Genomic DNA, 56,568 nt, shown 5'->3' with positions numbered 1-56,568 from the left:
GCGGGCTGCGAGACAAATAAACGCTCGGCAGCTTTTCTCATATTCATTTCCTGGGCAAGGACTGATAACAGATTAAATTCTGACAGGGAAGACATTTAACTCCTCCTCTAAAAATAAATCATTGGGCCTGTGTTTCTTGATCTTTCTTTGGAATAAAGACTATTAAAATAATGGTAATAATAGCAAATAATAAAACACCGATATAAACAGACTGCAGTGAAAAAGTTAAACCATCTTGCAGCACAGTCTTAACTTCTTGAGGGAGTCTGCTTCGCTCGTCAGCATTTAAAAGAACATTAGCAGAATCCACTGTTAAGCCTTCTCCAGCCTTGCCTCCATGCTCGTTAATATAAGCTAGAATTTGGCTGTTTAGGATTCCTCCCAGGAGTGCTGCCCCGATGGTATTCCCCAGATTTCTCATAAACATATTAGAAGCTGTGGCAATCCCTCGCTGTTGCCAACTGACAGAGCTCTGAATAGACACAATAAAAGATGTTGTTGTCATTCCCATACCCGCTCCAACTAGAAACGAGCCGGCAGCAGCCCAAAGAGGTCCTGCCTCTGGGGTAAGTGTTACAAACATAATGCTGCCTAAGATGAGCAGGATACCTCCAATAAGGGAAGTCATTCGGTAGCCGATCCGCAGCAGCAGCTTGCCAGCAACAGTAGCCGCAATTGGCCAGCCTATTGACATTGTTGTTAAGGTAAACCCTGCTACTATAGGAGAACGTTCCATAACCCCCTGGACAAAAGCAGGTAAAAAACTGGATATTCCAATGAGCATTACCCCTGTCGTGAGAGATGCTGCATTTGCCACAAAAATAGTTCGCTCTTTCCATATAGAGAAGGGCATCATCGGCTCTGGAGCTTTCTTTTCCTGGAAAATAAACAATCCGAACGCTATTACACTTACTGTTATAAGGCTCAGTACCTGAATTGAAGACCAAGGCCAATTCGCGCCGCCTTCTACTAGCACAATCATTAAGGAGCTGATCGATAGTGTAAGCAGAATGGCTCCTGCATAATCGATCTTGTGTTTTTTCTTTTCAATCTTCTCATTTAAAAATAACCAAAGTCCCGCAATTGCCAAAAATCCAAGCGGAATATTGATCCAGAAGACATATCTCCAGCTCACAAATTCAACTAGCAGTCCGCCAATAGCAGGTCCCATGACTGCGGAGATTCCCCATACACTTGATAAATAGCCCTGAATCTTCGCTCTTTCTTCCTTTGTATAGATATCTCCAACGATTGTGGTAGCAATCGGCATGACCGCTCCTGCTCCAAATCCTTGTATAAACCGAGAAACAATTAACCATTCCATCGAACTCGCAAATCCGCATAATAGTGACCCGATAAGGAAAACGACAATCCCGAACGTCAGGATTGGCTTGCGGCCAAAAAGGTCAGAAAGCTTTCCATAAATCAACACGGTAACAGCATTCATTAACAAATAAGCAGAAAACACCCAGCTGTACAGCGTAAAGCCTCCGAGATCCCCTACAATCGCAGGCATAGCTGTTGATACAATTGTAGCTTCAATAGCTCCCATAAACATAGCGAGCATTACAGTTGCTAATACTAGTGGCCGCTTTGTCTCTCGAACACCCTTTTTACTGCTCTTGTCAGCAGCCTCCCCCATAGTTCTCACCTCACTAGAAAGATTGCACTCCAACAAATTATTCAAAATAACTTTTATAATATTACTAAATTTTAAAACCTATGTACTCAAAAAATCAGCCCCCGGCCATGTTCGGGAGCTGAGTGTTATTTTTTAAATCTCCGCACGTTATTATTTAACAATTGCAATACTGTCCTTCTAGTTAAAATTCCTACGAATACTTCCTCATCATCCTCTATGCAAAGAAAAGGATGGTCGATTAACAATGCTAATGAAGACTGGACTGTAGAATTTGCTTTCAGCCTAGGAATGCTGCTGTTCATCGCTTCCTCAACCTTTTTTTGATCAAGTTGATCAAATTCGATGCGCTGCAGCCCTAGAATTGCGTCCATAACGATCGGGGTACTGATCAAGCCCTGCAGACGGTAGTGAACGTCTAAGACAGGAATAGCAGTGTACCCGCTTTTTGTCAGAACCAAAAGCGCATGTTCAAGATTATTGCCCAATTGGACATGGGCGACCCGTTCAGAGGGGATCATTAATTCTTGAACATTCATTTCTAAAAACTCTCCGCTATGAAGACTTATCATTGCCGAAAACTCCTCTAAAATTGATTTCACCTCTCATTATTTTATCACAGTTTTCCTCACTTTTGCGTTTTTGGCGCTCAGCCTTTGCTAGTTTTTATATTTTTCAACTCATAGCTGCAGTTAGGACATTTATAAATGACATTTTGATTTGATTGAGCTGTTAAGGTCCTGTCCAGCTCCGATTGATTATGGCACTTAGGACAAAGTATGAATGGCATCATATGCCTCACCCCCATTTTTATTCTTAGCATGCCTCAATCTCGTTGCTCTACTTACCTAAACAACAAAAGGCTATGGAATTTACTTGCCGATTCACTGTACCCGCCTTTTTCCATCTCATTCGCACCTCACTTTCACGGTCTCGATGTCTCTTTTCCCGCTGGAAGGCGCGTTGTTAGACTAATGTCATTAGGGTTGAATCAGCTTAAACCATTACAAAGTCAAATAAAAAAAGAACTCTTGACGAGTTCTTTTTGTCCTACTGAATTAAATCAAAAATTTCGATCGTAATCATATCGATATTGTCGAATTGATACTTTTTAGGCTTTTCCTTCTCCAAGTATACTTCCAATTCGTATGTTTCTGTTTTCGGGTGATATGTTACTTGGCACTTACGCTCACCGTTAACCTCGAAAAAGCGCTGAGCCGGTTCTCCTCCGTTGGATTGTTCCTGAAGGTTTTTTAATCGTGTAATTATTCCTTGAAGCTGTGACATATTCCCTCTCCTTTCAACCAAAGAAACAACTATCAATAGGATTAACTATTGATTTGTTTCTATACCGTAAAGAATGTAATCTGAAAATTCAAACCCATTTCTTTACATGTCAATATTAACAGAATAAAATAATGAGAGAGATTGTACAAGTAAAAGGATGTAAAGGAAGTGTTTTTTTGCAAAAACCAGAGAAGTTAGCCGAAAATCTGTATTTAATTGATGATTACGATTTAAAGATGGAAGAACGAACTGGTACTTACGTTCTTACAGAACAAGATCTAACTTTGATTGAAACCTGCGCCAGCCCATCCGTCCCCAAAATCCTTAAGGGATTAAATTTGCTGGGGCTCTCACCCGAGAATGTTAAATACATTATAGTTACTCACATCCACTTGGATCATGCAGGCGGAGCAGGGTTGCTGCTTACCCATTGCCCTCAGGCGAAGGTTGTCGTTCATCCAAAAGGCATCAGGCATTTAGAGGATCCTTCTAGGCTGATTGCTGGTGCAAAGTCCGTTTATGGAGAAAGGTTTGATGAATTATTTGACCCTATTTTACCAGTTGCCAGTGAGCAGCTGATCGTCAAAAACGACCGTGAATCCCTAACTATTGGACCTGATTGTACTCTCACGTTTTATGATAGTCCTGGCCATTCTAACCACCACTTCAGCATTTTCCATCCGAATACATCAGGTATGTTTACAGGAGATACAGCGGGAATCCGATATCCGCAGCTAGTAAGAGAAGGAATTGAGCTCTATCTTCCGTCTACGTCTCCAAATCAGTTTAGTCCCGAGAAAATGCTACACTCGCTGGAGCTATTTAAAAGTCTCTCCCTAAAATACATTTATTTTGGTCATTATGGGATGTCCTCTAATCCTGAGGAGGTCTATAAGCAGGTAGAGGACTGGCTGAAAGTCTTTTTAGAAGAAGCAGAGAGTGCTTTTTTAGAAGGGAATGAATTCCTTGAAAAAGTCTTTATGACGACAGAACGCTTGCAAAACAGAGTTGCAATTTATTTACTGGAGAAAGGCATTGATAGAAATCATCAGGCCTTTGAAATTTTGTCACTTGACTTGAGTGTAAGTGCAATGGGCTTAATTGATTATTTGCAAAAAAGAAAGTAGGCTAATTCAATGGATAAAGTAGTAGTATATTCTCAAAACGAGTGCCCTACCTGCCAAATCGTTAAATTATTTCTTCAGGAATCCGGGGTTGCGTTTGAAGAACGAAATATAAGTGAAAATCCGTCCGCCAAGAAGGAGTTCTTAGATGGTTACAGACTGTCCTCTACACCTGCAGTTATTGTTGGAGAACAGATTATTACCGGATTTGACCTTCCACGCCTTAAAGAGGTATTAAGAATAAACTAAGGTGTCCCTTTTGGGACACCTTAGTTTATTGCCAGGCTACATAAAAGTCACGATTTACAGATGCTAAATATTTTTGTTTAACCCCTTTACCCGTTAGAGATAAAAAGAAAATTAGCTTTTTTGATGGACTAAACGCGGGGCCAGAATTGGAAATCGACGAAAAAGGATCGGCAGACAGAACTGTTAAATCAAGATCATCCTTTACTTCATTTTCCACTGGAAAACCTTTTTCAAGCACAGATTCCGGAATGTTATCAAACATGTACTCCGCAACTTTCCACTTTTCGCTTTCCTTTTCTAACAGCAGGCCCTCATAATGGTCCTCATAATTGACAGGACCTTCGTGATCTCCAGAAAAAAACTCAACCACATAGATCTTCCCCTCATCCTCTATAACCTTTGTTTTATCCGAAAAGTTGTAGAAAGGAATATAATAGGGGGCAAAATCTGATCCATATGTACGATAAGAATTCCCCTCTTGCACTAAATTTTCCTGTTTGAACAGTTCTTTATACGATTGTGAAAAATATTCATCTAATACAGCATCAACTTCCTGCATTGTCCGGTTCTTTTCACTCAGCGATACTTGGGCCTGAAAAGCTGACTTTAAAAAGCCAAATACTTCATTTTTATCGTCGAAATTAGAATCAGCACTTGCGTGGTAAGGAAGTAATAAAAAAATGAGCAGTAACAATAATGCCGGGCGCTTGTCCATCTTGTTCTCCCCTTTAGTAAAACTTAAGTAATTCCTATTCTATCAACAATTTTGCGTCAAAAAACAATATATCGTTCGTAAAATTACCTTATCATCTGACATTAAATTTACCTTATCTTCCTGATACCCAAATTAACGCTCGAAAAAACACACATAAAGTGAAAGGGCTTGTCAAATAAGATAGAATAGGCCCCAATTATAAAATTATAAATAGAAACAGCCCCAGGTAATTTAGAATTACCAGGGGCCAGAAAATGCATAAATGATGATTAAAAGACCGACGAGGGCTGCAGCAATTATATAAGTGAGGAAGACAGGATTTCGTAAATAAGGATGTTCTTGCACATTTTCAGGGATTTTAGAGTCATGCTCAGCCACTACACCACGCGACCTGAACAACGACAATGTATAAAAAAACGAAACAAGCAAGATTCCTGCACCTATTCCCGCGAGTATCATCATATACAAACTCATTAGCACCATTCCTCCTTAAGAAGGCTCTTAAGCATAGAGTGGCTTTTTTATTGAGTTCCTATACAAACAGCCGGTTATTATAGCATTCCTTCGCGTGAATATAAGTATGTCGACGAGAGGTCTACAAATAAAAAGTCTTTATCTGCCAATGGGCAAGAGAAGGTCCTGATAATTTCCCCAGTTTCAATGTCGCTGTAGCGATCCGATAAAATCCCTTTCTTCCCGTAGCGCATCCGAATAATATTTTCCAAAAAGTAAGGACGCCAACTCCAGTTTTTCTCGATGTATGCTGACTGGAGCTCCCACTCCCGGATGTTTCTAAAAAGATTGGGTGACAGCTGAAAACCGTCTTCATCACAGATATACATACGAAAAGCAATTCCTTCCAAACCTCCACTTAAGGACCGAAGCAATTCTGCGTAACTTTGCTGCTTCTTCATTTTAGCGAGAAGGTCCTGTATCCTTTCCTGCAGATCATTCGTCAACGAAAATAGCTGCTCCAGCTTCTTTTTCTCAGACAAGATAAAGGAATGACACTCACCTCTAAGCTTCTCTTTTAGAATATTCCTAGGAGAGAATTCTTCCTCAGGGGGACATAAATAATAACCTTGATAGTAATGTCCGCCGTTTTTCCAGGCAAACTGCAGCTGAAAGCTTGTTTCGATATTCTCAAACAATAAAGTTGCTCCAATTTTCCTTGCCAATAACGAAAGGCTATATAAAATGTCGCGATAGGCTGCGCCGGCTGCAGTCGAACGGAGAACCTGCAAATTCACTTTTAGAATATCAGGCGAAAGCTGTCCAATCCGATCCAAATGGCTGCTGTCATCACCTATTTTGTCGAAAGCAATTTTTATTCCATATGTCCGGTAATAATTTAATAAATGGTCGAGATGTTCCAATTCCCCAATATAGTTACGTGCCGAGATCTCTAATACAATCCGATCAGGAGAGATTCCTTGTTTAGAAAATTGGAGGATCTGTTCCAAAAACTGCTCTCCGTCATCCAGCATTAAGATATCAGCATCCCGGTTGATAAATAACAGCATATCTTTTTCGAGCATCAATGATTTGTTTAATGCTTTAATTAAAACCGTATTATCAACCTCAAGTCTATATTCCTCAGGTATTTGGCTATCTAAGAAAAAAGGCCCCAGACTTACTACACCTGAGTCAGGTGAGTGATATCTCCCTAAAATTTCATATCCGATAATCCGATGTTCATCAGCACTAAAAATCGGCTGAAAAAAAGGGACAACGTTCTCTAGATCTGTTAGAACATCTAATATATCCATCCGTTTCCCCTCCCTCCATAAAATCTTTTCTGTATATTATAATCTATTTCAGAATATTTCCGTAGTATTTTACGCTTTAAGTTCTCTCCTTCATATTCATTTCTTAGTTGCCAGTTTCCTCATAACATAAGTTTGCTCCGAAGCACAATAATATGGATAGAGCCCTGATGAAGGGATGTTTTTAATGAACAAATGGTACCTCATCAGCGCCCTGATTCCTTTGCTAGGATGCGGACATAACCTGTCTGAAGAGCAGGAAGCAACAGTATTAACTGAGAGTAAAAAAGAATTGGTGGTTAGTGAAAAACAATTCCTTAATCCTCTAACCTTTGAGTCGGCCGAGAAAAACCAGAGTGTTTTGCTCAGCGTTCCGCTAATTAAACAAAATCCTGAGTTGAAATACGGTTGTGAGGTAACAAGTTTAAGCATGGTTCTTCACTATGCCGGTGTTAATGTCAGTAAGATGGAGCTATATCAAAAAATTGCAAAAGACCCCGATCCGATTGTCAAATCCCCAAGCGGGGACATTTTGAAATGGGGAGATCCTGCAGTAGGATTTGTAGGAGATATGAAAGGCAATAAGCCAGGATACGCAGTCTTCGATAAACCCATGGAAAAATTGGTTAATGAGTACTTGCCAAGAAGGGCTGTTAATTTGACTGGCCAGCCATTCAAAGACGTTCTTAAACACGTTGGCAGAGGCTTTCCTGTAGTTGTTTGGACTACTGGTGACTATAGACTGCCTGACCGCTGGGAAGCTTGGGAGCACGGCAAACAGCTTATAAAGACTCCTTTAGATTTGCATGCTGTCGTGCTTGTTGGATTCGATGCTGAATTTGTTTACCTAAATGATCCTTTATCTGGCAAGCAAAAAGTCAAGGTTGAAAGAGAGCAATTTATTTCTTCCTGGAAAGCATTAAGTTCCAGAGCAATCAGTTACAAATAACCCAAGTAGTTTACCAAAGCTGAGGAAAGCCTTCCTCAGCTTTTTAGTCTGCCATTAACCATACTGGATTTCTTTGTGTATTATTTACTGGAAATAGTTTTTCTTCATTTTTATTTTATTGTCTGATAGTATATAAAATGTGAAATTTAAAGTTAGGCTGGTCGATGATTATGTCCGAAGAAATGACGAGGAGATCGTTTTTAAAAAGAATATTTGGCGGACTAATCGGTGCAGGGGCTGCTGCGTCGGGTGGATACTTTTATGCTCGGAATATTGAACCTCACATGCTGGATATAACTCAACATGAAATCCGGCATATCCGAATCCCATCTAGTTTTGATGGTGTTAAAATCATTCAGTTTAGTGATACCCATCTTGGCTTCCAATACGATTTGAATGAACTGTCGGAATTAGTGGGCCGTATTAATAAATTGAATCCTGATATTATTTTTTTTACAGGTGACCTAATGGACAAACCTAATGAATACCAAAATATCGATGGTGCAGTTAAAGAACTGAGCCGTTTACAAGCTCCTTTAGGAAGGTTTTCGATTTACGGAAATCATGATCATGGCGGGTATGGTTCAGATATATATCGCGATATGATGGAGCGTTCTGGCTTCACCTTGCTGATGAATAATGGGGAACCAATCACGCTTTTGGACGGGAGTAAGATCTGGGTGATCGGAGTAGATGATGCCATGCTGGGGACACCTGACATTCAGGAAGCAAAAGCAATGGTACCTGACAATTCATACACGATTTTATTAGCCCATGCTCCTGATATAGCTGATGCTGCTTCAGGATTTGATGTGCAATTGCAACTCAGCGGACACAGCCATGGAGGCCAAATTCAGCTTCCTTTCATTGGACCGCTCGTTAAACCTCCATACGCAGAAAAATATTATGAAGGTTTTTATACGTTAGGCACTGAATCACCTTTAACGGCTTATGTTAACAGAGGTTTGGGTACAACTCGTTTACCCTTTCGGTTTCTTTCACGGCCTGAACTAACCGTCTTTACGTTAAGGTCTGAAGAACAATAGAGGAAAGATAAATTAACTACACAAAGTAAAAAGGCAGCCGGCTGGCTGCCTTTTATTGTCTTCGAATAAATACTTTCTCTGCTTCCTTTGCTGGTAATGGGCGAGCAAAATAAAATCCCTGTGCTTTCCCGCAGCTTGCCTTCAACAAAAATGCCGCCTGGTCCTTGTTCTCTACCCCCTCAGCTACAACCTCTAAACCGAGACTATTTCCCAGGTGAATAATCGTTGTAATAATAGCTGAATCCTTTTCGTTGATAAGTACATCCTGTACAAAGGCCCGATCAATTTTTAATACATCAATCGGAAACTGTTTTATATAGTGAAGAGACGAATAACCCGTTCCAAAATCATCTACTGAAATGGTTACTCCTAATTCCTTTAATTTCTTGAGGATCGGAATAGTTTCCTTGGTATCTTGCATTGCCCCCTCTCTTATCTCAATTTCCAGTGTTCCCCACGGCACACCGTATTTCTCAAGGGTTTCTCCTATAAATCCGACTAGACTCTGTGGAAATTGCTGAGGAGAAATATTGACAGCAACGCGGATTGACTGTTCAGACATCTCGTTCCAAGCTTTTATTTGCCGGCAGGCCTGATCAATCACCCATTTTCCGATTGGGGTAATCAAGCCTGTATCTTCGGCTAAAGGAATAAAGTCAGCCGGGTTAATCAGTCCCAGCTCTGGGCTGTCCCATCGAAGTAATGCTTCAAAACTATTTATTTTATTTGTAAATAATTGAACCTGAGGCTGATAAAACAGCTTTAATTCATTCCTCTCAATGGCTTTTCGCAACTGGGTTTCAAGAGATATAACATTGATAAAAGACGGGTTCATATCAGAGCGATAAAACTGAAAATGAGCTTTTCCTTTTTCTTTAACCCGAAACAAGGCTTCATCCGAATTTCTTAGCAGTGTATCTGGATCCTTTCCATCATTAGGGAAAATACTGATTCCGATACTAGGAGAAATATAGTATTCCTGGGCATATAAATAAAAGGATTCAGCAAACGATGATAATATTTTTTGAGCGAATGCACCTGCAAACTTTCGTCCTGAACGTTTAAGTAAAATTATAAACTCATCCCCGCCCTGGCGGTAGACCCGGCAATCTGAACATTGATTTTCAATTAACCTTTCGGCTACTTTCTTTAAGATTCGATCGCCAACCAAGTGCCCAAATGTATCATTTAGGTATTTAAATCTATCAAGGTCGATCGACAATAGTGCGAATTCCCTGCCCGTTTTAGCTCCCGCTATTAATTCATCTAGATCATCAAGCAATGCCCTTCTGTTCAACAAGCCTGTAAGCTGATCATGAAACGCCATATATTTAATTGTTTCAGCACTCTTGGCGTGTTCAGACATATCTCTAATGATGACATAAATTCCCTTTATTTCAGCGTGAATAACAATGGGAACTGTTTTTATATGTACGGTTAAATGATGTCCTAAGCGATGTAAAAACCGGCAATCTAAGGATTCTAGAGCAAAACCTGCTTGTGTATGAGCTATCAGCATTTTGAATGTATGCTGATCTTTTTTTGAGACAAAGCTAGAGATTTTTTTTCCCGATAACTGCTTGGCTGTATGTCCTGAAAACCCTACAGCCGCAGGGTTAACTTCAAGTATCATACCTTCCAAGTCAATCGAAAAGACGGCATCTAGGCTATTTTCAACAAGTGAGCGATAGCGCTGCTCACTTTCGATCAGCTGCTTCTTTTCCAATAACTTTTCCGTAACATCTCTCGTTACAGCAACTATATAGTTTATAGAACCTTTGTCATCCTTAACAGGAGTTAAAATTGTCTCAGTATATACTGTCTTTTCTTCACTCAATGTTATTTCATCAAAAAAAGTAACTGTGTCTTTAACTATTAGAACACGTTCATATTCAGCTTGAAGAGGAACAGCTCGATCCTTCGGTAAGACTTCATTGATGGTTTTTTTGAAACAAGCCTTTGTCATTCCCGCATGGGATAAGCCTGTTTCATTTGCAAATTCATATTGGAACCGTGGGCCTTCTTCAACCTTCATTATAAAAACCATATCTTTAACATGGTTAAAGATAATATTTAAAATGGTATTATCAAGAAAGTCGTTATCTATATCAGTAAAAACATGCGTAATATCGGCCATTAGATTCATCCTTAAAACTTGCCCTGCTAAGCGAGAAATACGGACAAGAACTTGTTATTTATAACTCTATATTACATGCAAAATACAACAAATATCGATGAAATTTTTATATCGCTTTTCTTTTCATGACTTTGTACCTAAAAAAAATTATTTGACATCGAGAGTTGTTCTGAGTATCGCTCGTTCACACTCGTTTTCTGGACTAGTGTGGGAGAGTTTTACTTCTATCCGACCAGATTTGACCTCTGCAGCTCTGCCTCCTTGTTAAATATTGAAATTTAACAATACAATTTCAATACACCAAAACCATTATCACAGAACTTTTTCGTGGCATATGCTGATCATAAAAGAAAAGAAAGGCTGATAAGTATGATCCATAGAGTAAAGCCTGGTGAAACTCTTGGAATCATCAGCGTTAACTACCGAAGATCGATAAGAGAAATTTTACAGGCGAACAGCGGAGTTACAAATCCTAATCTGCTATATCCTGGACAGCCGATAAATATCCCTGGGCTTCCTGACCCCAATTCAATCCCTTATACAGTTCGGGTTAGTCTTAACAGTAAACGGCTCACCCTCCTTAGAAATGGTCAAACGGCAAAAAGCTATCCAGTTGCCATTGGAAAAATGCTCAGTCAAACTCCTGTTGGAGAGTTCGTTATTGTTAACCGAGAACCTAATCCTGGCGGGCCCTTCGGAGTAATGTGGCTTTCCCTTTCAAAGGCGGGTTACGGAATTCATGGGACTAACGATCCCTCGTCTATTGGTAAGTCTGTTTCTAAGGGGTGCATCCGGATGTTTAACAAAGATGTCCTTGAACTGGCTGGATTGATTCCTAACGGTACTAAGGTCTTCATTCAACCTTAATGCAGATTGTCGACAAAAGGCAGCGAGAAGCTTTTCCTCGCTGCCTTTGATGTTGGAAAGGTGGAAAATGCTGATTTCCTCTCTTTTATGGTTGACCCATTGAGTGAATGCCTACTATGTATTGGATGATTACATTCCTAAATAAAACGTCTGGATCAATAACTGGACAAGCTACCTCAGAATAAAGATTTGTAAACACAATAGATGAATGAACAATCCATGGCTGACTCAAGCTTACGTACTAAGTGGTCGTGTACAACTAATTGATCTATAGCCATCATTTCTAAATGATCACGCTTATTAAATTGATTCTTGGTCATCATAGTTGGCCACTTTTAGGTCATTATTTATTGATTAAGCGTAATAAAGGTGTTTGGAACCGAGGGTGGAAACTCAGCGTGAGAAGCGTAACAATCACTGGTTATTCGATCTTAATTTTAAAATAAAAAACAGTAGACAAAATTAAAATTCTTCGAGTTTACGAACATCTGAAGCGTTTAAACCCTTTTTAAAATGAAAAAATAAAACTGTTTATTAAAAAATGTTGAAATATTCCATTTTTAAATGTATCATATTGATATATCAAGTTGATATATGGAGGGTTTTTATGTCAATAGAACATTCTATTCTAGCGGTTATAAGTTTTCGGCCAAGTTCTGGGTACGATATAAAGTCTGAGTTTGAACATAAGGCTGCGGGGCTGTTCTGGGGGATGAGCTATGGTAGTCTTTATCCTAAACTGAAAAAGCTTGAAGCTGATGGTTTTATTGTGACTATAGAAGCAGACACCGATGGAAGAAAGAAAAAGCTATATGAGTTAACAAAAAAGGGTTGGGGCGAATTGGACAAATGGCTTGGAATGACTCCTTCCCCCCCGATAATCAAAGATGAATTATTTATGAAGCTGGCATCCTGGCACAGTGAAATGGATCTAGATCTGCTCGCATTACACCTAGAATCCAGAAAAAACGAATCTGGAGATTTATTGAAATATATAAAAGAATGGCGTCATAATCAGAAATCTTATATTAACAGTGTAGGAATGCTCGGGATCCGCTACGCAGAATTAAAGCTGGAGGCAGAGTTAAAGTGGATTGATGAGTCCCTGGAAGCGATCAACAACCAAGATATGCCTGACGGCCAGGATCCTTTTGGGTTAGAGGAAGAACTGTTAAAACGCAGGGAAAGGGCTTTTAAAACTCTGGATAAGGAGTAACTAAACATGAAAACAGGTATGTTTAAACCACTTCAAAATAAATCCTACCGCTCATTATTTAGTGCACAAGTATTCTCTGATCTTGGTAACTGGCTAGACTTTGTCACGATACAAGTAATAGTTGCCTATCAATGGGGGCTTGGGGAAACAGCTGTAGCAGCAGTTATAATTGCTCTTGCCCTTCCTTGGGTTATAGTTGGCCCGCTTGCAAGTGTGTTCGTCGACAGACTCCCCAAAAAACAAACCATGATTGCTTGTTTAGTTTTGCGTATCGTCTTTGTTGCTGGAATATTTGCTGCACCAAACCTTTATATCTTGCTTTTATTTGTGTTTTTAAAAGCAACAGTTGCTGCATTGTACGATCCAGCTAGACAAAGTTCAATAAGATTGACAGTTCCAGAGGATCAGCTCCCTGAAGCGGTTACGCTAAGCCAGCTTTCAGTTAATCTAACGAAAATTATAGGTCCCGCCCTTGGAGGTGGCTTAATTGCCGGATTCGGAGTAAGAAGTCCGCTAATTTTTGAAGCGGCCGGTTTTTTGCTGGCTGTCCTTATCCTTTTGACTCTTCCTAAGCTCGAAGAAACAATAACTGCTGAGAAGACAATGAAACACACTTCTTATTGGGGTGACTTACGGGAGGGGTTTCAGCATATTCTTTCTGTAAAATTATTAAAGGTTGCCATTTTACTTTCCTCTGCCGCCTTTTTTATTATTTTCCTTTACGATGGTCTACTCGTATTTATTGCTCAGGAGCTGGGTTTTGGAAAAGAAGATTTCGGTTTGCTGATTAGCTCCGTAGGTTTTGGAAGTGTTGCTGGCGCTTTATTGCTAGGCAAATGGACAGAGTGGAAAAGTAAGCCTGTTCATCTTATGTCTGCCGCCTCGGTTTTTGGCGGCATGTTGATTCTATCTCTCGGCCTCGGCTGTTTAGGCATCTTTAATCTTCCTCGGTCCGGTTGGCTCGCTGGAGGCTTTATTATTGGTATTCTTGGCTCAGCACAAAGCATACCCTATGGATATGTATTACAAGCACAAACTCCAAAGCATATGATGGCGCGCGTCTCCTCTACGGCTATGGCTTTGCAGACGTTTTCCATGCTCATAGCACCTGCTGCAGGAGCATTGCTGGCAAAATGGATGGGAATCTCAATAGTAATGATGGGCGCCGGCATTGCGACAACTCTTCTGGGATTGTATATGATAATCTTTATCGTAAAAGCCCTGTCTTCGACCTCTAAACTCGAAAGGAATTCAGTCCAGATGTAATAATTCCTATGTTTTATTTTCATCCTTCTTTAAAAGGGGTATAATAACTTTGTATCCCTTATAAAGAAAGGAGCTTTAATTTTGAATAGTGACAACAATACGGCCGATCAGCCCCAGCTAACGATAGAAAACCTCGCTCAGGCTATCTTCATTGTTAACCGCCATGCAAAAACTGCACCAAATCCCAAATACTTGTATAGGCTTAAGCAAGAAGCTCTAACTAAATTGCTTAAAGAGGGCAAAGCAAAAAAAATAGGGATGCACTTTTCTCAAAATCCAAAACGCAGCCAGCAACAATCGGATGTCCTGGTGGTTTGCGGAAACTACTCCTTCCATATACCTCCTACAAAGAAAGATTTTGAGTCACTCCCCCATTTAGGAAAGCTCGACAGTTCAGTCCGTAACCCTAAATCCAGGTTATCACTAGGACAGGCAAAAAAAGTTTTGATTGCCTACACAGGAATTAAGGAGGACGATGGCACTCCAAGGAATAGTTCGCGTACCTATCAGAAGCCAGTATTCAAAAAACTGGGTGAAAGTTTTTTCTAAAAAACAGCTATACTGCTTAAAATAAAAGGCCCAATTGCGGGCTTTTTTATTTTGAAATTCACAAAGAAAAGCCTGTAGAAAGACGCTATTTGAATTCACTGCGGTCATGTTAAAATAGATTTAAGGTACAGGAAGGATGAATGATGTGGAACATTTAATTAACCAAAATGTCCGGAGTATTGAGATTTCCGGAATCAGAAAATTTTTTAATATGGTAGAAGGCACAAAGAATATGGTATCTCTAACGATTGGACAGCCAGATTTCACCACCCCTCAACATGTTAAGGATGCTGCCAAACTAGCTATCGATAACAATCTCACTACATACACAAGTAATGCTGGAACATTAGAGCTGCGCAAAGCAGCAGCAAGATTTTACCAAGAGAAATATAGCCTGTCTTACGATCCGGGTACTGAAATTATTATCACAACTGGAGCTAGCCAGGCAATTGACATTGCCTTTCGGACGATTCTTGAACCTGGGTGTGAGGTCATTCTGCCAGGGCCGGTCTACCCAGGGTACGAGCCATTAATTTCTTTATGTGGAGCTGTCCCTGTTCATGCTGATATAACAGAAAATCAATTCAAGTTTACAGCCGAACTGATTGAGCCTTTATTAACTGAGAAAACTCGCTGTATTGTCCTGCCTTATCCATCTAATCCCACTGGGGTTAGCCTTGATAAACACGAGCTAGAAAAGATTGCAAAGCTAGCTGAAACAAAAGAAATATTTATCCTGGCAGACGAAATTTACAGTGAACTAGTTTATGAAAAACCACATGTATCAATCGGAGCCTATTTAAGAGAGAAAACGATTATTATAAACGGCCTTTCAAAATCTCACTCAATGACTGGGTGGCGTATTGGTATGCTGTTTGCTCCAGAATATCTAGTTAAGCATATTCTCAAAGTGCATCAGTATAATGTCAGCTGCGCCTCATCTATTTCACAAATGGCTGCACTAGAAGCTTTAACTGCAGGAGTGAATGATGCCGAACCAATGAGAGCTGAATACCATAAAAGAAGAGATTATGTTTATGACCGGCTGAAAAAGATGGGCTTAGAAGTGGTTATGCCAGACGGAGCATTTTATTTCTTTATTAAAATTCCCGCTCATAATGTATCTTCCGTTGACTTTTCCTTGGCACTTGTCGATAAAGCTAAATTGGCTGTCGTTCCAGGCAGTGCCTTTTCTCAGCTGGGAGAAGGATATATTCGTCTTTCTTACGCATATAGTATGGAAACCCTTGAAGAAGGACTTAACAGACTCGAAAAATTCCTGATAGATGAAGTCGTTCTGTAACTAGGTCAAGATGCTAGAACGGTATACAATTAAAAGTTCTCTTATAAACAGTAAAGCAGCCTTATCCCTTGGGACGGCTGCTTTATTGTTTGTCTACTTTACTTTCCAATACTTATAGAGGGCTTGTGTACCGCTGTTTTGTTCCTGGTTATCTGCTAGCTTTGAATATAGCTCCCTCGCAAGTGATAATCCTGGCGTTTCCATATCCAATCTTTCGGCCTCTTTTAAGGCGATATCTATATCTTTAATAAAATGTTTTATGTAAAATCCAGGTTTAAAGTCTCCCGAAATCATTCTAGGAGCAAGATTTGACAAGGACCAGCTTCCGGCCGCTCCGGATGAGATGCTTTTTAAAACATCCTCGGGATTTAACCCCGCCTTTTCTGCATATATAATAGCTTCACATACACCAATCATATTAGAAGCTATGGCTATTTGATTGCACATTTTTGTATGCTGCCCTGAGCCTGCTTTCCCCTGGTAAACAATATTTGTACCGAGTTTATCTAACAGAGGTTTAACTTCCTGATAAGATTCATAATCTCCTCCTGCCATAATAGCCAGCCGAGCCTCTTTTGCCCCAATATCACCGCCGGAGACCGGGGCATCGATGGCATGTATTCCTTTATCCTTGGCTGCAGCATAGATTTTTTCAGCAAGAGCTGGTTCTGAGGTAGTCATGTCAATCAGGAAAGAACCAGACCTCACATTTGCAATAAGCCCATTATCTCCAAGGTAGACTTCCTCAACATCTGAAGGATAACCAACCATAGTTAAAATTACATTAGCCCTCTGTGCCAAAATTTTAGGTGAGTCAGCCCACTCAGCACCCATGCTAATAAGCTCCTCAGCCTTTTCTTTTGTTCTTGTGTAGATAATAACAGAATATCCAGCATTCACTAGATGGCTGGCCATGCTTTTGCCCATGACTCCTGTCCCGATAAAACCAATAACCGTATTATCCCTACTTAGCATTTCATCAACTCCTTAAAAGTATCTATAGAGAATAAAAGGAACCCTGGACTGTTATAGCCCAGGTTTACCCTTCTAACTGTCTGCAGCCTATCAACCTTGAAATTAAATAGACTTTACCATTCCGCCGTCTACTACAAACGAGCTGCCAGTCATATATGTATTGGCATCGGAAACCAGGAAAGCAACAACTTTTGCAAACTCTTCTGGATCACCATAGCGTTTTAATGGAATGGTTTCTTTCACCCTGTTCTCCATCTCTTCTCTTGAAATCCCTTGCTTTCCAGCGTTAACTTCATCAAGATGCTTTACCCTGTCGGTAGCTATTCTGCCTGGAGCAACTGTGTTAACTAAAATTTGATCGGAAGCAAACTCTTGAGCCAACGTTTTTGTCAGTCCGACAATTCCTGTTCTGAATGTATTGGATAAAATTAATCCTGGGATGGGTTCTTTTATAGAGGAAGAAGCAATATTAATAATTTTTCCTCCCTTTTCTTTTAAATAAGGAAGAGCTGCCCTGATAAGGCGTATATATGACAGTAGATTAAGTTCAAAAGCTGACTGCCATTCCTCATCGGTTATCGTTTCAAAAGAACCTGCAGGAGGACCACCAGCGTTATTGACTAAAATATCAATTCTGCCGAACCGATTGACTGCTGTTTCCACAAGGCTACTAATATCTTCAAGTTTGGTTATATCTGCTTTTTGATAAGCAAGATGGCCTTCACCCAATACCTCAATCTCTTTGTAAAGCTGTTTTAGCTTTTCTTCATCTCTCCCAGAAATTATTACATTTGCGCCTTCCTTTAAAAGCTCTTCTGCAATTGCTCGGCCTAAGCCCTGGCTTGAAGCTGCGATAATCGCCGTTTTTCCTTTTAAATTAAAATCCATCTATTCGCTCCCCCTTCTTAACTTTCATATGTATTATACAAAATTTTCGCATACTTCGCCGCACACCAAGCTTTTTAATTAAATTGACAAGTACTAGCATTATTGACCTATCTTTATTAACCTTTTACAATCAATGGAAAGGCGAGGAAAGGAGTATACTAATGTTTAATAAAGAGTTTTATGTTTTTGCTGAAAACAAACCATTAAAATGCTTAATAAGAAACTATACAAAAGAGGATTTTGATGATCTAATTTCCATTCAGAAAGAGGCTTTCCCTCCGCCATTTCCCTCAGACCTATGGTGGAAACCGGAACAGTTAACAAACCATGTCACGCTATTTCAAGAAGGAGCACTTTGTGTAGAGGTTGATGGTATACTTTGTGGTTCGATCACTGGGCTTATTATTAACTTTAACCCGGATGAGCCAGATCACTCTTGGTCAGAAGCAACAGATAATGGCTATATTCGCAATCACAATCCAAAGGGCAATACATTATATATTGTTGATATATGTATAAGCCCAAGATATCGTAAGCTCGGACTTGGAAAGTGGTTAATGCAGTCAATGTACGAAACAGTCACTCATCTCAATCTTGATAGGCTGCTGGGTGGAGGCAGACTGCCCGGGTATCACCTGCATAGCAAAAAGATCAACATTAGCGAGTATGTGGATAAACTATTAACAGGCGAACTTAAGGACCCAGTCATCACATTTTTACTACGCTGTGGCAGGACACCTGTTGTTCCTGTTTCAAACTATTTAGAAGATGAAGAATCTCATAACTATGGTCTTTTAATGGAATGGAAAAACCCGTTTAAAAACCGTTTTGAAAAAATGGGGACATAGGAAGAGACCCGCTTGCTATGAAGGGTGCATGACAAAAAGAAGCCGGCTGAATGAACAGCCGGCTAAAATGGGGGAAAATGAGAATGATTAGCTAACCTTAGCTATACTAAAGTGCTACTCGTCTTATACCCCATATCAAAAAATAATAAACAAATTTTCATTACGTTATTATTACAGTTTGATTGCAGAGTTTACAGCTTCAATTACTTCTTCAGTTGTACTCAAGCTGAGTACACTTTCAGCCAGTTGCCCCATCTCTGCTTTGTTTAGATGCCGAATTAGGGATCGAGCCTTTAGAATAGATGTAGCGCTCATTGAAAACTCATCAAGACCTAAGCCTAGCAAAATGGGGATCGCTGTTTCATCTCCAGCCATTTCACCACACATACCTGCCCATTTGCCTTCTTTGTGGGCGGCTTCAATGACCATCTTAACTAAACGTAAAATAGCCGGGCTATATGGCTGGTAAAGATAGGAGACTCTTTCGTTCATCCTGTCCGCAGCCATAGTGTATTGAATTAAATCGTTTGTACCGATGCTGAAGAAGTCGACCTCTTTTGCAAACTGCTCCGCCATTACTGCAGTCGAAGGAATCTCAACCATAATGCCAAGTTCGATATCTTTCGATACAGCGATACCTTCATTTATTAATAATTGTTTTTCTTCTTCAAGAATTGCTTTAGCCTCTCTGAATTCAACTAATGTTGCAATCATTGGAAACATTATCTTTAAGTTACCATGTATGCTTGCTCTTAGCAAAGCACGCAATTGAGTCCTAAAGATGTCCTGCTCTTCAAGACAAAGGCGGATAGCGCGAAACCCTAGGAAAGGGTTCATTTCTTTGGGAAGATTTAGATAAGGCAGTTCCTTATCCCCGCCAATATCCAGTGTTCTTACGACAACTGGCTTTCCTTCCATTCCTTCAAGGATAGCTTTATATGCAGTGAACTGCTCTTCTTCAGTCGGGAGCTGGTCCCTGTCCATATAAAGAAATTCTGTACGATATAAACCAATACCTTCGCCGCCATTCTCTTTAACACCTTTTAAATCTTTAGGTGTCCCGATGTTGGCTGCAAGTTCCACATGATGGCCATCAGCTGAAACAGTTGGTTCATTTACAAGCTTTGCCCACTCTGCTTTTTGAGCCTCAAAGTCAGATGAAATCTTCTGATACTTTTCAACAAGCTCGGCAGAAGGATTAATATGAACTTCTCCAGTCAATCCATCTACAATAACCAGATCACCATTTGAAATCTCGCTTGTCGCTGCCTTTGTCCCAACAACTGCTGGAATTTCCATCGACCGAGCCATAATCGCAGAATGAGATGTACGGCCTCCGATATCTGTGGTAAACCCTTTAACATATGTCCGGTTTAATTGAGCGGTATCAGAAGGTGTTAGATCTTCGGCCACAACAATTACTTCCTCAGTTACCATGCTAGGATTGGGAATTTGAACTCCCAATAAGTGGGAAATAACACGTTTAGTGACATCTCTAATATCCGCTGCACGCTCCTGCATATACTCATTATCCATTTGTTCAAACATGCTGACAAACATATCAGAAGTTTCTTTCAATGCGTATTCTGCATTCACTTTTTCAGTTTTAACTTTATCTTCAATGGGTGCAATCAACTCTGGGTCGCTTAAAACAAGAAGATGTGCTTCAAAGATAGCTGCCTTATCCTGTCCAAGTTCCTTGCCTGCACGATCCCGTATCTTCTCAAGTTCAGCCTTTGCTTTATTAAGAGCATCCTGAAATCTTAATACCTCTGCTGCAGAGTCTTCAATTTCCTTTTTTTCAACAGTAAGATCAGGCTCCACTAACCGATACGCTTTTGCAATAGCAATCCCACTTGATGCAGCTATGCCTATAAGTTTGCTCATTATTCTGCTAAGCCTTCTCTTTTTAATGTTTCTTCAAGAGTATTTAGTGCATCTTTTTCATCGCTGCCCTCAGCACTGATTTTGATCTCAGCACCCTGTCCAACACCAAGAGACATAACACCCATTATTGACTTTAAGTTTACTTTTTTCTCTTTATATTCTAAATGAACATCTGAATTGAACTTACTGGCTGCCTGGACTAACAAAGTAGCCGGACGAGCATGAATTCCTGTTTCAGCTGTTACTTTAAATTGCTTTTCTACCATGTAGATCAAACTCCTTTTTCTATATTAATTTAAGATGGCCCTGCGTGGTGCCTGTCCCACATTTAAACCAAATCAGTGAATGGAACTTTGCCCATAACGAATAAACTTCATTATCTTGTATTTTACCCATTTGGTCTATTAATTCACACCACAATGCTATTTCCAATCATTCCCTGTAGGTATTGTATGTATGGCACCCAGTCAGAAGTGTAACATCCCAAAAAAAAGAATAGCACTTTGGTTCAAAACAAACAACGAAAAATGCTTTGTTTAACCGTTTGTTCACACTTTTTTTATCTAAAGCGTTTTCATTTTCCAGACTTTGTATCTTTCTTATAAGACAGGCAGTTTCCAGCAATCTTAACCTTTGTTTTGGTTCCCTTTAACAAGGTTTCCCGATCTCCATCCCGTTCAGTCGTCAAATCCTGAACAGCTCTTGCCAGGAACTCAATGGACGACCGCATTTTATCTTGGTTAAAACTATTTTGGTCCTTTAGCAGCAAAAGCAGGATTTCCTCAGCCAGCTCGTAGATTTTCCGTTCATCCGTCTTATTCATAGCTATCCCTCCATTAACTTGTGTGCCGAAAGTATATTCAGGTTAATGGGGTTTTAGAATGAATCAAGCACTTAAAAATCCTCTCTTAATTGTGCTTTGGTTGTAAAAAGCGCTCGTACAGCCAGCAGCAAGAATAAAATAACTGCCAGTGAGACACTTCCCAGTATCCCAAGAAGGACTACAATTTGATATTCAATAGCTAAAAGCGGACTCACACCTGAAAGGATTTGACCAGTCATCATACCTGGCAAAAAGACAATTCCCATGCCAAGCATATTGTTTAAAGTAGGTAAAATTGCCGAATCAAAGGCGTTGTCAACATAGGGCTTAATAGCTGATTTAGGGGTTGCCCCAAGCATCAGTGCACCCTCTATCTGGTCACGGTTACTTCTAAGGGAGTCAAGCAAGGTTTTAACAGCAAGTGTTATTCCTGTCATCGAATTCCCAATAATCATCCCGGCAATCGGAATAAAATACCTTGGTTCATACCATGGAGTGAAATGAATTATGACAAAATTAAAATAAAACAAACAAACAAACGATCCAACTGACATAGAAACTATAATTGCTTTCTTAACATGTGAGGACAGTGGCTGGCCAGCTTGACGGAATATGGTATGAATGGAAAACGCAGCCATAATTATAAGAACTACAATTGTTAAAACTGGATGAGAATGAGCAAACAAGAGAGTTAGGACATACCCTGCTAAAATTAATTGAATGGTCATTCTAAAAGTAGCAATTATAATTTGGCGTTCCCTATTGATGCCCCTAGCTTTAACGATAAAAAATAAAATGAGAACAAAGATGTAGGCTGAAATAAGCCGCCATGTTTCAATATTTATTATTCCTTGTTCCTCCATTCATGACTCTCCCTTCTAAGTAGACCTTTTCGGCTTAGGTGTCTAGTGAAATCTCCCTGTCTGCAAAGGTTTCGGCAGCGGCAATTGAATGGGTTATCATCAGGACAGTACTCTTATTTTTTCTGGATTCGTCAATAAACGATCTTAATACTTTGATTTCAGTATTTTCATCCAATCCTGATGTGGGTTCATCCAGCAAATAAACCCTTGCCCTCATAAGCAGAACTCTTGCAAGGGCAATCCGCTGCTTTTCTCCGCCAGATAATTCCTCTGCATTTTCACCTAGATCCTTAGAAAGCTCCATTCTTTCAATAACTTGGTGAAGCTCCTGGGCAGATGCCAATTCCTTTTCTGCAAACTTAAGTCCGGCTTGAAGATTTTCCTCAATCGTTCCGGGGAAAATTAATGGTGCTTGAGCTAACATCACAGCTTCGCGCCTCAGCTTTATTGGATCAATCTCACTCAACGGGCTACCGTAATAAGTTATTTCACCAGAGTCCGGGACATAGATGGAGTTCAAAAGCTTCAATAATGAAGATTTACCTGTGCCGCTTTTACCAGTAATACAAGACACTTTTCCTTCTTCAAGCTGTAAATGATCAATCGTTAAAATATCTTTATACTTTATATTTCTAAGCTCGTACATTTGAATTCCTCCACACTTTACCCAGCTAATTAGGTTTACCCTCATCCTTTACCACACTAAGAATTCCCAACAAACCTTTTTCACAAATTTGATTGATTCACTAATAACCGGGTAATGAAAAGATATAGACTTAAATTGACCGAAAGGAGTAATCTTAATGAAAAAATATCTTTATCTTATATTTGTATCGATCCTACTAGCAGCCTGCGGATCAAATGAAGGTGTTAATACGAACGAAAATGTGGAACCTGATAACGGAGACGCATACCAAGAGTCAGAAGAAGTTGACGTTACGATGGATTGGCTGGCTGATCGAGTTGAGGGAATGAGTTACGACCAATACAACTCAGAAATCAGAGCATGGGAGGAACAGGGCGAGGCTGAAATCCTTGAAACCGTCCCCCTAGAAGATGGTAACAAAGGACAAATCATTCAGGTTAAAGACGGCTTTGTTGCAGTCGCACATGATCAGCAAAGTGTTGTAGATGTTATTCCATCTATCTCAGCAGAAGATGCCAAAGACCAGTTGGAAAGTTAGTAAATAATTATGAAAAAACCTTCCAAATAGTTGGAAGGTTTTCTGCTGTTACTTTTGCTTTTTCGCAAAAAAATTTATGTTAATATTGATGATTGTGTATAAATAGTTAAATTTCCCCACGAATCAATTGGTACAAAATGAGTAATCTTTGAACCTGAGAGAATCTAACTTAAGGTTTATATATCATTTTCTTGGTCATTCCGCCATCTATTACAAAATCTTGCCCCGTAATAAAATCGTTTTCTGGATTAGCTAAAAACAAACAACATCTTGAAATATCCTCCGGCCCTCCTACTCTTCCAGTAAGGTGCTGTTTATGGTCCCCTTCTCTTAGTTCATCATATCCTTCTGTCTGAATCCAGCCGGGACTAATCGAGTTCACCCTAATATGATAAGAGCTTAACGTTCTAGCCAGTGCATGAGTAATAGCAACGATACCGCCTTTGGAAGCTGAGTAAGCCTCAGTATCAGATTCTGACATTGTTGCTCTCGTTGAGGCGATATTGATTATACTGCCCCCCGTCTTTCTCATATACCTTGCTGCTTCCTGAGAACATAAGAACACACTTCGTAAATTAGTATTTATTACTTGGTCCCATTGTTTGATACTCATTTCGAAAAATGGGTGGAAGCTGGATATCCCAGCATTATTAATTAAAATATTAATTTGTTCAAAAGATTTTTCCGTTTTTAAAATCATTTCCTTAATGCTCTGTTCACTTGATACATCTGTTTTAATAAACAATACTTTAAAGCCCTGTTCTGACAGCTCCTGTTCAAGTGCCCTGCCGTTATTTTCATCCACATCAGCAATGACTACCTTAGCTTCTTCCAAGGCAAAGGCTTTAACAATACTCTTTCCTATTCCATTAGCTCCTCCAGTTACAATGACACAATAATTTTCAAATTTTCCCAAATGACTCCCTCCTTTTATGGACTATGTAGGACCCTTTGATTAAAAAAATCTAATCATGTGACCTGTTTAGTTTAATTAAAGTGCGCTGATCACTGATTAATTAGTTACGAAGGGTATTCTCAATAATAAATTCAATGGACGTATTAGACCATATATTAAAAAATTACGTGCTAACTTCTGGCAACTTCCACATACTGATAGATTACTGCTCCACCATGCTGGGCAATTCCCCTAAAGTTTTTAAAATCCTCTCGGTTGACCAGCACTTCTCTAACCGGCAGAAACTCTTCTTTGGATACATATACTTCTTTAAGTTCTCCATTCTTTAAACGTTCAAATAATTTTTCAATCTCTTCCTGTGTCATGTTAGCCTCCAATCTATAGTGTTCACGGTAATTATAATCAATAATATCTCTATCCAAAAGTATTTCACAAATTAAAGGTAAATAACTTATAGAATATTCAAATATTTGACTGACTAGTGTATAATAGAAGAAATATTTAGAATGTCTAATCAATTCAACAACTCTGCAAAAGTGAACAAACTTCGAATCTATTACAAATGCCTTTACGAACAAATCAAAGTAAGGCAAACTGTTAGTAAAATATTATTGAAAATAATGGCAGGTTGGGAGAGAGACTATTTGAAAAAAGCAGATGTAGGAAATGTGATTGAATTTAGAGAGGGTTTACGGGGTGTAGTTGAAAAGGTAAACGAAAACTCAGTTATTGTAGACCTTACTTATATGGATAATTATCGAGACCTAGAGCTTGATCAACGAACTGTCATTAACCACAAAAACTACAAAATAATCAAAGAAACAGTATATTAATAGAAAAGCGGAGCCGACTGTCCAGAAACGAGTAAACTGGCCGACTAAAACGCCGCGTCCTGCGGCAACGTCGGCACTAGGACGTCCTGTCCGTCGGAAGGTCCGACTAAGAAGCGTTCTTTGCTTCTGTCGGAGGACCTGAAGTTTACTGAGTTTCTAGGAGGCGGAGCTGGACAAGAAAAGCGGAGTATACTTCCCACAAACAAAGTTTTAGCGAATGCTTTAGTTGTTAATTTAATGATCTTAGAGGCAGCAGCCAGCAAAAGCTGCTTTTTTGTGTTCTAGAGACTTTCTTTGTGTTTACTGAAAAGAAAACTTTACCTTACTTTTTAGCTTGGAAATTTGGTACAATAAGGGTTGTTTCAAGGAAGGGGTCTAGAGAAAAATGAAAAAATGGATTCCCGATCACCGTTTTATAATCGGATTTTTGATCGCACACTTATTATTATTTTTTTCCTATGAAGATAAAGCTGTCTTTTGGTATATATTTACTGGCACAATGCTCGTTTTAATAAGTTATGCTATTCTTCATGAAGAAATGGATGATAAACTACCCACAGGTACCTATCTCTTTTACGGTACTCTTTCGGGGGCAGCATTATTTGGTGTTTTTTGGGCAGGAAGTTCTGTTATTGACTTGTTGAACCTCCCCATGCAGGATCAGATCGATACGCTGTATCGAGAATATGCCCCTAGTATGCTTTGGCAATATGTAATTTTAATTTTAATTATTGCCCCGGGTGAAGAAATCTTTTGGCGTGGATTTATTCAGAAACGCCTTTTAAAACATACAAATGCCTGGACAAGTATTATTGTTTCAACATTGATGTATACATCCGTACATTTTTATTCTGGACATTTAGCACTTCCTCTTGCTGCGTTAGCCGCTGGTTTGGTATGGAGCTCACTATATGCCTGGAAAAGGAGCATTCCGCTCGTAATTATTTCCCACATAGTGTTTGATTTACTGTTATTCTTGTTCATTCCGCTTAGATAAGTATATGGGGGATCGTGGACCTAACAACAGAACTAAAAGCAGAAAGCCCAGAGTTAAACAGGGCTTTCTGCTTTTTTAGGTTTTTGCACGTCCATGTAAGGGTTTCATCCATAGTAGAATGACAAATGCGAGGCTTATATATCCAAAAAGGGGATATAAATACGATAACAATGTTCCGTAGCCAATAAGACTTATAAAGTAAGTGAATATAAAAATGAACGAAACAATCATGAGGCTGGGGATTTTCAAATACTTATTAAGCTGCCTTTCCAATCCAAAGATATTGCCAATGATAGAAGTAAATATTTCACCATAAATAACTAACACAAAGATCCCATAAATCCCAGTGGAAAAACCCTTCATAATTGTGGCCATCGGTATTTGATAGCTTTCTAGTCCAGGGAGCATAATCAAAGTCATATGACTAGACAGTAAGATGATAGTGAGGGCTACTCCCCCTATAATCCCACCCCATTTTACGGCTGCATCATCCTTAATTTCTGAAGCGACAGGTACAAGCACGGCCTGTGAAAGTGCCAAATTAAATGCGGTGTATGTAAACGGGGCAACAACCGACTTCCATCCATCTTCCGCATATGGAATATATAAAAGTTGATCCATAAAATAAGGAAGCTGTACCGAATAATAGAATAAGATAAGGCTGAACAAAATCATCATCGGGACAACAATGATATTGACCATAAATAATCCTTTTATGCCAATGATCATTACAATTATAGAAAGGCCGATAGTAAAGAGCACACCTGTCGTTTTATCGAGACCAAGCTGTTCCTCAAAGACAGCACCCGCACCGGAAAGCATGACCCCAGATACGCCAAGAAGCATAAACAGCAGTAAAAAGTTAATTACATTTCCAAAGGTTTTACCAAATAAATGTTCATTTAACTCTTGATATGAACGGGCATTTATCGACGCCGCCATTCTCATTAATTTAGATCCCAAGTAAATAAATAGATAGCCAGCTAGCAGAATGCCAATTAGCCCGAAAAAGCCAAATCGCGAAAAAAACTCGACTATTTCCTTTCCTGTAGCAAATCCAGCACCCACGACGGTCCCGACGTACACTGCAGCAATCTGGAAGGCAGCTCTCCAATTTGTTTTCACCTAATCCCTCCTTCATATTTCAATATATGATTCAGTACAGAAAGTAAGACGAGCTTTTTTGAAATCTTATTAGAAGGAATTACCAGGTGTAAATACTTGAAAGTCAAATAAGGTCAAATTATAATAAGGTCAAATATAGTCAAAGTCAAACAGACTTATTATAAAAGGAGTGGTTACTAATGCTTTGTCAACAATGTCAAGATAATCAAGCCAATATCCAGCTTAAACTTTATATTAATGGCAGTGAAAAGCATTTAATGCTCTGCCAGGATTGTTATACGAAAGAACGGAAAAAATTCGGAACTGGGACTGGCCCATCCATGAATGGATTTTCAGGATTTGGCGGTCATTCACTAGATGATCTATTTAAAAACTTTGCAAATCAGCCTGGTAGTGAATCAGACAAGTCCGCACAGGACCCAACTCCAAGCTCTCAACACAGGGGTGGTGGTTTTATAGATCAATTTGGCCGTAACCTTACCCAAATTGCCAAAGCAGGACTTATTGATCCTGTTATCGGACGCGATGACGAGATTACTCGTGTCGTAGAGATTCTAAACCGCAGGAATAAAAATAACCCCGTCCTTATTGGGGAACCGGGAGTCGGGAAAACAGCAATTGCTGAGGGGCTGGCACTAAAAATTGTAAATCGCGAAGTCTCTAACAAGCTGTTAAATAAAGAAGTTATCTTGCTTGATGTTGCATCCCTGGTAGCAAATACCGGGATTCGCGGTCAATTTGAGGAACGTATGAAGCAGCTGATATCTGAACTTCAATCAAGAAAGAATATCATTCTATTTATTGACGAAATTCACCTCCTTGTAGGGGCTGGTTCTGCAGAAGGATCCATGGATGCTGGAAATATTTTAAAACCCGCTTTAGCACGTGGAGAATTACAGCTTATTGGAGCAACTACGCTTAAGGAATATCGTCAGATCGAAAAGGATCAAGCATTGGAAAGGCGCTTCCAGCCCGTTCAAGTTCTTGAACCAACTGTTGAGCAGGCTCTCCAAATCCTTAAAGGACTCAAAGCAAAATATGAGGACTATCATGAAGTAACTTTTACAGACGAGGCTCTTACAGCGTGTGTCCAATTATCGCACCGGTACATCCAGGATCGTTTCTTGCCTGACAAAGCAATTGATTTAATGGATGAAGCAGGATCGAAGTTAAACCTTAGCTCACCTTATACAAACACAGAGACTATAGAAAACCGCTTAAAGGAAGTCGCAAACCAAAAAGAAGACGCTTTGAAAAACGAGAGATATGAAGCGGCTGCAAAGCTTCGGGATGAGGAAGCTGCGCTTGAGAAAGAACTGCTTAATGATACCAGTGCGGAACGTCCAATTATTAAAATCCAAGATATCCAAGGGATTATCGAGAAACAGACGGGGATTCCTATCGGTAAACTTCAGCAAGCGGAGCATACAAAGATGAAGGCTTTATCCACAAACCTTTCCAGTCAGGTGATTGGCCAGGACGAAGCAGTGCAAAAGGTGTCCAAGGCGATTCGCAGAAGTCGGGCAGGATTAAAATCCAAGCATCGTCCAATTGGTTCTTTCTTGTTTGTTGGTCCAACGGGTGTGGGTAAAACAGAATTAACAAAGGTGTTGGCGAAAGAATTATTTGGTTCAAAGAATGCTTTAATCCGTCTTGATATGAGCGAATATATGGAAAAGCACAGTGTTTCCAAGATCATCGGTTCACCTCCGGGATATGTCGGCCATGAGGAGGCAGGACAGCTGACCGAAAAAGTGCGCCGTAATCCTTATAGTATTATTCTATTGGATGAGATTGAAAAAGCACATCCAGATGTTCAGCATATGTTCCTGCAGATTCTCGAGGATGGTCACCTAACTGACAGCCACGGCCGGACAGTTAGTTTTAAGGAAACGGTTATTATAATGACTAGTAATGCAGGTGTAGGTCATAAAACAATTAAAGTTGGCTTTGGAGCTAGTGAGGCTGTAAAAGAGACTGGCATCCTAGATTCCCTGGGCAGTTTTTTCAAACCAGAGTTCCTTAACCGTTTCGATAGCATTATAGAATTTAGTTCTCTTGAACAGACTCACCTACTTCAAATCGTAGATCTAATGCTTTCTGATTTAACAGAAACTCTGCAAGACCAGGATATTACACTTAAAGTGGATAATGAAGTAAAAACCAAGCTTGCAGAGCTAGGTTACCATCCAGCCTTTGGAGCTCGTCCGCTTCGCAGAAGCATTCAGGATCAACTTGAGGATAAAATAACTGACTTCATCCTTGATCAGCCTGAAACAAAAGAACTTTCAGCAGTAATGGAAAATGGGTCAATTGTGATTAAAGCAACTGCCAGCTCATTAACCGTTTAGTAGACCCCTTTAGAGATTACTAGCATATATACAAAAACATCCCGAGGCTTTTCATCAGCTTCGGGATGTTTTGATGTTAAGCTACAGCTCCCGGTCATCTACTGAATCGAGCCAGGTCTGGATTTCTCCTATCACAGATTCCACACAACCTGCTTCGAAAGGTGACATTAAATCAGCAGCCTTTACAAGTTCCGTAAATGACATGCTGCCACCAAGTTTACATAGCTTAATATAGTCATTCCAGGCATTAGAATGATTTTCTCGTGATTTTTTCCAAAATTGAAATGCACAAATTTGAGCAAGCGTGTAATCTATATAATAAAATGGAGATGTATATATATGGCTTTGCCGCTGCCAGAAGCCTCCTTTTTCAAGATAGGCATTTCCATCATAATCTACATGTGGCAAATACGTTTTTTCCATCTCACTCCATTTACCTTTCCTCTCTTCTGGAGTAGCTGATGGGTGTTCATACACCCAATGCTGAAATTCATCAACAAGTACACCATACGGTAAGAACTGTAGTCCGCTGCTTAAATGAGTAAATTTATATTTATCTGTATCTTCCTTGAAAAAAAGCTTCATCCACGGCCATGTAAAGAACTCCATACTCATAGAATGGATTTCTGCTGCTTCGTACGTCGGCCAGTAATATTCAGGGGTATCAAAATGGGCACTAGAATAAACCTGGAATGCATGACCTGCTTCATGTGTTAAAACATCAATATCTCCTGCTGTCCCATTAAAGTTAGAAAAGATAAACGGAACTTTGTAATTTTCAATAAATGTACAATAGCCCCCGCCGGCTTTTCCTTTCTTAGCCGCCAAATCCATCAGATTATTTTGCCTCATAAAGCGGAAGAATTTTCCGGTTTCTTCGGACAGCTCCTCATACATTTTTTCGCCTTTTTCGAGGATCCATTCGGGGTCCCCCTTCGGGACGGCGTTTCCAGTTTTATACTCGAAGGGCTCATCATAGTATTTTAGTTCCTCCACGCCAATCCTCTGTCTTTGCCGCTCTTTTAGTTTAGTTGCAGCCGGAACAATATATTTCTCGATCTGTTTCCGAAAGGCAGCGACCATTTCAGCATTATAATCGGTCCTGTCCATTCTGAAATAAGCTAATTCCACAAAATTATTAAAGCCTAGCTTATGAGCGATCTCCGTTCTTACTTGAACCAAATCATCAAAAATACGGTCAAATTGCTCTTCATGCTCAGCAAAAAAACCGAAACGGGATTTGCTCGCTTTTTTGCGCATCTCCCTATCCTTGTCTTCAGCAAAAGGGGCTAGCTGTGCAAGTGTACGTTCCTCGCCCTGAAACATAATTTTTGCCGAAGCAGTCAATTTTGTATACTCTGTTGCCAATTTATTTTCTTTCTGAAGTAATGGAACAACATCTGGAGAAAATGTTTTTAATTGGGCGGTGGCGAGGGCAAACAGCTGAGATCCCCATTTTTCTTCAAGCTCTGACCGAAATGGAGAATAGACAAGTGCTTCATAATATTTATGGACAAGCCCTTCTACTTCAGGTTCCAGTTCATCTATAAAATCCTGCTCTGTTTGATAGAATTCATTAGTCGTATCAATTGAATGCCGAATATAGCAAAGGTTAACCATTGTATCCAGATCGTTTCGAACCATATTTATTTCGGTCATTAGTTGACTCTGTTCGGCCCCGGTGCCAGCAGACTTGAATTTTTCCAGAATGGCTTCAAACTTCCCTGCAATTACTTCAAAATTAGGCCTTACATATGTATAATCATTAAAACTCATGATTTCCCCTCCTTAAATTTCAAGCATATCATCTGTTATCTAACAGTTCATCAAAGAGCAAAAGCACATGCACCCTTTAAGCGACATATCAACTGGAGCCATGAGGAGCGGAAGCAATTCGTGGCTTACTTATTTTAAGTAGCTGAGTCCAGTACATTAGTTGCTGTACGCAGACAATGCTTTCAGTTTTCTAAACGAAGAAAAACGGCCTGGTCATCCGGCCGTTTAGTATTTGCCTACAGACAAACCCAGCTTCTTTAGTAAGCGGATTGCTTCTTGCTGCTCTTCTTGCTCTAACACGCTCATAATTTCATGAATTCTTCCTTCATGTTCAGGAAATATAGCCTCGATCAATTTCTTTCCCTTTTCTGTTATTTGCGCATATGTCACCCTTCTATCCTTTGGGCAGGCAACTCTTTCTAGAAAGTCTTTTTGCTCCAGCTTATCGACAACATAGGTTATACTGCCGCTCGCCAGCAGAATTTTACCGCCGATTTGCTGAAGCGGTTGGTCCCCCTTATGATATAAAAGTTCCAATACTGCAAACTCTGTGGGATTAAGGCCGTTTTGCTGAATTACTTTATTAACTTGTTCATTTATGGCACGGTAAGCCCTCGACAGTACGATAAACAATTTTAAAGATTGATTTACCTGATCGTTGGTCAATTTACTCATTCCTTTTAGTCCATTTATTCAATTATCCTATCTTTAGTATATATGAAATTATAAGAGATATCAGTAACTACTTTACAATAGTGCAAATGCGAGGAATGCAGAGACGGATTTATCTGTTATAGTTTAATTTTCTTTTTGGTTATTATTTCTTACAGAATAGAAGCAAGAAAGCCAATAAATAAAGAACATCACAGCTCTTCTTCAGCTGTGATGTTCTTTTTACGAGGATCTCCAGAATTCTGTGTGGAATCATAAGATTAGAATTCAGAGTCATTAATCACTACGCAAAATTATCTATTGGCGAAATTGAACCCCTTGCTGATTTTGAAATCCTGGGATTTGGGATGGTGATTGATGAAACAGAGTTGATTGCATTCCTGATACTCCAGATTGATGACCCATTCCTTGCTCCAACTGATTTATGGCATTAATCATCTGCTGGCATTTTTGAATAGCAGATTCATGATATTGAAGGCTTTGCTGCAAATACTGAGCAGCCTGTCTTTCACGGTGCTCCATTTGCTGAAGCATTTGAACATTTTGCTGTTCTTGTTGAATCATTTGTCGGTATTGCTGATTGCTCTGCTGGGTTTGCTGAATTAATTGTTGAGCAATCTGACGGCATTCGTTAAGCTGTTGCATTCCTTGGTTTGTATTCATCATAATTAAACTCCCCCTCATTAGTATATTGGGCTTACATTGGTTGGAGCTGGCTCGTATTGTCCTAATATGGCATCTTGATTGCTTAGATATGGGATCTGATAATAACCTCTTTTATTCATAAACAAAAACAATTCATATGCTTGGTCAGCACAATTCTTCGCACCTTGGATTAATGCCTCTCTCATTTGCGGAGCAGCACATTCAAGCGCACTAGTCATTTTTCTAATAGCAGAAGACTTATGACAATTCAACATTCCAGCCGCAATATCCTGGTCTTTTAATTGCATTAAGGCTGCTTTTGGATAGTATTGCGGCGGCTGATCCAAACCGTATATTGGCTCGGAACGGCCCCTATGGCTGTACTCAGTTAGCCTTCCAGGGGAACCTACTAAATCGATCAGCATGTTATACTCCAGCTGCATAAAGTTAAGCTGATGACTTAGAATATTTCTTAAATCATCGCCCTGTACATGGGGTTCGTATAGATGAAACTGGTTTATCCCGTTAACAGCATCATTTAAAACCTCATGAATTTCTAGAACTTCATGTGCACCTAATGTATTCCGCATGATCCTTCCCCCCCCTGCACTATTAGATGGAATTTTACTTCCACAGTTAGAATCATCAACTTAGCCTTAATCTATTCCTGTAAAAATTCCCACTAAGCGAGATAGGTTTCTCTAGCCAACAGATTTTTTTAAACACTAATTGCCACCTATACTTCATAAAGGTGCGAGGAAAGATAATAGTATTATGCTTTGGCTCACTCTAATTCACATATGCCGTTAAGTACATTTAAAACACAAAAATCGATTTCCGTTATCTCCACTCCTCATCACTTTTGTATAGACCATCTCTGTTTTGAACAGGTATTTTTGTAGCCTAAGTAGAGGATAAGATTCCTGAGCGTAAAAAAGTTGGAAATGTTCCATCCAATTTTCTGGAATGGATTGCGGTTCAAAACCTATCCAGATATGTAATGATGTATCTTCAGTCAGTAACTTCTAAAGCTTCTCCAAACAAATCACCATTCATCTTTGAAGCATAGTACCCAACCCGCCTACTAAGATTAAAAATTCCTTAAAAGGAAATGGCCCAGTGTTAAGGTTTATAAGTTAAAATATAAACAAATCAGAAAATTTTTAGGGAGATAATATGAATGAACACTGGATCTGCTGCTGTAAAATTGAAAAAGAAAGAAACCGAAACAACTGCTTACAAAATATTATTCATCATTGGGCTATGTCATTTATTAAATGACTCAATTCAAGCTGTAGTTCCTGCTATGTTTCCAATCTTGGCAAAGTCAATGGGGCTGACCTTTACCCAGCTCGGTCTGATTGCATTCTCACTAAATATGGTTTCGTCCGTCATGCAGCCTTTAGTTGGAATGGCTGCCGATAAAAAACCGATGCCATATGCCCTTCCGATTGGACTAACGTTTACTCTTTTTGGTGTACTAGGATTAGCCTTTGCTCCAAGCTTTAGTTTAATTATCATCTCCGTCCTGCTAATAGGGCTTGGCTCGGCTGTATTTCATCCCGAAGGTTCACGTGTAGCGTATATGGCTGCTGGACCGCGACGCGGGCTGGCACAATCCATTTATCAGGTAGGCGGAAATTCCGGCCAGGCACTAGCGCCTTTAATAACGGCAGCAATTCTTGTACCGCTCGGCCAACGAGGCGCTGCTTTGTTTACGATTGTAGCTGCGGCTGCTGTTGGTCTGCTTACGTATATTGCAAAATGGTACGCTAGCCAGCTCCAGATTGAAAGAGAGCACGCTAAGGCAGCTAAAAATACTCCGAGCAAAAAGATTGGAGTTACCAGTTCCGTTAAAGCAGCTTTAGCCATCATTTTGCTGATAATCTTTGCTCGTTCTTGGTATGGATCAGGGATTACTAATTTTTATGCATTTTATGCGATCGATCAGTACGGTTTATCTATTAAACACTCTCAGTTCTTTCTATTTGCCTTTCTGGTAGCTGGTGCTGCCGGCACGTTTTTTGGCGGGCCGCTCGCTGACAGGTTTGGCAAAAGAAATATCATTTTTCTCTCGTTGGCTGGTGCTGCACCTCTCTCGGCCTTGATCCCTTTTGTTCCGATGTCGGCAGCTTTTATCCTATTAGCTTTGAGCGGTTTTATATTATCATCCAGCTTCTCAGTTACTGTCGTTTATGCTCAGGAATTGGTACCCGGCAGAATTGGTACCATGGCTGGGCTGACAGTAGGGCTGGCATTTGGGATGGGAGCACTCGGATCTGTCGGTCTAGGCTTTTTAGCAGACTTAATAGGTCTTTCCCTAACGATTAAGTTAACTGGCTTACTTCCATTGTTGGGGTTGTTCGCCCTTTTCCTCCCTTCAGATGAAAAACTCTCTGAATGGAATAGCTAATATAGCCATAAATCAATAAAAAAAACAAGGGCAGAGTTATTATTCTCTCCACCCTTGTTTTTTTAAATTTCTTTGATTCTAGCTGCCAATTGTGCCTTTTCACTCTCGTTTAACATTCTCTCTGCCATTGGAAACAGAACATTCTCTTCTTTGGAAAAATGGTCTACCAGAGTATAATTTGCTTGTTTGATCATTGCTGATAATTCCCTCATCTCAACCTCAGAGATATCATCTAAACCATTCTCAGTTCTTTCTAAAAATCTTCCAATTAGAGACTTGGCTTGGTCATGTTCATATTCCATTACAGCAATAGGACCAGACTCCCTGCCAATATAAGCCCCCATCATTTCGAACAAGACTCCTTCTTCTCTTTCTGAATGAGGTCCCAGTTCTCTTATAAATACCTCAACGGATTCGTGCAGAGCCTGAAAATGAAACGAAGGATCTTCGTTATTTTCTACTTTTAAAGAAAGGGAAAGCAACTCCTCAAGTTTTTTCAGCAAGGGGGGGTGCTCACTTTTAAGCTGACTCAACCCTTCGCATAAATTTACCTGCCCGCTTCCCATAAACCCGCTCATACATCCTTCCATATCCATCGCTCCTCTTTAAGTGATAATTAAAGTATAAGGTCAAAGCGTTAATTAGGTTGTGACGAGCATCACTTATTGCAATCAAGAAGGAATGTTAAAATGTTCAGAAATATTTAACAATTAGTCGAGAATTAACTAAAACTAATTCATATAATTAAAGTACATTAAGTTTAAAAAGGAGGAAAACATGTGCAAAACCAATTTTACACAGACTTCTATCCTAAACGATTATTTCCCATTGGGCCGAATGATCAAGAGTTACTTTTGAAGCAAATGAATAACATCAACTCAAAAACGCTCCTATCCTGCTGGATGGTTGCTCTTGAAGGCCGCCCAAAATTAATGACTGAACGATATGAGTGGAGAGCAGCTGTGTATCTTTCAGATAGTGAAGGGATCTATGATGTCAACCAGCCGTTTTATGTTTCCGGTTATTTTGAGGATATATACCTGGCTATGGAAACCGCCACCGATCTTGAAGCAAACGGCAAGAAAGACCTGCTCTCTGTTGTCAGCCACAAAAATAAAATTAGCTGACCCTCGCCCTCACCTTCACATTTTTCGTGCTTCACCTCTTTTTAACTCTTCTTGTGAATAACCGTACATACAATACTATCCTGCTAAGTTAATTGCATTTATCCTCTTATATTAGTCAGATTTCTAGAGACCTTTTTCCCTTCTGTCCTATCCCCCATTAGACCCAAAATTAATAAACACTCAACAATACTCTATGTCTATTTTCCTGAAATCCCCAATTTTGTTGAAATATTCATTTTATTGTGATAATTTAACTCTGCCAATCTAGTAAAAAACAATAGGAGGTATGAGAAAAATAGCCTAGTAATCGAAAATATTCATTTCAAATTGAGAAAGGGATGGTGATACAAATGAAAAAGACACTGATTACACTTTTATTAATAATACCACTCGTTTTGTTTAGTTCTGTTACCTCAAACTTTTCGGCGGCTAATGGAATAAGTGAAGCTACTATTCACCCAAGCCTCACTCCTAATAAGCTGCTAAATGTAGCACACCGCGGGGCTTCAGCTTATGCACCGGAACATACTATTGCTTCCTATAAACTTGGAGAAGAAATGAAAGGAGATTATATTGAAGTTGACTTGCAAATGACAGAAGACGGCGTACTCGTGGCAATGCACGATCTAACGGTTAATAGGACTACAAATGGAAGCGGCTACGTTAAAGATTTCACCTTGAAGGAATTGAAACAACTTGATGCAGGAAGCTGGTTTAATGAACAACACCCGGAATATGCCAATCCTTCCTATGCAGGTATTAAGGTACCAACTTTGGAAGAAGTCATTCAAACGTTTGGAAAGGGGTCCAGGTATTATATCGAAACAAAATCTCCAAACACGTATCCAGGAATGGAGAAAGAGCTGATTCGCATCTTGAACAAATACAAATTAATCGGCCCTAACACGCCTTCCAGCAAGGTGATTCTACAATCTTTCAGCCCTGAAAGCCTCCAGATCATTCATGATTTAGATAACAGAATTCCTTTAGTTCAACTAATCTCCTATCGTACAAAAGCGACTATAACCGATGAGGAATTACACGCATATAAAGAATATGCCATTGGGCTTGGCATGTCTCACCATAGAATTGACCAAGCTTATGTTCAAAAGGTAAGAGATGCCGGACTGCTTATTCACCCTTATACCGTTAACGAAAAAGCAGATATGGCAAAGCTTTTGGACTGGGGTGTAACTGGAATGTTTACCAATCATCCGGACAGACTGCAAGAGGTTCTTGAGAGCAGAGAAGATTGATTGGGCATATTGTAGTGCAGGGGTAATAAGATTTCCTCCATCGATCTATTTTATTTTAGATAACATCCAGCATTTTTGCGCTAAACTTAACGAGATGTCTTTAAACACTCAACCAAATACTTGACAAAACACTAACAGAATAAAAAATACTGCGACATAACTGCCGCTCTGGAAATAAACTACGCTTCCTTCGGGCTCGGGCTGAGCCTCCTGTTCGTCCCTCACTGCGGGATCTCACCTTCTTCGCTATCCCGCAGGAAGCGGTTTTCTTCCGAGGAAGCTGAAGTGCCGCCCTCGGAAAGCGACTGCCTGAAGCGGAAATCAACACTGCTACAGCGCAGTAGATATTAACGGAGATAGAAAAGAGCCGTGATTTCAAACGAAATCCACGGCTCTTTTTATGTGTTGGAAACTATAAAAGTTCAAAGCTGAGGTTAAACGATGAGTTGTCTGCATCTAATGGTTTGTTTATTAATCGTTAACCGTACCTTCATTTTCGCTTTACGGTTAAGCAAGCCTAAAAACAATTCCATGCCCGCCCTTTGGATATTCCCATTTAATATTTTGGTAAGGGCAGCCGATCCGGCAGCTGCCGCATTCATGGCAGCCTTCATATCCGACCTGCATCCGCAAGCCTTCCCACTTGTATACTTCAGCTGGGCAGAATACAGTACATAGCTTATCGGGGCATTGTGTCATACAAACATCATGATCAAGCACAGTTAAGTGGGATTTAGTATCACATTTAAATCGCAGCAAATACTGTTTTTCTTCAATGTTTTTTGTTGACATTATTTCACCGCCTTCCACGCACGATAAATATCCTGCAACATTCCAAATTTACCTCTTTCACTCGTCATGTTTCGCATGATTTCCTTTTGCTTATCTCGTTTAGGCGTTCCATCAACCGTAAAGAACTTGCTTGCTGCCCGGTTCATCATCGGTACATAGTCCCTTAAGTATTGTGGATACTTTTCAAAGACATGGGCTGCGTCTTTATATTTTTCTAGATCCTTCATAATGAAGCTTCCGTATAGTGCGTCTTTATACCTGTTTAGGCTCGATTCACTGAAATCATTAGCTTGTTTTGCCTCAATCACTGCCTCTGCAGCCATTTTTCCAGATGACATTGCCATATTCGAGCCTTCCCTGTGAATAGCATTTACAAGCTGTGCTGCATCTCCAACTACTAAAACTCCATTGCCGGCTACTCGTGGGACAGATCGGTAGCCCCCCTCAGGGATTAGATGTGCAAGGTATTCAGCCGACTCTCCACCTTCAAGATATGGCTTAATCATGGGATGGGTCTTTAGGTAATCTAGTAAATCGTAAGGCTTTAGCTTCGCTTTAATCATACTGGATAAGGTAGTTCCTACCCCAATATTTAAACTTTCCTTATTGGTATACAGAAACGCTGTTCCTAGATTCCCTTTTGTCGAGTCACCAAAAATCTCAATTGTGCAGCCCTGATTTTCTTCGAGGTTAAATCGATCGTTGATTTTGTCTTTAGGAAGATTTACAACCTCCATTACTGTTAAAGCAACCTCGTCTGGACGGAACTCTTTATGAAATCCAAGCTGTTTGGACAACAGGGAATTTACCCCATCTGCAAGTACGACCACATCTGCCAGTATATCTCCATCGGGACGATCCGTTCTAACGCCGATCACTTTTCCGTTTTCTACAAGACATTCCAGGACAACCGTTTCGTTAATTAGCAGTGCCCCTGCCTCAACGGCTTTCCTTGCGAACCATTGGTCAAAATGCGCGCGCAGCACCGTGAAATTATTATATGGCTCCATCCCCCATTCAAGACCTTTATATCCAAAAGAAACGACTGATTCTTTATCCATCATCCAAAAGCGCTGTTCAATAACGGGGCGCTCAAGTGGTGCCTCCTTCCAAAACTCCGGAATAATTTCTTCCATTTGTTTTCTGTATAACACACCACCCATAACATTTTTACTTCCAGGGTATTCGCCGCGCTCGATTAAAAGTACATTCAGGCCACTTTTGGCACAGGTATACGCACATGAGGTTCCAGCTGGACCGGCACCTACTACGATAACATCAAACTTCTCAGGCATAACTAATTTCACCGCCCTTTTCGGTTTTCATTTCTTTAAACTGTTGAATGAGCTTTGGGAGAATTTCCAGAGCATCTCCAACAATGCCGTAAGTAGCCACCTCAAAGATAGGGGCGCCTGGATCTTTATTAATGGCAATGATCAGCTCGGAATTCTTCATTCCAACAACATGCTGGATAGCTCCTGAAATCCCAATTGCGAAATATATTTTTGGAGTTACGGTTTCTCCAGTCTGCCCGACCTGAAACTCATGAGGAAGCCAGCCGGCCTCAACAACATCTCTCGTCCCTCCGACACTTGCCCCAATCGTGTCAGCAAACTCATGAATAAGCTGAAAACCGTGAATATCCCCTAATCCTTTTCCTCCACAAACGATTACATGCGCCTCGGCTAAATTGGTCTTTTTTGTTAACTCCTTCACAATTTTAAGCACTTTTGTACGCATATCTTCTTCTTTCAAATTAAGAGTTTCTTCAATAATACTCCCCTGTCTATTGCTGTCCGGTTCAAGAGCCTTCATAACCTTTGGCCTGACGGTAGCCATCTGTGGCCGATGCTTTTTACATAAAATAGTCGCCATGATATTTCCTCCAAAAGCAGGGCGGCTAGCTTCTAATAGTCTTTTATCAATATCCACATCCAGCATCGTTGTGTCAGCAGTAAGACCTGTGCTTAAATCAGTGGCAACTGCACTCGCTAAATCCTTTCCATTAGGGGTAGCTCCATAAAGAAAGATTTCTGGCTTATAGGTTTCTGCGAGTTTAATCACACCTTTCATATAGGATTCAGTCCGGTAGTCCTTAAGAACCGGGTTATCAATCACATATACCTTATCTGCACCATATGAAATAACTTCTTTTGCCAGCTTCGTAACTTCATGGCCCAGCAGAATACCTGACAGCGGTACCTCTAGCTTTTCGGCCAGCTTTCTGCCTGCTCCGAGCAATTCAAGTGAAACTCCTTCAATTGCACCATCATTTTCTTCAATAAATACCCAAACCCCTCTGTATTCTTCCATCATGTACACTCCCCCTTCTCCCTATTAGTTCGCTGTACTGGTTTCTTTTAACTTTAGCAAATCTTTTCTTTCCATTAAAATATCCATAAGCTGAGAGACCTGTTCATCTGATGAACCTTCGAGCTTTTTTCCTCCTTCTAGTTTTGGGGGAGTAAACATTTTCCCTACAATGGTCGGAGATCCTTTTAAACCAAGCTGGGTTTTGTCTACTTCACCTAAGTCACTTACTGCCCAAATTACCGGCTCATACCTAGCAGCTCTTAACATATTCGGAAGTGGTGAGTAAAGAATACTGTTTATCTCTTTTTCTACTGTCAAAAGGCAGGGCAGCTGTGTTTGAATTAGTTCATACCCGCTAATCTGTTTTCGCTTTATCAGGACTGTCTTCTCAGCTTTATTAACCTCTGACACTTCAATTACATTGGTTATCGGAGGTATATCCAGCCTTCTGGCGATCCCCGGCCCCACTTGTCCAGTGTCACCGTCTATTGCATGCTTACCACAAATTACAAGATCTATCGGTTCTTCATTTGCTATTTTTTGGAGCGCTTTTGACAGTGCATAGCTGGTAGCAAGAGTATCCGCCCCTGCAAAAGCACGGTCAGAAATCAGATAGCCCCTGTCAGCCCCAATTTCAATGCTTTTTTTTATGATCGCAACTGCCTGAGGCGGACCCATAGATAAAACAGAGATCATACCACCGGTCTCCTCTCTTATTTTCACCGCGGCCTGAACTGCATGGGCATCATACGGATTTAAAATCGCTGGAGCGCTGCGCCGGTCCAGTGTGTTCGTCTTTGGATTAATCTTAATAATTTTCGTATCTGGCACCTGCTTGACACAAACAACTATATGCATGTGCATTTTCCCTCCCTAATGGAATAAGTCGAAAGCGCTTGTTTAAAAAATATAAAAAAATGCTGTGTAGTACGATATATGAATCGTGCCACATGCATAGTACAGCCAATTTAGAATTCTTAAATTTTCACAGCAGCATTGTCTTGATGAAAGGAATTAACAAGTGTATATTTAACCAATCAGATGGAATTCCTCTATAATTTATCCACTGAAGTAAGTGTGAGGAAATTTTGCAGCAATCGTACGGATTAAGCCTAAATATTTATTATTAATTTAAATATAGAAAATTTTAGAATATACACAATGATAAAAATCACAAGTTCGCTTAGTAATAATGGTTTTGGTGAGATTTATAGAAGGTTTGTTAATTTAGTGGATTCTAAAGGGGATGGGAGACATACTATGAACGAAGTTATAACGGGAAGTGTCCTCTCGGCTCTTTCAACCGGGTTAGGTGCTTTACTTATCTTATTTATGAAAAATTCAGTTACCCACCGTTGGCGGGATACACTGCTTGCCTTTACAGCTGGTATTATGATGGCTGCATCAGTGATGGGATTGATTCCTGAGGCTCTTAATACTGGAGGGTTTTTTCAGCTTGCAGTAGGCGTATTTCTTGGGGTAGCTACATTAACTCTTCTGGAAAAAAACATTCCCCATATCGATCTGCAGCATTCACAAAGAAACATAAAATTTGATGAAAAAGCGATGCTTATTATCGCAGCGATTACCCTTCATAACATACCAGAGGGCCTTGCAGTTGGAGTAAGCTATGCATCAGGGGATACTGCTGATACTGGCAATCTTATTGCTTTTGCCATCGGTCTGCAAAATGCTCCAGAAGGTTTTCTCGTGGCTTTGTTTCTTTTCAATCAGGAAATAAATAAATTTAAGTCTTTTTTAATTGCAACGGCAACAGGAGCCATTGAAATTGTTTCGGCCATGTTTGGGTATTACTTAACCTCTTTTGTCGAAGGGCTTGTCTCATACGGACTTGCTTTTGCAGCAGGAGCCATGCTGTTTATTATCTATAAAGAGCTGATTCCTGAAAGCCACGGTGATGGTAATGAAAGGACCTCTACTTATTCTTTTATTGTTGGCCTGTTGTTCATGATCATGCTCTTGGAGTTATTCTAACCACTGTCCAAAATAAGACAGTGGTTTTTTGTCTTAATATGACGGCTCATTACGTTTAAGCCCCATAACTTGCCTATTATGGGGTGTTTGTTGTGAATAAAGAGCTACTTTAATATACTGCACTTAGTTCCGGTCGAGTGATAATCATCGTTAAATGCCTGTACACAATTTTCTCTTCTCTTAGGAAATCATAGGAGTTATTGGCCGTGCGGTGATATTCATTAAGCAGTTCATCCAGCTCTTGGCTGCAACTGACTGTTTCTTCACTGGTAAAGCCCGTTATTCGTGCTGCTTCCACCATTTTCTCTCGTTTTCGATGAATTTCTTCCAGCAGGGTACTTTCATGTTCTGACACTGACACTTTCATTTCCTCCTAAAATCATTTAGCTCCTGTGATTGTCTAAAATCAATTCGTTTAACCACTAAATTAACCGCTTGTATATTTCCACCTTTATCCTTTAGCACCTTAAAGGAAATAGGATACTGATGAATTATTACAAATTTTTTTAGGATTGTAAATAGTATCGCAATATAAGACAAAAAATTCAGAAAAAAATTTTTCTCGACAGAGCTAGCCGTGTTTTGCTGGTCATAATTCGACATGATTTGAAACTTTAAGTTTGTTATTTTAAGAGAATCAGTAAAATACTGCCTGCTAGCTTCGTGGAAATTATTTTGGAAAAGTATAAAAGTCCAATGTCAAAAAGACATTGGACCTATTTTGCTATTTATTATAATTTGTATTTTTCTCGAATTTTTTTTGATTTAAGCTTGTTTGTCGTAGATAGGTACCCATCCTTCGGTTGTAACAAAAATCCGGACAGCAACCACTTTCCGATCATCCTGAAGAGTAAAATAGTGACGGATATTTTCAGGTACAGAAATTAGATCACCTGGCTCGAGGAATACCTCAAAAAACGCACCGTCTTTCCCTTGAATAACAAAAACTCCATGTCCGCTCACAATAAAACGAACCTCATCATCTGTATGGTGGTGCTCTTGTTTGAAGTTTGTTAAAAGTTGGTCAAGGTTAGGTGTAGTTTCTGACAGAGAAATGACATCCTGTGCTTCATAGCCGCGGCGAGAAGAAATATCTTTGATTTCCTCACCAAACACCTCTAAAATTTCTTGCTTTTCTTCATCAGACAACAAGAATTTCTCCTGCAAGTGGGATGGAAGTTTGGAGATATCCCACTTTTCGTAAATAACTTCCTGGCTATTCAAAAATGAAGCAACTTCTTCCTGATTTTCAATTTTATCTTGTGTTTGCTGTAATACAATATAAGCCATATTAACCTCTCCTTTTTTATATTAGGCTCTGTATAACCTTTTGTGTTAATTTCCGCTCATTGCGGTCGCATTCCACAATCAGCAGCCACTACCCCAATGACTTTTACACAGCCCTTTATTAAATTTCTTTTGTACCGAATGATCCTTTACATTCAATCAGCCTAAGCTGATACTTGAATAAAAACTCTGATGCTTCTAGAAGTTTTTTTGCTTCGAAGGCATCCTTCCCCCAGACAGTTATCCCATGATTACGAATCAAAACAGCGCCAGATCCCTCACTAACATGTTCGGCAAACTCTTTTGCCAGGGTAGGAATGTGAGCATGGTTTGGAATGATTGGAATTGTGAGGATATCATCCTCTCCCCATTTGTTAAAGGCCTTAATCAGCTCCTGCCCCTGAAATCTGACCTCTCCTTTGTCTCCATATATTTCTGAAATAACATTATTATCGATCGTATGCACATGCAAGCTGCAGCCGGCTCCTGTTCTGCCGTAAATTTCAACATGCAACAGCGTCTCCGCAGATGGTTTTAAATGAGTGTCCTCGACAGGGCGGCCCAATTCATCAACTAACAAAAAATCTTCCTCTGTTCTTTTACGTTTATCTTTTCCGCTCGCCGTAACTAGAAACTGAATGGGATTGTCGCTGACTTTAATAGCGAGATTTCCGCTAGTTCCCATAAACCAGTCTCGCTCAGCCAGTTCTGCCTTTACATCAGCAAGTTCTTCCCATTTTTGTTGAAGTTTGCTCATTTCATCACCTCTTCCATGTTTTCAAACACTGATAAAACATCATAAAAAGTTTCAAAAGGTTGATATGGAAGATTTAATTCTTGCGATTTTTCTTTTAGATAAGCCCTTGCCAGGACTAAATCAGCTTGCTTAGCAGCTTCCAAATCGGTAACGGAGTCACCAATAACAATTTTAAAGCTATTAGTATCTGTATTTCTTCTCATAATCGAAGGTTTACAGCAGCCACAGTCATTCTTGCATTGACTGTCGCAACTGTTTGGCCAAGTAATCTCTATGTTTTCCCCGCTAAAATCAGAGCCATTGCAATAGAGTCCTGCAAACGGTCCGAACTCCTCTAATACAGGGTGGATAAAGAAATCTATCCCTCCGCTTACAATGTAAAGTGGGATGCCTCTATTCCGGGTATAGCTGACAAACTCTTGAAAACCGGGACGGATTTTTGCATTTTTAATCGCGTAATCAGTGATTTCCTTTTTTAAACTGCTTGGCAGGAGGGCAAACATTTTGCCTACCCCTTCTCTAATCGAAATCTTTTGGGAAAGAATATCCTCTTTTATCTCCTCAAATTCGGGAGGAGCAAATTGCTCCATGAGAGAAATAATATTATCTTTTTCTGTTATTGTTCCATCAAAATCACAGAAGATAATCGGTTGTTTCATTTAACCGCTCACCTCCACCGAACCCCATAGGTTAATAGCGGTACGCAACTCATTATGTACCTTCATGCCCTCTGCGAGAGACTTTCCTTGCATTATCGTTTCTATAGCCTGTCTGAATGCTCTGCCTCCGCCTTTTGCACCATCCGGGTGACCATGCACTCCACCTCCAGCATTGATAACGGACTGTATACCAAAGTCTCGCATCAGGACAGGGACAAGACCTGGATGGATACCGGCAGAAGGAACAGGAAATGCCTGCTTAATATCATCTTCTGCAATCAAAGCATTAGATATTGAAAGTGTCTGCTCTCTTTCTAATGCCACCGATCCGTACGGAGAAGGAAATAGCGATAAGTCAGCGCCAGCATATCTTAGAAGTTTCCCTAACATTAGAGAATGTGAAATTCCATAATGTTGTGACGAGGTAAAGGCTCCGCTTACGGCTGGATGTGCCATGATTGGAAGCTGAATTCCATTATCTTCACGGAGCTCTTGCAAGACATCAAGGCCATAAGCGAACACATTAAAGAGCAGCATATCAGCACCAAGTTCCGCCGCCTTTCTAGCTTTATCTTTTAGATTAGAAGTCCGGCCAGTTAGATTGACAGAATACAACGTACGGTGTCCTGTTTCTTCAAAAACTTGCTCTAAAACTTTCTTGGATCCGGTAATTCGTTTTTCAAAAGGAGTTAACTCATTTTCAAACAAAATTTCATCGTCTTTAACAATGTCGATGCCACCTAAAGCCTGCTCTTTTAGCTGCTGCAAAAGGAAGTCTTGATCTTTGCCGATTATCCCTTTAAAAATACTCATCAGCAGAGGACGTTCGTACACACCTGTTTTCTTTCTTATTCCTTCAATCCCGAATCTTGGTCCCGGAAATGACTTCTTAAGATTTTCACCAAATTCTAAATCAAGCAGTTTTACTTTTCCGTCCAATGACAGTTTTCCAAATACAGTTATTAAAATAGCCGGAAGATCAGCAGAAAAATTTGCGGTAGGATATGCTACCTTTATCCGACCCTTTATTTCTTTTGTTTCTGAAGTTAACGGTTCAACTGATACAACTCTTCCTTTATGCTTACGCAGCTGTTCCTGCTCTAATTCCGGAAGATCTGTCCAGGATCCAATAGTTAAACCAAGGGCGATGCCTTCCGCTTTTTTTTCCAAATTTCCTTTTGCATCGTAAACCTGATAGGTTGCTATAATTTCAGTCATAGTTCCAATCCTTTCTAACACAAAAAACCTCTTCTGTAAGAAGAGGTTGATATTTCAACCATCTTCTTATCTATCAGCCCCGCTGCAAGAATTAGCACCGTGCTTAATATAGCTATTAAGTCGGTTGCCGGGTTTCATCGGGCTCGTCCCTCCACCTGCTCTTGATAAGAAAACAATTTATTTAAGTTATTAAATTTGTAAAAATAAGATAAGTAGGATTATGTCACTTTTCAGTTAAATTGTCAATATCATTTAAAGATATTCAGTTCTCTTATCCTTGAAACCACCTCGGTTAACCGTTCTACGGATGTCAGCATGCCTACTCTTACATAACCCTCCCCATACGTACCGAAACCGACACCGGGGGCAACTGCAATATAAGCCTTTTCCAGCAAGTAATCTGAGAACGTTTGTGAAGTGAAACCTTCCGGAACCTTAAGCCAGGCAAAAAAGGATCCTTTAGGCGCTGTAACTTCCCATCCTAATGACTGCAGACCGTTTATCAGAGTATTCCTTCTGGCTTCATACAATTCATTGAGCTCTTTTACACAATCTTGCGGGCCAGTCAATGCTTCCGCGGCAGCCTCCTGTACTGCACCGAAAAGGCTAACGTAAAGATGGTCCTGAAGCAAATTGATCGCAGAAATTACACTTTCATTTCCTGCGGCGAACCCTACTCTCCATCCTGCCATGTTATATGTCTTGGATAATGTATAAATTTCAATCCCCGTTTCTTTAGCCCCTTCAGTCTGAAGGAAACTAACAGGTTTCTGACCATCAAATCCAATCGCACCGTATGCAAAATCATGAACAACACATATGTCATTCTGTGTGGCGAGGGCAACTGTTTCCTCAAAAAAACTGTTTGTGGCTGTAGCTCCAGTTGGGTTATTTGGATAGTTTAGAAACATTAATTTGGCAGCCTTTAAATGTTCCTCAGCGATCTCTTCGTACTTAGGCAAGAAACCGTTCTGCTCCCTTAAGGGCATAGTAACCATATTGGCTTTTGCCAGCTCAACACCAGACCAGTAATCCGGATAACCGGGATCAGGAACCAACACAGTATCACCCGGGTTTAAGAGACACTGAGGTATTTCAACCAGACCGGCCTTTCCGCCAAAAAGTATCGCTACTTCTTTCTCTGGGTCTAATGAAACCCCATATTCCCGCATATAAAAGCTTGCGGCCGCCTCTTTTAAATAGCTAAAGCCTCTGAAAGGAGAGTATTTGTGGTTAATTGGGTTTTCTGCAGCGCTTTTGAGTTTTTCAACAATATGCTCAGGGGTTGGCTGGTCAGGGTTTCCCTGGCCAAGATTAATTACATCATAGCCTTGCTCCACATACTGGTTCACTCTCTGTACAAGAGAGGCAAAAAATTGTTTTGGCAGGCTATTTAATAGCTCTGATTGTTGGAAATGTTTCATATTCACACCTGCTTAATTTAATTTAGGCTGTTAAAGTTTACCGTCCTGAAATTTGACAAAATGAATTTATCCCCGCTTTATTTTATATTGTTTATTGAAATTATAAAAATCTTTTTATTGAAAATCTAGTCACAAATGATATAACGTAAGTAACAGCTTGTAAAGTAAAAATTGCTTAACACTCCAGGAGGGGGAAAAATGAAATTAAAAATTGCATTACTGCAAATGGATATCGCTTTCGGCAGCCCAGAAGCAAACTATCAGGAGGCTGAAAAGTTAATCCAGCAAGCCAGCTCTGAAAACCCAGATATTATTGTATTGCCAGAGCTATGGACAACAGGCTATGACTTAGAAAACCTGACAAAGACAGCAGATCCAAATGCTGAAAAGGCGATAACCTTTCTCCGCGCAGCAGCAGAGAGGACCGGCAGCCATTTTGTCGGCGGATCAATTGCGAATTTAACAGAGAGTGGAATTAAAAATACTTTGCTTGTTGTCGATAAAAATGGTTCATTTATTCACGAATACAGCAAACTCCATCTGTTTAAGCTGATGGATGAACATCACTACCTTTCTGCCGGTGACAAGAAGGGATTGTTCAACTTAAATGGCCGGAAGTTTGCCGGTATGATCTGTTATGACATCCGGTTCCCTGAATGGATACGATCTCATACGTCCAGAGGTGCTGAGGCTCTTTTTGTTGTAGCTGAATGGCCTCTGGCCCGTTTGGAGCATTGGAGAGCCCTGTTAATCTCCAGGGCCATTGAAAATCAATCCTTTGTGATTGCTTGTAACCGCGCTGGCTCTGATCCCAAGAACCAATTTGCTGGACACTCCCTGGTTATTGACCCATGGGGTGAGGTTATTGCAGAAGCAGGAGAGCAGCAGGAAATATTAACAGCAGAAATTGATCTGGATAAAGTTCAGGAAGTCCGAAAAATGATTCCGATATTCGAAGATAGAAGACCTGAGTTTTACGATTAACCTCTGTGATTTTAACTAAAAAACTTTCATTTAGCACTCTGCTTTCTGCCTTGATTATAGGCAGGGGCAGGGTGCTTTTGCATCGGGGGATTAACTTGGACTCCAGCAAGGGACCCTGGTATTATTGTTATTTTCCCTCCAGGCAGGCTTAAAAAGAAACAGAACACCTATATGGTGTTCCCGGTTACTGCATCCTGCTTTGCTCATGCATTAAAAGAATCTCCTTAAGATTGGTTCTGCTCCCCGCATATCCTGTTAATGTATTATTTTTTCCAATAACCCTATGACAGGGGATGATAATCGGAAATTTATTTGCTTTATTGGCCTGCCCCACTGCCCGCACTGCCTTTGGTCTTCCAGTACCTTCAGCTACCTCTTGATAACTTCTTGTCTCACCATATGGAATGGTCCGCAATTGCTTCCACACATCCTGTTGAAAAGGAGTACCAGCGGAAGCTAGCGGCAGATCAAAAGTAATTCTTGTTTTGTTAAAGTACTCCTCCAATTGTTTAATGCAAGCAAGGAGTACTGGGTTATTTTTCTCTTCTTGCAAAGCATCCTTGTTGGGCTCATTATTAAAGAAATCTTCATCACCAATATGAATAACTGTGAGGTTTCCCTTCTCAGCCACGGGATAGAGCCTGCCGATAGGGGAATCCCAGCTGGAAAAGCTGCGCATTACTTTATCCCTCTCTTCTGAGTCAAAGGCAAGGTGATTGTAAATACCGTACCAACACCTTGCTCGCTTTCTGCCTTTATGGTACCGCCATGCTCTTCGATAATTTTAAAGCTGACCATCAGCCCTAACCCTGTTCCTTTTTCTTTTGTTGTGTAAAAAGGTTCTCCCAGTTTTTTTATCATCTTCTCAGAAATTCCAATTCCCTGATCTTCAATGGAAATTTGAATGGTCTCATCAAAATTTTTTGAAATTGAAACTGTGACAATCCCCCCAGTTGGCATCACTTCAATTGCATTTTTTATTATATTGATAAAAACCTTTTTTAATTGATTGGGTTCACAAAATACTCTTGGTACACCTTTTTCAAATAAAGTTCGAATCTGTACGTTATGCAATACGGCCTGGGCATTCAGCAAGTCGACCGTTTCCTGCATAATTCGGTCCATTCCAACTTCCATATGTTTAACGGCCTGTGGTTTTGCCAAAAGAAGAAACTCATTAATAATTGAATCAATACGCTGAAGTTCTGTGTTAATAATCCGAAAATACATGCTATGCCCCTCAGCCATATTCCCTTCCAAAAGCTGGATAAACCCTTTCAAAGATGTCATTGGATTACGAATTTCATGGGCAATACCTGCAGCAAGTTCACCAAGAATATTCAAGGTGTCTGACTTGCGGAGTTGTTCTTGCATTTCTAGTTTTTCTGTTATATTACGAAAAACAGTAAAATTTAAACCATCGACTACATTTTTTTTTGTTGAATATTCAAAGAATTTCGGTCTTCCTGAAAGGATGACCTTCATTGTTCCGTTAACTTTTCCTTGGGAGCTCAATGCTTTCCTGATGAGAGATAGGTCTGACTTGTCTACCTGAAGTGCCCTAAGCAAATCGCCAAGCATGTGCCCCACAATTTGATTTTTGGTCAGTTCAAGCTTGTTCATTCCCGCTTTATTTACATCAATTATTAGTCCGTTATCCTTCCACAAAACAGACCCTTCAATCGAACCTTCAAACAGTCTTCTGAACTTTTGCTCACTCATTCTGAGAGTTTGCTCCATTTTCTGTTTTTCGCTTACATCTCGTATCATAACAAGATCGTGTTGGTCCAAAGCATTTCTTTTATACTTTATTTCCAAATGCCGGCCATTTCCTGCCCTTGTACGTACCACAAGTGTTGTTTGTGCTACTCCTGTCTCTGTCACCTGTCTTATTACATCCTCACAGCTATAGTTACTCTCATCGGCAAACTCCCACAGTTTCACTTGCAAAAGCTCTTCATGGGTGCATTCCAGAATCTCAGCAGCCATTTCATTTGCATTTAAAATGGCCCCTTCAGGCCCTAACAGCATTATTCCATCCTTTGCTTCTACAAACAGGTCCATAAACAAAGCTTCATTTCTTCTAAGCTTTTTTTCCAAGTAACGTTTATCAGTTACATCTCTTAAAATTGACATGTATAAACCTTGTCCTAATACACTTGTATTGCACTCGTAGTAATGGACATTCCCATGATATTTTAAAGGCAGTACGGTCCTAAGCTTCCCTTCTTGTTTAAGCAGTTCAATGCTGTTCGGGAGCCTGGAACGATAATTTTTTGGGATAAAGAAATCCAGTTCCTTTCCGGCCACCTCTGACCTATGAATGCCTAGCTTGTTACAAATATAGGGGTTGACATCAAGAATGATGCCGGAACCATCAAAAAACACAATCCCGTCTTCGGCTAAATGGAAGATGTCGGAGTATCTAGTCTTGCTTGTCAAATCAATAGAATAAACGAAATAATGATCATCCATTGCATAAAAACAGGCAGTTACGGTTTTTTTTGTTCTCTTATTTTTCAGGTTTAAATAAAGCCCTTGATCGTTTACTCCTTCAATCGTTCCATCAAGATAATGGTCTGATGCTTTTAGTGGTACCCAAAAATCATAAAAGTCTCTGTCTATGGCTTCTGATCGGGTCGCAGATATAAGGAAGCTTGCTTGGTCATTTAGGTCGATTATTTTATTTTGGCGATTGACAATGATAAGAGCTTCTTCACCCTTGAAATTTAACAACCACCGGGTTACTGCCTTAGAATTCTTTAGCTTGAGATTTTCCCGTTCAAGTGCGGCTATTTTCATTTTTAATTTTTGAGTTTCATCGTCTTTAACACCTGGCACTGACTAGCCCCCTTACACCAAAATACATACTGTTTCGACACTGTTAATTAAAATTATAATAAAAGAGCTGTTAATAGAGAAGTGAAATTTTCCATATAGAGGATATTCATAGCTATCTCTCTTTATAAAATAGCTAGCGTATCATCCTAACCGCAAGATACCAGAGGAATTTCTTCATCCTCCCTATATCTGGACAAATAAAATTCCGTTGCTGTTCTGTTTAACATTTTATACAGCGGGTAAATGGGATTTGACTATTAGGTAAACAGGGAGGAACCTATGAAACAGAGAGATTATTACTTTGATAACGCAAAATTCATTCTGATCTTCCTTGTTGTGTTTGGCCACTTACTCCAAACATTTATTAAGGATCATCAATTCATGTCCAATCTTTATAAAGTTATTTATACCTTCCATATGCCTGCTTTTATCCTTGTATCAGGCTACTTTGCCAAAGGCTACAATAAAACAGGCTATATTCCTAAAATCGCTAAGAAACTTATTTTCCCCTACTTGCTTTTTCAGATGATTTATTCTGTTTTTTATTATTATTTGTTTAATAAATCTCAATTGGTTATCGACCCATTAAATCCTCATTGGTCGTTATGGTTTCTAATTAGCTTGTTTTGCTGGAACATAATGCTGTTGATTTTCGCGCGTTTCAATTCCAAGGGTTCGTTAGCAGCAGCTCTCTTGATCGGGCTTGGTATCGGCTATATTGACTGGATTTCAAATTATCTAAGCTTATCCAGAACATTTGTGTTTTTCCCATTGTTTTTGCTTGGATACTTTATGAATAAAGAGCATTTCCAACAAATAACAAAGCCAGCCTTTAAACTTTTTGCTGGGCTTATTTTTGTGTTCGTGTTCACTGGATTTTATCTAAATCCAGATATCAATTATAAATGGCTGCTAGGTTCAAAGCCATACGCTGAGCTTGGTGCTGCAGCATTGCCAGCCTTGTTGAATAGACTCGGTTTTTATTTGCTAAGCTTGGTAATGGTTTTAAGCTTTTTCGCTTTTGTCCCCAAAAGACAATATTATTTTACACATCTCGGTAAAAACACCCTATATGTCTACTTACTCCATGGCTTTTTTGTTCGAATGTTTCGAGAAAGTCATGTACAAAATTATTTCAAGGATCCCGAAACACTACTTTTCCTTGCGGTTCTTTCATTATTTTTAACGATGATACTTTCCAGCAAGACGGCAACCTTATTTACACAGCCGCTCATTGAGCTTGAGGCCTCCAGGCTGCGGCGATTCACGGCAAGAATAGCAGCACGAATGAACGTTAATCAAACTTAGACGAATGCTCCTAGCCAACCAATAAACTCATTTAGAAGAAGCTTGCATCTGCCAAGCTTCTTTTTTTGCCTTAAGGATATTTTTTCAAGCCCCCCGTTCCTATCTTTTTCAACTTTTATAGGCTATAATTAAATGTTGATTTACCAAACCTTTGGCCGGCCTCGTCCGAATACAGAAGGTAAAAGGAGATACCACTTGATGAATATTGTCTGTACAACATTAAATGCAAAATATATCCATACAAATATCGCCATCCGCTATTTAAAGGCGTATGCAGAGCCTGAGTTTTCAGTTCAATTGAGTGAATATACAATCAAAGATCCAGCCATTAACATCGTAACTGATCTAATCACAAAAAAGCCTGATGTAATAGGATTCAGTTGTTATATTTGGAATATTGAAGAAACGATAAAGGTAATTCAAATGATTAAAAAAATCAATCCAGCCATCCATATCGTTGTCGGCGGTCCAGAGGTTACCTATGATGTTATGGAATGGATGGAAAAAGTTCCTGAGTTTGATTTTATTGTAGTAGGTGAAGGCGAAAAAACGTTCAAACAGCTGCTTACACAGATTGAGGGATCCCAGGATTACAGCATGGTACCCGGAATCGTTTATCGGACAGATGGGAATATCAAACTAAATCCTCAGCAAAATAAAGTTGATTTAAAAGAGCTGCCATCACCATACCGGTATGCCGAAGATATCCCACATCTTTCAAAAAGAGTCACGTATATTGAGACAAGCAGAGGCTGTCCTTTTAGCTGCCAGTTTTGCTTGTCCTCGATTGAAGTAGGCGTTCGCTATTTTGACCGGGAAAAAATTAAAGATGATATCAGATACCTAATGAAAAACGGTGCTAAAACCATTAAATTTGTCGACCGAACCTTTAATATCAGCCGCAGTTACGCAATGGAAATGTTCCAATTTTTAATAGATGAACATAAGCCCGGCACAGTTTTTCAATTTGAGATTACTGCAGATATCATGAGGCCCGAAGTGATAGAGTTTCTTAACAAAGAAGCACCTCGAGGTTTATTCAGGTTTGAGATTGGGGTCCAGTCAACAAATGATTATACAAATGAGCTAGTTATGAGGAAACAAAATTTTGAAAAATTGAAAAGAACCGTAACAATGGTAAAAGATGGCGGGAAAATTGACCAGCATCTTGACTTGATTGCTGGCCTGCCAGAGGAAAATTACGACTCTTTTAAACAAACCTTCAATGATGTATTTGCCATGAGGCCGGAGGAAATGCAGTTAGGCTTTTTGAAAATGCTAAGAGGAACAGGGCTAAGGCTTCGGGCTGCCCAGCAAGATTATATTTACATGGACCACTCCCCTTACGAGATACTTGGGAATAATGTCCTTCCTTTCAGCGATATCATTAAAATCAAACAAGTTGAAGATGTCCTTGAAAAGTATTGGAATGATCATAGAATGGACCATACTGTTGAGTTTCTCATCACTAACACCTTTCCTACACCTTTCGACTTCTTCCAGGAATTCGGCAGTTATTGGGAAGAACAGGGCTGGTCAAGGATTGGTCATCAGCTTGAGGATCTGTTCACACGGCTTTATCAATTTCTGGAGGAAAATCACCAGGACCAACTGGCTGTCATCAAAAGTTTGATGAAACTGGATTATCTAGCCAGCCACAAACATAAGCCAAGAAAACCTTGGTGGGACATCGCATTGGATAAAAAGGAAAGATTACGCCTTTATGAGATGGTCGTTAAACAGCCTGAATTGTTCGGGGAGGAATTTTCTCAAATAAAAATGGGTGAGAAGGATTTGAATAAGCACACAGTAATCGAGGAACTTTCCTTTGATCTAAATCTCTATTTTGAAACTGGGCAAATACAAATGAACCCATCCTACTTATTAGTAGTGTTTGACTTTAAACAAGAAAAAGCTTCCCTCTATACCAGTTCCAGGATCAACTTAAAGCCGGCTTAAAAGCCGGCTTTTTAACGTTTATTTTTATTTTTTTTATTGTCTGCCTTTTGCTGATTTGCATAGGGAATCTCATACAGCTTGCTTGCGTTCATGTCGCCAAACTCATTCCCAAATTCTACACTGGTCTGCTTACTAACTTCCTCTTTTTTAATTTTATCCATAGGTTTTTTCCTCCTTTCAATGTGTTTTATCTCTACACACGACCTTTGCGACCTTGTTTAGAGTTACGGTTTGCCCCCTTCATAGCATCTTCTCCATGCGTAAATTCAGCTGAGAATTCAGTTTCCTCAACATTTTTCTTTGGTGTCTTGGAATACTTTTCAACTGCATTGTATTCTGCTTTCCGTTTTGCCATCATCCATCCTCCTAACTGCTTCATTCTGTTTAGTTTTTTCTAAGCCCGAGTTTCTATTCTTCCCGGCAGATTAAATTAAATCTCATAGAAATAATAAACATGCAAACACTAAAAAGAAAAGGGGCGAGTATTTTATGGAAAGAAAAGAGAATGAACTCAACCGCATTGATGTGGATAGCACTCTTCCTCATCAGATTTCAGCTCCAAGCTATAAAAATACAGAGACTAAAATGGAGCCCCCATTCACGAATAGACATGGTGTTATTATCGGTGACAGCCACTATACCTCAGCAGAATCACCGCTTGAAAATTGGAATGATGAAACAGATCCCTCAATCATGGCAGGGGATGAATGGGTACATCCAACCAATGATATAGGATGGAACACATCAGAGAATTTAGAATTGCTAGAGGAACAACGGAATCCAAAGGGGTATCCTTTTATGCACCCGACAATAGATGTTAGCAAAGGGCAAGATTAATACCATCTCCATACTTCCAATGGACAAAAAACAGGCGGAGAAATGTAACGGGTTCGGTTGTCGAATACAAAAACTAAGTAGCACACCAATTAGCACTCTTATTCGCAACTGAATTCGAATGCCTCTTTTTTTGATCGGGCCTTTGATAAAATAAACGGTGAAATAGCCTTGTAATCCGTACCCCTGTTAACATGGTGACATGAATTTTTATCAGCGTGTAAATTCATATGCTAATTGTCATGCTTATCCTTAATTCAGTAACCAGTGATCTATAAAATAAGCGGAGATTTTCCCGTTATGCTGCAGAATAGAGCTCGGTCCGGGATATATAGGCGGAAGTTTTTCCGTTAAATAAGGCAAAATAAAGTTAGTCTAAAAAGTGGACACGTGAAAATGAGATTTTATTTATAATATAAATATCATTTAAAAGGACGTGTTCAAGATGGGGAAGCACTTTTCACAAGAGTACAAAGAATATGTATCCAAGTTAGTGGTAGAAGAA

59 protein-coding genes, 1 pseudogene and 1 riboswitch (1 of these 61 only partly in view) are annotated in these 56,568 nt (G+C 39.8%); of the genes and pseudogenes, 22 read left to right on the top strand and 38 right to left on the bottom strand.

Going from position 1 to position 56,568, the window contains the following annotated elements:
- From HRJ06_RS14950 to HRJ06_RS14935, 4 genes are all read right to left on the bottom strand, one after another.
- A protein-coding gene (locus HRJ06_RS14950; RefSeq protein WP_174733754.1) for a LysR family transcriptional regulator crosses the window boundary here: on the bottom strand, positions 1-95 show its beginning. Its footprint begins 790 nt before the window's first position; only the first 95 of its 885 coding nucleotides appear in the window; it begins with the start codon at positions 93-95; its stop codon lies beyond the left edge, outside the window.
- A 23-nt stretch (positions 96-118) separates the two neighbouring features.
- The gene (locus HRJ06_RS14945) at positions 119-1,642 is read right to left on the bottom strand and encodes an MDR family MFS transporter (protein WP_174733753.1); all 1,524 of its coding nucleotides are present in this window, start codon (positions 1,640-1,642) and stop codon (positions 119-121) included.
- Positions 1,643-1,767: 125 nt separating this feature from the next.
- A complete protein-coding gene (gene cbpB / locus HRJ06_RS14940; RefSeq protein ID WP_174733752.1) occupies positions 1,768-2,211 on the bottom strand; it encodes a cyclic-di-AMP-binding protein CbpB in 444 nt (147 codons plus the stop codon).
- Positions 2,212-2,689: 478 nt separating this feature from the next.
- Entirely contained in the window at positions 2,690-2,926 is a 237-nt protein-coding gene (locus HRJ06_RS14935) for a YkuJ family protein (RefSeq protein ID WP_174733751.1), read from the bottom strand.
- A gap of 176 nt (positions 2,927-3,102) precedes the next feature.
- Here HRJ06_RS14935 and HRJ06_RS14930 point away from each other — a divergent pair, with 176 nt between their 5' ends.
- The gene (locus HRJ06_RS14930; protein WP_174733750.1) at positions 3,103-4,053 is read left to right on the top strand and encodes an MBL fold metallo-hydrolase; all 951 of its coding nucleotides are present in this window, start codon (positions 3,103-3,105) and stop codon (positions 4,051-4,053) included.
- 9 nt (positions 4,054-4,062) lie between these two features.
- Positions 4,063-4,299 carry a glutaredoxin family protein gene (locus tag HRJ06_RS14925; protein ID WP_174733749.1) on the top strand — a complete coding sequence of 79 codons (237 nt, stop codon included), beginning with the start codon at positions 4,063-4,065 and terminating at the stop codon, positions 4,297-4,299.
- A gap of 25 nt (positions 4,300-4,324) precedes the next feature.
- On the opposite strand, the gene HRJ06_RS14920 is transcribed toward HRJ06_RS14925, so the two are convergent.
- From HRJ06_RS14920 to HRJ06_RS14910, 3 genes are all read right to left on the bottom strand, one after another.
- A complete protein-coding gene (locus HRJ06_RS14920; protein ID WP_174733748.1) occupies positions 4,325-5,014 on the bottom strand; it encodes a DUF3993 domain-containing protein in 690 nt (229 codons plus the stop codon).
- 237 nt (positions 5,015-5,251) lie between these two features.
- Positions 5,252-5,488: a hypothetical protein gene (locus tag HRJ06_RS14915; protein WP_174733747.1), complete on the bottom strand. Its 237-nt coding sequence runs from the start codon at positions 5,486-5,488 to the stop codon at positions 5,252-5,254.
- Between the two features lie 77 nt (positions 5,489-5,565).
- Entirely contained in the window at positions 5,566-6,783 is a 1,218-nt protein-coding gene (locus HRJ06_RS14910) for an EAL domain-containing protein (RefSeq protein WP_174733746.1), read from the bottom strand.
- 184 nt (positions 6,784-6,967) lie between these two features.
- Between HRJ06_RS14910 and HRJ06_RS14905 the strand changes: the two genes are divergently transcribed.
- On the top strand, positions 6,968-7,729 hold the full coding sequence (locus tag HRJ06_RS14905; RefSeq protein WP_174733745.1) for a C39 family peptidase: 762 nt from the start codon (positions 6,968-6,970) through the stop codon (positions 7,727-7,729).
- A gap of 170 nt (positions 7,730-7,899) precedes the next feature.
- Positions 7,900-8,775, top strand: coding sequence for a metallophosphoesterase (locus tag HRJ06_RS14900; protein WP_174733744.1), 876 nt, complete (start codon positions 7,900-7,902; stop codon positions 8,773-8,775).
- Between the two features lie 52 nt (positions 8,776-8,827).
- Here the strand turns inward: HRJ06_RS14900 and HRJ06_RS14895 are convergent, their stop codons facing one another.
- Positions 8,828-10,912, bottom strand: coding sequence for a sensor domain-containing protein (locus tag HRJ06_RS14895; RefSeq protein ID WP_174733743.1), 2,085 nt, complete (start codon positions 10,910-10,912; stop codon positions 8,828-8,830).
- A gap of 369 nt (positions 10,913-11,281) precedes the next feature.
- Here HRJ06_RS14895 and HRJ06_RS14890 point away from each other — a divergent pair, with 369 nt between their 5' ends.
- A complete protein-coding gene (locus HRJ06_RS14890) occupies positions 11,282-11,779 on the top strand; it encodes a L,D-transpeptidase family protein (RefSeq protein WP_174733742.1) in 498 nt (165 codons plus the stop codon).
- A 91-nt stretch (positions 11,780-11,870) separates the two neighbouring features.
- On the opposite strand, the pseudogene HRJ06_RS23315 reads toward HRJ06_RS14890, so the two are convergent.
- Positions 11,871-12,102: pseudogene (locus HRJ06_RS23315) on the bottom strand (transposase); the annotation flags it as partial.
- A 284-nt stretch (positions 12,103-12,386) separates the two neighbouring features.
- On the opposite strand from HRJ06_RS23315, the gene HRJ06_RS14885 reads away from it, so the two are divergent.
- From HRJ06_RS14885 to HRJ06_RS14870, 4 genes are all read left to right on the top strand, one after another.
- Entirely contained in the window at positions 12,387-12,995 is a 609-nt protein-coding gene (locus tag HRJ06_RS14885; protein WP_174733741.1) for a PadR family transcriptional regulator, read from the top strand.
- A gap of 6 nt (positions 12,996-13,001) precedes the next feature.
- Positions 13,002-14,261, top strand: coding sequence for an MFS transporter (locus tag HRJ06_RS14880; protein ID WP_174733740.1), 1,260 nt, complete (start codon positions 13,002-13,004; stop codon positions 14,259-14,261).
- 81 nt (positions 14,262-14,342) lie between these two features.
- Positions 14,343-14,810, top strand: a complete 468-nt coding sequence (locus tag HRJ06_RS14875; RefSeq protein WP_174733739.1) for a YkyB family protein — start codon at positions 14,343-14,345, stop codon at positions 14,808-14,810.
- A 145-nt stretch (positions 14,811-14,955) separates the two neighbouring features.
- Complete coding sequence (locus tag HRJ06_RS14870; RefSeq protein ID WP_174733738.1) at positions 14,956-16,113, top strand: aminotransferase A; 1,158 nt, start codon at positions 14,956-14,958, stop codon at positions 16,111-16,113.
- A 93-nt stretch (positions 16,114-16,206) separates the two neighbouring features.
- Here the strand turns inward: HRJ06_RS14870 and HRJ06_RS14865 are convergent, their stop codons facing one another.
- Both HRJ06_RS14865 and HRJ06_RS14860 read right to left on the bottom strand, forming a co-directional pair.
- Positions 16,207-17,088 (bottom strand): NAD(P)-dependent oxidoreductase, encoded by an 882-nt coding sequence (locus tag HRJ06_RS14865; protein ID WP_174733737.1) that lies wholly within the window; start codon positions 17,086-17,088, stop codon positions 16,207-16,209.
- Positions 17,089-17,190: 102 nt separating this feature from the next.
- Positions 17,191-17,976 carry an SDR family oxidoreductase gene (locus HRJ06_RS14860; RefSeq protein WP_174733736.1) on the bottom strand — a complete coding sequence of 262 codons (786 nt, stop codon included), beginning with the start codon at positions 17,974-17,976 and terminating at the stop codon, positions 17,191-17,193.
- Positions 17,977-18,137: 161 nt separating this feature from the next.
- Here HRJ06_RS14860 and HRJ06_RS14855 point away from each other — a divergent pair, with 161 nt between their 5' ends.
- On the top strand, positions 18,138-18,824 hold the full coding sequence (locus HRJ06_RS14855) for a GNAT family N-acetyltransferase (RefSeq protein WP_174733735.1): 687 nt from the start codon (positions 18,138-18,140) through the stop codon (positions 18,822-18,824).
- A gap of 171 nt (positions 18,825-18,995) precedes the next feature.
- On the opposite strand, the gene ptsP is transcribed toward HRJ06_RS14855, so the two are convergent.
- The 5 genes from ptsP to HRJ06_RS14830 all read right to left on the bottom strand — a co-directional run bounded on the left by ptsP (position 18,996) and on the right by HRJ06_RS14830 (position 23,043).
- Positions 18,996-20,711, bottom strand: a complete 1,716-nt coding sequence (gene ptsP / locus HRJ06_RS14850) for a phosphoenolpyruvate--protein phosphotransferase (RefSeq protein ID WP_174733734.1) — start codon at positions 20,709-20,711, stop codon at positions 18,996-18,998.
- A complete protein-coding gene (locus HRJ06_RS14845; protein WP_174733733.1) occupies positions 20,711-20,977 on the bottom strand; it encodes a phosphocarrier protein HPr in 267 nt (88 codons plus the stop codon). The genes ptsP and HRJ06_RS14845 overlap by 1 nt, the downstream gene beginning before the upstream one ends.
- A 308-nt stretch (positions 20,978-21,285) precedes the next feature.
- Positions 21,286-21,534, bottom strand: coding sequence for a hypothetical protein (locus HRJ06_RS14840; protein WP_174733732.1), 249 nt, complete (start codon positions 21,532-21,534; stop codon positions 21,286-21,288).
- 71 nt (positions 21,535-21,605) lie between these two features.
- Positions 21,606-22,397 (bottom strand): ABC transporter permease, encoded by a 792-nt coding sequence (locus HRJ06_RS14835; protein ID WP_174733731.1) that lies wholly within the window; start codon positions 22,395-22,397, stop codon positions 21,606-21,608.
- Positions 22,398-22,431: 34 nt separating this feature from the next.
- Entirely contained in the window at positions 22,432-23,043 is a 612-nt protein-coding gene (locus tag HRJ06_RS14830) for an ABC transporter ATP-binding protein (RefSeq protein WP_174733730.1), read from the bottom strand.
- A 157-nt stretch (positions 23,044-23,200) separates the two neighbouring features.
- Between HRJ06_RS14830 and HRJ06_RS14825 the strand changes: the two genes are divergently transcribed.
- Positions 23,201-23,581: a putative periplasmic lipoprotein gene (locus HRJ06_RS14825; RefSeq protein ID WP_174733729.1), complete on the top strand. Its 381-nt coding sequence runs from the start codon at positions 23,201-23,203 to the stop codon at positions 23,579-23,581.
- Between the two features lie 169 nt (positions 23,582-23,750).
- Here the strand turns inward: HRJ06_RS14825 and HRJ06_RS14820 are convergent, their stop codons facing one another.
- A complete protein-coding gene (locus HRJ06_RS14820) occupies positions 23,751-24,497 on the bottom strand; it encodes an SDR family NAD(P)-dependent oxidoreductase (RefSeq protein ID WP_174733728.1) in 747 nt (248 codons plus the stop codon).
- 170 nt (positions 24,498-24,667) lie between these two features.
- Positions 24,668-24,862, bottom strand: coding sequence for a hypothetical protein (locus HRJ06_RS14815; protein WP_174733727.1), 195 nt, complete (start codon positions 24,860-24,862; stop codon positions 24,668-24,670).
- Between the two features lie 279 nt (positions 24,863-25,141).
- Here HRJ06_RS14815 and HRJ06_RS14810 point away from each other — a divergent pair, with 279 nt between their 5' ends.
- Positions 25,142-25,330: a YkvS family protein gene (locus HRJ06_RS14810; protein WP_174733924.1), complete on the top strand. Its 189-nt coding sequence runs from the start codon at positions 25,142-25,144 to the stop codon at positions 25,328-25,330.
- Between the two features lie 385 nt (positions 25,331-25,715).
- On the top strand, positions 25,716-26,327 hold the full coding sequence (locus HRJ06_RS14805; RefSeq protein ID WP_174733726.1) for a CPBP family intramembrane glutamic endopeptidase: 612 nt from the start codon (positions 25,716-25,718) through the stop codon (positions 26,325-26,327).
- Positions 26,328-26,402: 75 nt separating this feature from the next.
- Here HRJ06_RS14805 and HRJ06_RS14800 read toward each other — a convergent pair whose 3' ends face one another.
- Entirely contained in the window at positions 26,403-27,452 is a 1,050-nt protein-coding gene (locus tag HRJ06_RS14800; RefSeq protein ID WP_174733725.1) for a hypothetical protein, read from the bottom strand.
- Between the two features lie 179 nt (positions 27,453-27,631).
- Here HRJ06_RS14800 and HRJ06_RS14795 point away from each other — a divergent pair, with 179 nt between their 5' ends.
- Entirely contained in the window at positions 27,632-29,803 is a 2,172-nt protein-coding gene (locus HRJ06_RS14795; protein WP_174733724.1) for an ATP-dependent Clp protease ATP-binding subunit, read from the top strand.
- Positions 29,804-29,884: 81 nt separating this feature from the next.
- Here HRJ06_RS14795 and HRJ06_RS14790 read toward each other — a convergent pair whose 3' ends face one another.
- The 4 genes from HRJ06_RS14790 to HRJ06_RS14775 form a co-directional block, all read right to left on the bottom strand.
- Complete coding sequence (locus tag HRJ06_RS14790; protein WP_174733723.1) at positions 29,885-31,579, bottom strand: M3 family oligoendopeptidase; 1,695 nt, start codon at positions 31,577-31,579, stop codon at positions 29,885-29,887.
- Positions 31,580-31,804: 225 nt separating this feature from the next.
- Positions 31,805-32,254 carry a MarR family winged helix-turn-helix transcriptional regulator gene (locus HRJ06_RS14785; RefSeq protein ID WP_174733722.1) on the bottom strand — a complete coding sequence of 150 codons (450 nt, stop codon included), beginning with the start codon at positions 32,252-32,254 and terminating at the stop codon, positions 31,805-31,807.
- Between the two features lie 294 nt (positions 32,255-32,548).
- Positions 32,549-32,917 (bottom strand): hypothetical protein, encoded by a 369-nt coding sequence (locus HRJ06_RS14780; RefSeq protein ID WP_174733721.1) that lies wholly within the window; start codon positions 32,915-32,917, stop codon positions 32,549-32,551.
- 17 nt (positions 32,918-32,934) lie between these two features.
- The gene (locus tag HRJ06_RS14775) at positions 32,935-33,486 is read right to left on the bottom strand and encodes a spore coat protein (protein WP_174733720.1); all 552 of its coding nucleotides are present in this window, start codon (positions 33,484-33,486) and stop codon (positions 32,935-32,937) included.
- A gap of 590 nt (positions 33,487-34,076) precedes the next feature.
- Here HRJ06_RS14775 and HRJ06_RS14770 point away from each other — a divergent pair.
- The gene (locus tag HRJ06_RS14770; protein ID WP_174733719.1) at positions 34,077-35,309 is read left to right on the top strand and encodes an MFS transporter; all 1,233 of its coding nucleotides are present in this window, start codon (positions 34,077-34,079) and stop codon (positions 35,307-35,309) included.
- A gap of 62 nt (positions 35,310-35,371) precedes the next feature.
- On the opposite strand, the gene HRJ06_RS14765 is transcribed toward HRJ06_RS14770, so the two are convergent.
- Positions 35,372-35,899, bottom strand: coding sequence for a hemerythrin domain-containing protein (locus tag HRJ06_RS14765; protein WP_242035264.1), 528 nt, complete (start codon positions 35,897-35,899; stop codon positions 35,372-35,374).
- Between the two features lie 189 nt (positions 35,900-36,088).
- On the opposite strand from HRJ06_RS14765, the gene HRJ06_RS14760 reads away from it, so the two are divergent.
- Positions 36,089-36,436, top strand: a complete 348-nt coding sequence (locus tag HRJ06_RS14760; protein WP_174733718.1) for a hypothetical protein — start codon at positions 36,089-36,091, stop codon at positions 36,434-36,436.
- Between the two features lie 350 nt (positions 36,437-36,786).
- Complete coding sequence (locus HRJ06_RS14755; RefSeq protein WP_174733717.1) at positions 36,787-37,692, top strand: glycerophosphodiester phosphodiesterase; 906 nt, start codon at positions 36,787-36,789, stop codon at positions 37,690-37,692.
- A gap of 507 nt (positions 37,693-38,199) precedes the next feature.
- Here HRJ06_RS14755 and HRJ06_RS14750 read toward each other — a convergent pair.
- From HRJ06_RS14750 to HRJ06_RS14735, 4 genes are read right to left on the bottom strand one after another with little or no spacing between them, the layout of a single operon-like run.
- Positions 38,200-38,484: a ferredoxin family protein gene (locus HRJ06_RS14750; protein WP_174733716.1), complete on the bottom strand. Its 285-nt coding sequence runs from the start codon at positions 38,482-38,484 to the stop codon at positions 38,200-38,202.
- Complete coding sequence (locus HRJ06_RS14745) at positions 38,484-39,779, bottom strand: FAD-dependent oxidoreductase (protein WP_174733715.1); 1,296 nt, start codon at positions 39,777-39,779, stop codon at positions 38,484-38,486. The genes HRJ06_RS14750 and HRJ06_RS14745 overlap by 1 nt, the downstream gene beginning before the upstream one ends.
- Positions 39,772-40,800, bottom strand: a complete 1,029-nt coding sequence (locus HRJ06_RS14740; RefSeq protein WP_174733714.1) for an electron transfer flavoprotein subunit alpha/FixB family protein — start codon at positions 40,798-40,800, stop codon at positions 39,772-39,774. Before HRJ06_RS14740 ends, HRJ06_RS14745 begins: the two co-directional genes overlap by 8 nt.
- A gap of 21 nt (positions 40,801-40,821) precedes the next feature.
- On the bottom strand, positions 40,822-41,655 hold the full coding sequence (locus tag HRJ06_RS14735; RefSeq protein ID WP_174733713.1) for an electron transfer flavoprotein subunit beta/FixA family protein: 834 nt from the start codon (positions 41,653-41,655) through the stop codon (positions 40,822-40,824).
- A gap of 402 nt (positions 41,656-42,057) precedes the next feature.
- On the opposite strand from HRJ06_RS14735, the gene HRJ06_RS14730 reads away from it, so the two are divergent.
- Positions 42,058-42,792 carry a ZIP family metal transporter gene (locus tag HRJ06_RS14730; protein ID WP_174733712.1) on the top strand — a complete coding sequence of 245 codons (735 nt, stop codon included), beginning with the start codon at positions 42,058-42,060 and terminating at the stop codon, positions 42,790-42,792.
- A gap of 109 nt (positions 42,793-42,901) precedes the next feature.
- Here the strand turns inward: HRJ06_RS14730 and HRJ06_RS14725 are convergent, their stop codons facing one another.
- The 6 genes from HRJ06_RS14725 to HRJ06_RS14700 form a co-directional block, all read right to left on the bottom strand.
- A complete protein-coding gene (locus tag HRJ06_RS14725; protein ID WP_338421106.1) occupies positions 42,902-43,153 on the bottom strand; it encodes an aspartyl-phosphate phosphatase Spo0E family protein in 252 nt (83 codons plus the stop codon).
- A gap of 404 nt (positions 43,154-43,557) precedes the next feature.
- A complete protein-coding gene (locus HRJ06_RS14720; RefSeq protein WP_174733710.1) occupies positions 43,558-44,082 on the bottom strand; it encodes a 1,2-dihydroxy-3-keto-5-methylthiopentene dioxygenase in 525 nt (174 codons plus the stop codon).
- A 118-nt stretch (positions 44,083-44,200) separates the two neighbouring features.
- Positions 44,201-44,836: a methylthioribulose 1-phosphate dehydratase gene (locus HRJ06_RS14715; RefSeq protein WP_174733709.1), complete on the bottom strand. Its 636-nt coding sequence runs from the start codon at positions 44,834-44,836 to the stop codon at positions 44,201-44,203.
- A complete protein-coding gene (locus tag HRJ06_RS14710) occupies positions 44,833-45,495 on the bottom strand; it encodes a 2-hydroxy-3-keto-5-methylthiopentenyl-1-phosphate phosphatase (protein WP_174733708.1) in 663 nt (220 codons plus the stop codon). The genes HRJ06_RS14715 and HRJ06_RS14710 overlap by 4 nt, the downstream gene beginning before the upstream one ends.
- A complete protein-coding gene (locus HRJ06_RS14705; protein ID WP_174733922.1) occupies positions 45,496-46,713 on the bottom strand; it encodes a 2,3-diketo-5-methylthiopentyl-1-phosphate enolase in 1,218 nt (405 codons plus the stop codon). It abuts the gene before it with no gap.
- A gap of 63 nt (positions 46,714-46,776) precedes the next feature.
- Positions 46,777-46,884: riboswitch (SAM riboswitch) on the bottom strand.
- Between the two features lie 77 nt (positions 46,885-46,961).
- Entirely contained in the window at positions 46,962-48,137 is a 1,176-nt protein-coding gene (locus HRJ06_RS14700; RefSeq protein WP_174733707.1) for a pyridoxal phosphate-dependent aminotransferase, read from the bottom strand.
- A 198-nt stretch (positions 48,138-48,335) separates the two neighbouring features.
- Here HRJ06_RS14700 and HRJ06_RS14695 point away from each other — a divergent pair, with 198 nt between their 5' ends.
- Complete coding sequence (locus HRJ06_RS14695) at positions 48,336-49,121, top strand: carbon-nitrogen family hydrolase (protein WP_174733706.1); 786 nt, start codon at positions 48,336-48,338, stop codon at positions 49,119-49,121.
- Between the two features lie 184 nt (positions 49,122-49,305).
- Here the strand turns inward: HRJ06_RS14695 and HRJ06_RS14690 are convergent, their stop codons facing one another.
- A complete protein-coding gene (locus tag HRJ06_RS14690; protein WP_174733705.1) occupies positions 49,306-49,800 on the bottom strand; it encodes a methylated-DNA--[protein]-cysteine S-methyltransferase in 495 nt (164 codons plus the stop codon).
- Positions 49,800-51,962, bottom strand: a complete 2,163-nt coding sequence (locus HRJ06_RS14685; RefSeq protein WP_174733704.1) for a PAS domain S-box protein — start codon at positions 51,960-51,962, stop codon at positions 49,800-49,802. Before HRJ06_RS14685 ends, HRJ06_RS14690 begins: the two co-directional genes overlap by 1 nt.
- A 279-nt stretch (positions 51,963-52,241) precedes the next feature.
- Between HRJ06_RS14685 and HRJ06_RS14680 the strand changes: the two genes are divergently transcribed.
- Both HRJ06_RS14680 and HRJ06_RS14675 read left to right on the top strand, forming a co-directional pair.
- Complete coding sequence (locus HRJ06_RS14680; protein ID WP_174733703.1) at positions 52,242-53,270, top strand: acyltransferase family protein; 1,029 nt, start codon at positions 52,242-52,244, stop codon at positions 53,268-53,270.
- Positions 53,271-53,468: 198 nt separating this feature from the next.
- The gene (locus HRJ06_RS14675; RefSeq protein WP_174733921.1) at positions 53,469-55,229 is read left to right on the top strand and encodes a B12-binding domain-containing radical SAM protein; all 1,761 of its coding nucleotides are present in this window, start codon (positions 53,469-53,471) and stop codon (positions 55,227-55,229) included.
- Positions 55,230-55,240: 11 nt separating this feature from the next.
- On the opposite strand, the gene HRJ06_RS14670 is transcribed toward HRJ06_RS14675, so the two are convergent.
- Both HRJ06_RS14670 and HRJ06_RS14665 read right to left on the bottom strand, forming a co-directional pair.
- Entirely contained in the window at positions 55,241-55,390 is a 150-nt protein-coding gene (locus HRJ06_RS14670; RefSeq protein WP_174733702.1) for a hypothetical protein, read from the bottom strand.
- A gap of 32 nt (positions 55,391-55,422) precedes the next feature.
- Positions 55,423-55,587: a hypothetical protein gene (locus HRJ06_RS14665; protein WP_174733700.1), complete on the bottom strand. Its 165-nt coding sequence runs from the start codon at positions 55,585-55,587 to the stop codon at positions 55,423-55,425.
- A gap of 131 nt (positions 55,588-55,718) precedes the next feature.
- On the opposite strand from HRJ06_RS14665, the gene HRJ06_RS14660 reads away from it, so the two are divergent.
- Entirely contained in the window at positions 55,719-56,066 is a 348-nt protein-coding gene (locus tag HRJ06_RS14660; protein ID WP_174733701.1) for a DUF3905 domain-containing protein, read from the top strand.
- Positions 56,067-56,568 lie beyond the last annotated feature (502 nt).

Origin of the sequence: Mesobacillus harenae, from assembly GCF_013343715.1 — a bacterium.
In the GTDB taxonomy this organism is placed as follows: domain Bacteria; phylum Bacillota; class Bacilli; order Bacillales; family Cytobacillaceae; genus Mesobacillus_A; species Mesobacillus_A harenae.
This window is presented reverse-complemented; position numbering and strand designations above follow the sequence as displayed.

What these genes read in the sequence shown, in the direction of transcription:
- HRJ06_RS14945 (WP_174733753.1), bottom strand. Translation starts at nt 1,642, where the DNA reads ATGGGGGAGGCTGCTGACAAGAGCAGTAAAAAGGGTGTTCGAGAGACA.
- cbpB (WP_174733752.1), bottom strand. Translation starts at nt 2,211, where the DNA reads ATGATAAGTCTTCATAGCGGAGAGTTTTTAGAAATGAATGTTCAAGAA.
- HRJ06_RS14935 (WP_174733751.1), bottom strand. Translation starts at nt 2,926, where the DNA reads ATGTCACAGCTTCAAGGAATAATTACACGATTAAAAAACCTTCAGGAA.
- HRJ06_RS14925 (WP_174733749.1), top strand. Translation starts at nt 4,063, where the DNA reads ATGGATAAAGTAGTAGTATATTCTCAAAACGAGTGCCCTACCTGCCAA.
- HRJ06_RS14920 (WP_174733748.1), bottom strand. Translation starts at nt 5,014, where the DNA reads ATGGACAAGCGCCCGGCATTATTGTTACTGCTCATTTTTTTATTACTT.
- HRJ06_RS14915 (WP_174733747.1), bottom strand. Translation starts at nt 5,488, where the DNA reads ATGAGTTTGTATATGATGATACTCGCGGGAATAGGTGCAGGAATCTTG.
- HRJ06_RS14910 (WP_174733746.1), bottom strand. Translation starts at nt 6,783, where the DNA reads ATGGATATATTAGATGTTCTAACAGATCTAGAGAACGTTGTCCCTTTT.
- HRJ06_RS14905 (WP_174733745.1), top strand. Translation starts at nt 6,968, where the DNA reads ATGAACAAATGGTACCTCATCAGCGCCCTGATTCCTTTGCTAGGATGC.
- HRJ06_RS14900 (WP_174733744.1), top strand. Translation starts at nt 7,900, where the DNA reads ATGTCCGAAGAAATGACGAGGAGATCGTTTTTAAAAAGAATATTTGGC.
- HRJ06_RS14895 (WP_174733743.1), bottom strand. Translation starts at nt 10,912, where the DNA reads ATGGCCGATATTACGCATGTTTTTACTGATATAGATAACGACTTTCTT.
- HRJ06_RS14890 (WP_174733742.1), top strand. Translation starts at nt 11,282, where the DNA reads ATGATCCATAGAGTAAAGCCTGGTGAAACTCTTGGAATCATCAGCGTT.
- HRJ06_RS14885 (WP_174733741.1), top strand. Translation starts at nt 12,387, where the DNA reads ATGTCAATAGAACATTCTATTCTAGCGGTTATAAGTTTTCGGCCAAGT.
- HRJ06_RS14880 (WP_174733740.1), top strand. Translation starts at nt 13,002, where the DNA reads ATGAAAACAGGTATGTTTAAACCACTTCAAAATAAATCCTACCGCTCA.
- HRJ06_RS14865 (WP_174733737.1), bottom strand. Translation starts at nt 17,088, where the DNA reads ATGCTAAGTAGGGATAATACGGTTATTGGTTTTATCGGGACAGGAGTC.
- HRJ06_RS14860 (WP_174733736.1), bottom strand. Translation starts at nt 17,976, where the DNA reads ATGGATTTTAATTTAAAAGGAAAAACGGCGATTATCGCAGCTTCAAGC.
- HRJ06_RS14855 (WP_174733735.1), top strand. Translation starts at nt 18,138, where the DNA reads ATGTTTAATAAAGAGTTTTATGTTTTTGCTGAAAACAAACCATTAAAA.
- ptsP (WP_174733734.1), bottom strand. Translation starts at nt 20,711, where the DNA reads ATGAGCAAACTTATAGGCATAGCTGCATCAAGTGGGATTGCTATTGCA.
- HRJ06_RS14845 (WP_174733733.1), bottom strand. Translation starts at nt 20,977, where the DNA reads ATGGTAGAAAAGCAATTTAAAGTAACAGCTGAAACAGGAATTCATGCT.
- HRJ06_RS14840 (WP_174733732.1), bottom strand. Translation starts at nt 21,534, where the DNA reads ATGAATAAGACGGATGAACGGAAAATCTACGAGCTGGCTGAGGAAATC.
- HRJ06_RS14835 (WP_174733731.1), bottom strand. Translation starts at nt 22,397, where the DNA reads ATGGAGGAACAAGGAATAATAAATATTGAAACATGGCGGCTTATTTCA.
- HRJ06_RS14830 (WP_174733730.1), bottom strand. Translation starts at nt 23,043, where the DNA reads ATGTACGAGCTTAGAAATATAAAGTATAAAGATATTTTAACGATTGAT.
- HRJ06_RS14825 (WP_174733729.1), top strand. Translation starts at nt 23,201, where the DNA reads ATGAAAAAATATCTTTATCTTATATTTGTATCGATCCTACTAGCAGCC.
- HRJ06_RS14815 (WP_174733727.1), bottom strand. Translation starts at nt 24,862, where the DNA reads ATGACACAGGAAGAGATTGAAAAATTATTTGAACGTTTAAAGAATGGA.
- HRJ06_RS14805 (WP_174733726.1), top strand. Translation starts at nt 25,716, where the DNA reads ATGAAAAAATGGATTCCCGATCACCGTTTTATAATCGGATTTTTGATC.
- HRJ06_RS14795 (WP_174733724.1), top strand. Translation starts at nt 27,632, where the DNA reads ATGCTTTGTCAACAATGTCAAGATAATCAAGCCAATATCCAGCTTAAA.
- HRJ06_RS14790 (WP_174733723.1), bottom strand. Translation starts at nt 31,579, where the DNA reads ATGAGTTTTAATGATTATACATATGTAAGGCCTAATTTTGAAGTAATT.
- HRJ06_RS14785 (WP_174733722.1), bottom strand. Translation starts at nt 32,254, where the DNA reads ATGAGTAAATTGACCAACGATCAGGTAAATCAATCTTTAAAATTGTTT.
- HRJ06_RS14780 (WP_174733721.1), bottom strand. Translation starts at nt 32,917, where the DNA reads ATGATGAATACAAACCAAGGAATGCAACAGCTTAACGAATGCCGTCAG.
- HRJ06_RS14775 (WP_174733720.1), bottom strand. Translation starts at nt 33,486, where the DNA reads ATGCGGAATACATTAGGTGCACATGAAGTTCTAGAAATTCATGAGGTT.
- HRJ06_RS14770 (WP_174733719.1), top strand. Translation starts at nt 34,077, where the DNA reads ATGAACACTGGATCTGCTGCTGTAAAATTGAAAAAGAAAGAAACCGAA.
- HRJ06_RS14765 (WP_242035264.1), bottom strand. Translation starts at nt 35,899, where the DNA reads ATGGAAGGATGTATGAGCGGGTTTATGGGAAGCGGGCAGGTAAATTTA.
- HRJ06_RS14755 (WP_174733717.1), top strand. Translation starts at nt 36,787, where the DNA reads ATGAAAAAGACACTGATTACACTTTTATTAATAATACCACTCGTTTTG.
- HRJ06_RS14750 (WP_174733716.1), bottom strand. Translation starts at nt 38,484, where the DNA reads ATGTCAACAAAAAACATTGAAGAAAAACAGTATTTGCTGCGATTTAAA.
- HRJ06_RS14745 (WP_174733715.1), bottom strand. Translation starts at nt 39,779, where the DNA reads ATGCCTGAGAAGTTTGATGTTATCGTAGTAGGTGCCGGTCCAGCTGGA.
- HRJ06_RS14740 (WP_174733714.1), bottom strand. Translation starts at nt 40,800, where the DNA reads ATGATGGAAGAATACAGAGGGGTTTGGGTATTTATTGAAGAAAATGAT.
- HRJ06_RS14735 (WP_174733713.1), bottom strand. Translation starts at nt 41,655, where the DNA reads ATGCATATAGTTGTTTGTGTCAAGCAGGTGCCAGATACGAAAATTATT.
- HRJ06_RS14730 (WP_174733712.1), top strand. Translation starts at nt 42,058, where the DNA reads ATGAACGAAGTTATAACGGGAAGTGTCCTCTCGGCTCTTTCAACCGGG.
- HRJ06_RS14720 (WP_174733710.1), bottom strand. Translation starts at nt 44,082, where the DNA reads ATGGCTTATATTGTATTACAGCAAACACAAGATAAAATTGAAAATCAG.
- HRJ06_RS14715 (WP_174733709.1), bottom strand. Translation starts at nt 44,836, where the DNA reads ATGAGCAAACTTCAACAAAAATGGGAAGAACTTGCTGATGTAAAGGCA.
- HRJ06_RS14710 (WP_174733708.1), bottom strand. Translation starts at nt 45,495, where the DNA reads ATGAAACAACCGATTATCTTCTGTGATTTTGATGGAACAATAACAGAA.
- HRJ06_RS14705 (WP_174733922.1), bottom strand. Translation starts at nt 46,713, where the DNA reads ATGACTGAAATTATAGCAACCTATCAGGTTTACGATGCAAAAGGAAAT.
- HRJ06_RS14700 (WP_174733707.1), bottom strand. Translation starts at nt 48,137, where the DNA reads ATGAAACATTTCCAACAATCAGAGCTATTAAATAGCCTGCCAAAACAA.
- HRJ06_RS14695 (WP_174733706.1), top strand. Translation starts at nt 48,336, where the DNA reads ATGAAATTAAAAATTGCATTACTGCAAATGGATATCGCTTTCGGCAGC.
- HRJ06_RS14690 (WP_174733705.1), bottom strand. Translation starts at nt 49,800, where the DNA reads ATGCGCAGCTTTTCCAGCTGGGATTCCCCTATCGGCAGGCTCTATCCC.
- HRJ06_RS14680 (WP_174733703.1), top strand. Translation starts at nt 52,242, where the DNA reads ATGAAACAGAGAGATTATTACTTTGATAACGCAAAATTCATTCTGATC.
- HRJ06_RS14675 (WP_174733921.1), top strand. Translation starts at nt 53,469, where the DNA reads ATGAATATTGTCTGTACAACATTAAATGCAAAATATATCCATACAAAT.
- HRJ06_RS14670 (WP_174733702.1), bottom strand. Translation starts at nt 55,390, where the DNA reads ATGGATAAAATTAAAAAAGAGGAAGTTAGTAAGCAGACCAGTGTAGAA.
- HRJ06_RS14665 (WP_174733700.1), bottom strand. Translation starts at nt 55,587, where the DNA reads ATGATGGCAAAACGGAAAGCAGAATACAATGCAGTTGAAAAGTATTCC.
- HRJ06_RS14660 (WP_174733701.1), top strand. Translation starts at nt 55,719, where the DNA reads ATGGAAAGAAAAGAGAATGAACTCAACCGCATTGATGTGGATAGCACT.